We start from the raw sequence: 41724 nt of genomic DNA, 5'->3' as shown, positions 1-41724 counted from the left end.
CCGTCTTGGTCATGCCCGTGTGGCTCGGCGCGGTCGGCTCGCCCGCGAACCCGCCGCTCCCGAACGTGAACGTGACGAGCCTCGTCGGCCACGTCGTCTACGGGGCCGTCCTCGGAGCGTCGTACCCCGCGCTCGACGGCGTCCTCTGAGAAGTTGAAAAGAGCGGCGACCGCCGACCGCCGCAGACCCGAATTTATTCGAGCAGTTCGACGATGAGTCCCTTCTGGGCGTGCAGGCGGTTCTCCGCCTGGTCCCAGACGAGCGAGCGCTCGCCTTCCAGCACGTCGCCGGTAATCTCCTCGCCGCGGTGGGCCGGGAGGCAGTGCATGACCTTCGCGTCGGTGTCAGACAGCAGGTCCTCGTTGAGTTGGAACCCCTCGAACGCCTGCAGTTTCTCGTGGCGCTGGTCCTCTTGGCCCATCGAAATCCACACGTCGGTGTAGACCACGTCGGCGTCCGCGACGGCCTCCTCGGGGTCGGTCGTAATCGTCGGCGTCGAGCCGAGTTCGGCGGCCTTTTCGAGCACGTCGTCGTCGACGCCGTACTCCGGCGGGGTCGCCACGGTGAGATCGATGCCGGCCATCGCACAGCCGAGGACGAACGACTGGCCGACGTTGTTGCCGTCGCCGACCCACGCGGCCTGCACCTCGTCGAAGTCGCCGACGTGCTCGCGGATGGTGAGCAGGTCGGCGAGCGTCTGGCAGGGGTGGGCGTCGTCGGTCAGGCCGTTGATGACCGGCGCGTCGGAGTGCTCGGCGATTTCGAGCAGGTCCTCGTGGTCGAACAGGCGGACCATGATGGCGTCGCCGTAGCGACCCAGCACGCGCGCGGTGTCCGAAAGCGGCTCGCCGTGGCCGAGCTGGATGTCCTCGGGGCCGAGGAACAGCGCGTGGCCGCCCAGTTCGGTCATCCCCGTCTCGAAGGAGACACGCGTCCGGGTACTCGGCTTCTCGAAGAGCATCGCCAGCGTCGCTCGGGTGAGCTGCGTCTCGTCGTCGCCGGACTTGATGTCGGCGGCGCGGGTGAGAACGCGGTCTAACTCCGATGCGCTGATGTCGTCGATGTCGGTGAAGTGGGTGGTTTCGAGCATTGTGTCGTGTGTCGTGTCTCCGTGTCGGTTCGTCGTCTCGGTCGTTCGGTCGCCGCCGCTCGGTTCGTCTCAGTCGTCAGCGAGGCGCTCGCACGCGTCGACGAGCACGTCGATGGCGCTGTCGAACTCGGCGAGGTCGAGGTGTTCGTTCGGGGCGTGGTCGAGGTCCGAGTCGCCGGGGCCGTAGGTCGCCATCGGGCAGTCCCACGTCCCGGCGAAGATGTTCATGTCGCTGGTCCCGGTCTTCCGGAGGAGCCGCGGTTTCACGCCGCTGACGTTGCGGATGGCGACGCGGAACGCCCGCGCCACGTCGGTTCGGGGGCTCATCATGACCGGCGGGATGGGCTTGTTCCAGTGGACGCCGCCGCGGGTGAGTTCGCCCTCCGCGACCTCGCGCACGTCGTCGATGGAGAGCCGCGGCGGGACGCGGAACTGCACGTCAACCGTCGCCTCGACCGCGAGGCCGTCCTCGGTCGGGCCGCCGTCGAACGTCACGGGCTTGGTCGTCACCGTGTCGAAGACGCCGTCGCGCTCCTCGTCGAAGAAGTCGGCCACGCGGGACCACCACGCGACCGCGGACTGGATGGCGTTCTCCTCGGGGCGCGAGGAGTGACCGAGTTCGCTCGTCGAGATGTACGTCCCGGAGAGGAACCCGCGGTAGCCGAGCGTGACGCCGTCCCAGCCCGAGGGCTCGCCGTTGACGACCGCGTCGGGCTCCTCGCGGTCCTCCACGAGGTGCCACGCGCCGCGCGAGGAGGTCTCCTCGCCGACGACGCCGACGAACGAGACGCCCGTCTCGACGGCCGCCGCGGCCATCGAACAGAGCGGTCCCGTCGCGTCGACGCTCCCGCGACCCCAGAGGACGCCGTCTTCTATCTTCACCGGCACGTCGCCGGGGACGGTGTCGATGTGGGAGGTGAGAAGCACCGCGTCGTCGGCCGGCGCGCGGACGTTGCCGACCTCGTCTATCCAGACCTCGCGGTCGTGCGCCTCGAAGAACGCTTTCAGGACCTCGGCGGCCGCCTCCTCGTCGCCCGACACCGAGGGCGTCGAGACCATATCGTAGAGGAGGTGGCGCGCGTCGGCCCACTCGCCTTCGTCGAGGGCGTCGGTGTCGGCGTCGGGCGTCGTCTCTGCCTCTGTCTCCATCTCTGTCTTCGTCGTCGCTTCCGCCTCGCCACCTTCCTCGCGGTCGATTTCGGCGTTCATGATAACACGTTCGTCATGGCGTCGACCGCGCGGTCGGCGTGCTCCTCATCGATGACGAGCGGCGGCAGGAACCGGACGACCGTCCGGCCCGCGGGGAGCGCGAGCAACTGCTCGGACAGCGCGAGGTGCTTCAGCGTGCGGTTCGCGCCGCGTTTGACCTCGACGCCGATCATGAGGCCGTCGCCGCGGACCTCGCGGACCGGCAGGTCGTGTTCCTCGACGGCGGCTTCGAGTTCCGTCGTGAGGTAGTCGCCCACCGCGGCCGCGTGGCCGGGCAGGTCCTCCTCGACGATGGTGTCGAGGGTGGCGTTCGCCGCCGCGCAGACCACGGGGCCGCCGGAGAACGTCGAGCCGTGGGAGGCCGCGCCGTCCGCAATCCAGTCGGCACAGAGCGTCGCGCCGAGGGGCAGGCCGTTGGCGATGCCCTTCGCGCTCGTGAGGATGTCGGGGACGACGCCGGCGTTCTCGCAGGCCCACAGCGACCCGGCGCGACCGATGCCGGTCTGAATCTCGTCGAAGACGAGCGCGGCACCCGCGTCCTCGGTCAGGTCGCGGGCGGTCTGGAGGTACTCAGCCGTGGCGGGGTTGATGCCGCCTTCGCCCTGAATCGGTTCGAGGAAGACCGCGGCCGTCTCGTCGTCGACGGCCTCGGCGAGTTCCTCCTCGTCGCCGTAGCTGACGAACTCGACGCCGCCGGCGACCGGCTCGTAGGGCTTCTTGTACTTCTGTTTCCACGTGAGCGCGAGGCTCCCGAGGGTGCGGCCGTGGAAGGCGCGCTTCGTGGCGACGATTTTCTGTCGGCCGGTCGCGGAGCGGGCGAACTTCATCGCCGCCTCGTTTGCCTCCGTGCCGGAGTTACAGAGCCAGACGTTCGAGATGTCGCCGGGCGCGAGCGTCGCCAGTTTCTCGTAGAGTTCCGTGCGGACCTCGACGGGATACGACGCCTGCACGTAGGTCAACTTCGCGGCCTGCTCCTGAATCGCGGAGGTGACCGCGGGGTGGGAGTGGCCGAGCGCCGCGACGGCGTAGCTCGCGCCGAAGTCGAGGTACTCGGTGCCGTCGTCCGAGTAGAGGTACGGCCCCTCGCCGGACTCGATGGCGATGGGCTTTTCGTTGAAGACGAAGCCGCTCATTGTTCGGCCCCCTCGGCTTCGACCAGCGCGCCGGGCGTCACGTGCGTGCCGCCGCCGTTGAGCGCCGTCACGATGGGGTCGTTCAGGTTCGCGTCGGAGACGATGACCTCGGCGGCCCCGCCGTCGAGCGCCTCCTTCGCGGCCATGACCTTCTTGGTCATGAACCCCTCGGCGGCCGATTCGAGCGCCGAGAACTCCTCGGGCGTGTCGGCCGTCTCGATGAGCGTGGACTCGTCGTCGGGGTCGGCGTAGACGCCCTTCACGTCGGTGAGGACGACGAGTTTCGCGCCGAGCGCGCCCGCGACCGCGGCGGCGGCGCGGTCGGCGTCAGCGTTGACCGGCACGCCGTCGTCGGCGAGCATCGGAACGGTCACGATGGGCGTGTAGCCGCCGTCGAGGAGGGTTTCGAGGAGCGTCGCGTTCACCGAGGTAATCTTCCCGGAGTGGTCGCCGCGCTTGATTTTCTTCTTTCCGTCTTCGACGACGCGGACGGCCGATTTGCGCGGCCCGGTCAGGAGGCCGCCGTCGACGCCCGAGAGGCCGAGCGCGTCGACGCCCGCCTCGCGGAACAGCGCCGTCAGGTCCGTGTTGAGCTTGCCGGGCATCACCATCGAGAAGACCTCCATGGTGCGCTCGTCGGTGAAGCGGCCGGAGACGCCCGAAGGCGACTCGACGTACGTCGGCTCCTCGCCGAGTTCTTCGAGCGTCTCGTCGACGGCGGTCGAACCGCCGTGGACGACGACCACGTCGGTGCCGTTGGCGACGAGGTGGGCCACGTCGGCGACGGCTCCCTGCGGGTCGACGGCCTTCGCGCCGCCGATTTTGACGACGACCGGCGGCTCCTTGCCACCGTCAGCGATGAGGTTGTCTTCGTTATCGACGAGCTGTTCGTGTGCCGCGAGCAGTTCCTCGCGTGTGTATCCTGTCATAGTCGAAATGGTGCGTAAATCGTGGGTCGGGGCGAGCGTTCGGGGGCGGTGCGGTCAGGGCGAGCCGATGGGGTGGAAGCCGGTGAAGTCGAGTCCGGCGGTCTCATCCAGCCCGAGCGCGATGTTGGCGGCGTGGACCGCCTGCCCCGCGGAGCCTTTCATCATGTTGTCGATGGCCGAGAAGACGACGAGTCGTCGGTTTCCGGGGTCGATTTCGAAGCCGACCTCGCCGAAGTTCGTCCCGGCGACCGACTTCGGTTCCGGGTAGCGGTAGACGCCGCCGCCGCCGGCGACGGTGCGCATGAACGGTTCGTCGCCGTAGGACCCGCGGAACGCTTTCCACATGTCGCCCTTCGAGACGGGGCCGTCGGGGAAGACGTGACAGGTCGCCGCCGCGCCGCGGACCATGTCGACCGCGTGGACGGTAAACGAGACCGAGAGGCCGAGGTACTCCTCGATTTCGGCCTCGTGGCGGTGGCCGGTCGGCGCGTAGGGGCGGACGATGCCCGAGCGCTCGGCGTGCGACGACGCCTTGCTCGCGCCCGCGCCGCCCTCCGACGAGCCGACTTTCACGTCCACGACGACCTGCTCGTCGCCGGAGAGGATGCCGGCGTCGAAAAGCGGCTTGAGGCCGAGAATCGTCGCGGTCGCGTTACAGCCGCCCGCGGCGATGAGGTCCGCGCCGGGGAGGTTCTCGCGGTTCAGTTCGGGGAGCGCGTACTCCGACTGTTCGAGGTATTCGGGGCAGACGTGGCCGTCGTACCACTCGTCGTACTGCGCCGCCTCGGAGAGACGGAAGTCCGCAGAGAGGTCGACGACGGTGTCCGCCGCGTCCTGAAAGGCGTCGATGTGCTCCATCGAGACGCCGTGGGGCGTCGCCGTGAACAGCACGTCGACTGATTCGAGGTCCTCCGGCGAGGTGAAACGGAGGTCGAGGTGACGAAGGTTCGGGTGGACGTGGCCGACGGTCTTGCGCTCGTAGGAGCGGCTCGTCGCCTGTTCGATATCGAAGTTCGGGTGGCCGTCGAGCAGGCGGAGCAGTTCGCCGCCGGTGAAGCCGGAGCCGCCGACGACGCCCGCAGTGAGTTGGTCGCTCACGCCGAGACCTCCGCCAGCGACTGCTCTCCGTCGACCTTGGCTTCGAGCCAGTCGACGACCGTCGCGGGAACGTCCGTCTCGACGGCGTCGTTGAGCGCCTTGAACTCGACGGTGTGGTTGACCTCGTGGACGGTGTAGTCATCTCCCGTCTCCATGAGGTCGACGCCGAGCAGGCCGCCGCCGACCGCGTCGGACGCCTGCTTCACGAGTTCCTTCGCGCGGTCGTCGAGTTCGAACTCGTCGACGCTCGCGCCCTTCGCGGCGTTCGTGAGCCAGTGGTCCGACGAGCGGACCATCGCGGCCACGGGTTCGCCGTCGGTGGCGAGCACGCGGATGTCGCGGCCCGGCTTCTCGACGAACTCCTGGATGTAGAACACCTTGTGCTCGTAGTTGCCGAGCGTCGACTTGTGTTCGAGGATGGCCTCGGCGGCCGCCTCGGAGTCGATTTTCGCCATCAGGCGACCCCACGAGCCGACGACCGGCTTGAGGACGCAGGGGTAGCCGAACTCCTCGACGATTTCCATCGCCGACTCGACCGTGAAGGCGACTTTCGTGTTCGGCGTGGGCACGCCCGCGTCCGCGAGCGCGAGGCTGTTTTTCGCCTTGTCGGCGCAGATGTCGGCGGTCTCGTGGGAGTTGACGACCGGGATTCCGTACGACTGCAGGAAGCGCGTGATGTAGATGCTCCTGCTCGTCGCCAGACAGCGGTCGACCACCACGTCGAGTCCGTCGAACGATTCCGGCGGCTCCGTGAGGTCGAACTGCTCTTTCCGAACGTCTATCTTCGTCACCTCGTGGCCGCGGTCGCGAAGCTCGTTGAGCAGGAGCTTCTCGTCGCGGCGAATCCGGGAATAGAGCAGTCCAACGTGCAATTTACTCTCCCCAGTCCTCTTCGAGTTCGGGCGCTTCTTCGAGTGTCACGGGGTCGAGGGAGACGACTTCCAGCTCTGCGCCCGTGGCGGGGCTGTCGATGATTTCACCGACTTCGACGTCGGCCGGCAGCTCGATTTCCTCTCCGCTCAGCGGGTCTTCCGCGGTGATGGTGTCGCTCATTACATCCGTGGCTGGTCGACGGATAGTATTAAAGCCGTCGAAAATTACGCGCCAAAAATTAATGTAAAGAAGTCTCTAGCGGGTGTTATCTGTCGAATCGGCCGACAGTACGGGTCGGCCGAACGACGCGTCGAGCTTGGGTGCCACGCTCACTCGACGCCGGAGACGGGACCGGTCGTCGGACCGGTCGGCCCGTCCCCCGCGTCGGGCGCGGTCGTCGTCGTCGCCGCGGTTCCGGTCGGGGTCGCCGGAGGCCCGCGGCCGGGAGTCGCGGCGCGGCTGCTCGCGGTCGTCGGAGCAAGCCCGCGGGCGTCTCGCGTTCGGACTCAGACATAGCTCGAAACCTCCTCGTCGAGACCCTCGGCGGCCGCCGCGAGCGAGTCGCGGGCGTCGGCGACGGCCGCGGCGTCGTCCGAGAGCTCGTCGCGGGCCGTCGAGAGCGTCGCCTCCACGGCGGCGGGCGCGGGCCCGCCGACCGAATCGCGACTCGCCACGCTCTCGGTCGGGTCGAGCGCGGCTTCGACGGCCTCGGCTGTCACGTGCGTAAAGAGTGACTCACCTAATACGTCCGTAGCGACGGCGTCAAGTGTTGCCACGTCGGGCGTTCCCTCGGAGCGGGCGGCCGCCTCCGCGACGACCTCGTGGGCCGTGCGGAACGGGAGGCCGGCCATCGCCAGCAGGTCCGCCACGCCGGTCGCGGTCGAAAAGCCGTCGCCCGCGGCCGCGGCGAGTTCGTCTTCGGGCCACGTCGCCGACCCGACCGCGCCGGCGGCCACCGCGGCCGCCTCGGTCACGTCGTCGACGGTGCGGAACGCGTGTTTGTGGGCGCGCTGGAGGTCGCGGTTGTACGCGCGCGGCAGTCCCTTCAGCGTCGTCAGGAGGCCGGTGAGTTCCCCGACGGCGTCGCCCGCGACGGCGCGGACGAGTTCCATCGTGTCGGGGTTCTTCTTCTGCGGCATGATAGAGGAGGTCGACGAGTAGTCGTCCGACAGCTCGACGAGGCCCTTGTTCGAGAATATCACGAGGTCCTCGGCGAGGCCGGAGAGCGTGACCGCGTGGGTCGTGAGCGCCGACAGCGTCTCCGCGAGGAAGTCGCGGGTCGCGGAGGCGTCCATCGAGTTCTCCATCACGCGGTCGAAGCCGAGCAGGTCGGACACGAGTTCGCGGTTCACGTCGAAGGGCGTGCCCGCGAACGCCGCCGACCCGAGCGGCGATTGGTTGATGCGCTCGTACGCGCATATGAGGCGGGCGCAGTCGCGGGCGACCGCCCGTTCGTACGAGCACAGGAAGTGCGCGACCGTCGTCGGTTGCGCGGGCTGGAGGTGCGTGTAGCCGGGCATCACCGTCTCGGTGTGTTCGGCGGCCGTCTCGAGTAACGACTCGCGCAGGGCGAGCGCCGCGTCGAGGGCCGAAAGCACGTCCTCGCGCAGGCGGTACCGGATGCAGGTCGCCACCTCGTCGTTGCGCGAGCGGGCGGTGTGCATCTTCCCGCCGTCGGGGCCGACGATGTCGATGACGGCGGCCTCGATGGCCTCGTGGACGTCTTCGCCGCCCGAAAGCGAGTCGTGGCCCGCGGCCTCGACCTCGTCCAGCGCGGCGAGAATCTCGCTCGCGACCTCGGACTCGATGATGTCCTGCGACGCGAGCATCACGACGTGCGCCCGGTCGACGGCGAGGTCGGCCTCGAAGATGCGTTCGTCGGCCGCGAGGCTCGACATGAACCCGCGGGCGGGGCCGCCGCTGAAGCGGTCCCGGCGGATGACGCCCTCGGAGTCGCCGTCCTCGCCTGCCATCTTACTCGTCGCTACCGCCGTCTGCGGCGAGTTCGGGCTTCTGCTTCTTCGCGCTCTGGTTGGCGAGACGCGCCTGGAAGCCGTGGTACTTGGCGACGCCCGTCGCGTCGGCCTGCTCGATGCCGTCGACCGTCTCCGTGTTGAAGGAGGCGGCGGACTCGGAGTAGGCGGCGTACTCGGACTCGCGGCCGACCGGGCGGGCCTGTCCGCCCTCGAACTTGATGGTCACGGTGCCCGTGACGCGCTCTTGGGTCTTTTCGAGGAAGGCGTTCAGCGCGCCCACGAGCGGGGCGTCGATGAGGCCCTCGTAGGCCTTCTGGGACCACTCGTTGTCCACGGTGGCCTTGAAGTCACGCTCTTCTTTCGTGAGGACGAGCCCTTCGAGCGCCTCGTGGGCGTTCAGGAGCGTCGTCGCGGCCGGGTGCTCGTAGTTCTCGCGCACCTTGAGGCCGAGCATGCGGTCTTCCATCATGTCCGTGCGGCCGACGCCGTGCTTGCCGGCCTTCTCGTTGAGAAGCGAGATGAGTTCGAGGGGTTCGAGTTCCTCGTCGTCGACGGCGACCGGGTAGCCGTCTTCGAACGTGATTTCGATGAGTTCCGTCTCGTCGGACGGCTGGTCGGTCCACTCGTAGATGTCCTCCGGCGGGACGTAGCCGGGGTCTTCGAGGTTGCCGCCTTCGATGGAACGGCTCCAGAGGTTCGTGTCGATGGACCAGACGCCCTCGTTGCCGCCCTGCACCGGGAGGTCCTTCTCGGCGGCGTACTCGATTTCCCACTCACGGGTCATGCCCATCTCGCGGACGGGCGCGATGACTTCGAGGTCGGAGGCGCGCCAGACCGCCTCGAAGCGGAGCTGGTCGTTACCCTTGCCCGTACAGCCGTGGGCGATGCCGTCGCAGTCCTGCTCCTCTGCGAGTTCGAGGATTGCCTTGGCGATGACCGGACGCGCGAGCGCGGTGCCGAGCGGATAGCCCTGATAGTCCGCGTTGGCGCAGACCGAGTCGAGACAGAGCTGTGCGAACTCCTGTTTCGCGTCGACGACGTAGTGTTCCAGCCCGAGGGCCTCGGCCGTCTCGTAGGCCTCCTCGAACTCCTCTTCCGGCTGACCGACGTCGACGGTGACGCCGACGACTTCGTCGTATCCGTACTCCTCTTCGAGAATCGGGACGCAGACTGTTGTGTCGAGTCCGCCCGAGAACGCGAGTGCGACTTTCTTCATGTACTCGTCTGTGGCGGGGACATACAGATAAATTCTTTGCATTCAGTCTGTGAAATTAAGTGGTAGAGATGCCTATAGGCACGAAAATGGAAGATTAGCGATTTCGACGTGTCCCGAAGGAGATGATGATTGTGGCCCTAAAGGGCCCGTCGTCGGGGTCGGACAGCCGCGGCTCGCAGCGGGGCAAAAGTGGCGAAGGTGCTGCGAGTCGCCATGGTTGTGAGACGCTACGATGTCATCCCTATTAAACGCTTCCGGCGACGCAAACGTTTCCTCAGTCGAGCAACTCCCCGGCGAGTTCGACCAGCAGTTCGTTGTCGACGAGCGCGACCACGAGCGCGATAATCGCGAGCGCGACGACTGCGATGACGAGCCACTGGATAAGGGTCATACCACCCGCAACGTGGCGACTCCTCCGGTAAGTGTTCTGTGGCCGTTCGGATCGGTCGGCGTCGACGGGTCGAAAACGCCGCGCCGGGACGAATCAGGCGCTCTCGGTCGAGGCTTCGCCGTCCGCCGTGTCGCCGCGGAAGACGAGTCGCTCCACGAGGTCCGACCGCTGCATCAGCACCGTGCCGAGCGCGCTCATGACGAACACGTAGCCGACGGCGAACGCCGGGATGACCTCGCGCATCACCGGCGTCGTGCCCGCGGCGGCCAGCGCCGCGATGACGAGCGAGAACTCGCCGCGGGGGACCATCCCGACGCCGACCCGGAGCGACCGGTGCGCCGAGAGGTCGTACGCCCGGCCGCCGAGGTAGCCCGAGAGAACCTTCGACGGCGTCGAGAGGACGACGGCGATGACGAGCGGAACGGCGGCCGCCGCCAACAGTGTCGGGTCGGTGCCGAGGCCGATCCAGAAGAAGAACACCGCGGCGAACACGTCGCGGACCGAGACGAGCAGGTGTTCGAGTCGCTCCCGGTGGCCGCTCGTCGAAAAGCCCATCCCGACGAAGAACGCCGCGACGGCCTCGCTCACCCCGAGCGCGAGCGCCGCACCCGAGATGGGAACGACGACCGCGAGCGCCCGCAGGACGAACGCCTCTTCGTTCTCCACGTCGAGGACGCGGGCGAAAAGCGCCGTCCCGTACTGGACGGCCACGAACAGGAGGCCGAGGAAGCCGAAGGCGATGGCGAGCGACCGCCCGATGGCCGCGACGCCGCCGTCGCCGCCGAGCACGAGCGAGGTGACGACCGCGAGGTAGACCGCGATGGCGAGGTCCTCGAAGACGAGCGTGCCCAGAATCGGCTCCGATTCGGGGTCCGCAATCCACCCGAGGTCGATGAGCGTCTTCGTCACGATGGCCGACGACGAGATGTAGACGATGCCGCCGAGCAGGAGCGCTTCGACCGGCGACCACCCGAGGACGAGGCCGATGGCGACGCCGATGGGGAGGTTCACCGCGAGGTCGATGACGCCCGCGCGGCCGATTTTCGCCCCCGACGACCGGAGTCGGTCGAGGCTGAACTCCAGGCCGAGGAAAAACAGGAGGAGGACGATACCGAGCTCTGCGAGAATCGTCACGACCTCGCCGTTCGGGACGTACGGGAGACCGAACCGCCCGGCGACGTACGGCCCGGCGACGACGCCGCCGACGACGTACAGGGGAATCACCGACAGCCCGAGGCGTAGCGCGACCGCTCCGACGACCGCGAGGACGGCGAACAGGTAGCCGAATTCGAGGAGTGCCGCCGCCATCAGGTCCCTTCGACGAGCGCGACGAAGTCGCGGCAGGCCGTCTTGGGACCGATGACGACGAGCGTGTCACCGGCTTCGACCATCGCGTCGCCGCCGGGCGAGGCGACGACCTCGTCGTCGCGCTCGATGGCGATGACCGACGCGCCGGTCGCCTGCCGGAGGTCGGACTCGCCGAGCGTCTTGCCCGCGATGTCGGAGTCCGCGCCGACTTCGACCCACTCGATGAGCGTGTCCCCGCCCAGGAGGGTCTCGATGTTCTCCGTCTGGACCGGCTGGAAGTACGCGCCTTCGAGGAGCGTCCCCACCTGCCGGGCCAGCTTGTCGGTGAGTTCGAACAGCTTTTCGGAGTCGCTGTCGGCGCTCGCGCGCCGGAACACCTCCCGCTTGCCGCTGTTGTGCGTCACGATGACGAGCCGGGAGCCGTCGCCGAGGTCCACCTCGTGTTTCTTCCCGACGCCCGGAAGGTCGCTCTCGTAGACAGTCATGACTATCCGATTCGTGGCCGATTGAAATAAAATCGCATCACGGACCGACGCCCGAACGCCGACCGCTTACGCGACGCCGACCACCCAGAGCGTCGCCGCGATGGCGGTACAGGCGACCGGCGGAATCGAGAGGTTGTCGTCGATGACGTAGCCGGCGACGACCGGCTTCACGCCGTCGGCGAGCGTCGCCCCGGCGGCCCCGGCGGCCGCCGCGAGGCCGCCCGCGACGACCCCCGATACGGGAATCACGAACGGCGCGGCGAGGACGAAACAGACCGCGAACATCACCGCGAGCGTCCGAACCGATTTCAGTTCGCCGACCGGCGCGGAGCCCATGAGGCCGCTTATCGGGTCGCCGATGGTGAGCATGAACATCCCCGGAACCGCGACGTGCGGGTCGAACACCAGCGCGACGGCGGTCTGGCTGTAGACGTACAGCGCGTAGCCGGCGACGTTGTCCTGTTCGTACTCGCGGGTGAGTTCGTCGTAGACGGCCCATTCGAGGCCGCCGAACAGGCGGAGCAGTTCGAGGACGCTGACGACCGCCGCGAGGAAGACGAACAGATACCCGAGGGTACGCCACTCGACCAGCCCGAGGAGGTACAAAAGCGGCATCCCCGAGCCGCTCGCGTGGACCAGTCGCCGTTTCACCTCGGCGGTGCTCGGTCGCCCCACGGCGGGTTACGCCTCGACGACCTCGTTCTCGTCGAGCACGTCGTCGAACGAGGCGGTGCCGGCACGCAGGCCGACGAGCGTTCCGACGAGGTCGTCGACGGGCAGTCGGACCTGCTTGCCGCTGTCGCGCTCGCGGATGGTGACGGTGTTCGCGCCGTCGCCTTCGAGCCCGTCGCGGTCGATGGTGATGCAGAACGGGGTGCCGACCTCGTCCTGTCGGCGGTAGCGCCGACCGATGCTGCCCGAGTCGTCGTAGACGACCGCGAAGCCGGCCGCGCGGAGCTCTTCGGCCACGTCGTCCGCGAGGTCGACCAGTTCGTCCACGTTGCTCACGAGCGGGAACACGCCGACGTTCGTCGGCGCGACCGAGGGCGAAAGCGAGAGGTAGCTCCGCGCCTCGCCGTCGACCTCGTCGGTCTCGTACGCGTGCGCGAGGAGCGTGTACACCGTGCGGTCGATACCGAACGAGGGTTCGACCACGTGCGGCGTGATGTGCTCGCCCGCCTCGGTCTGCGTCTCGACCGAGAAGTTGGCCACGTCGGTGTCGACGGTGATTTCCTCGCCGTCGACGTCGAGGGTGACCTCGTCGGCGTCGAAGGCGTCGGGGTCGCGCTCGGCGAGCGTCTCCAGCGCCTCGGCCACGTCGGCGGCCTGCGCGCCGAACTCGGGGCCGAGCGTCGCCATGTCGGGGTCGACGACGGCGCGCTCGACCGTCTTCGGCTCGTCGTACTGCTGGAAGACGGTGAAGTCGTCGTCGCCGTACTCGCCGTGCTTCGAGAGGTCGTAGTCGCTGCGGTACGAGAAGCCCGCGATTTCTATCCAGTCGCCGTCGACCTCGCTCTCGGCGTCCCAGCAGTCCGAGGAGTAGTGGGCGCGCTCGCCCGCGAGGTGCTGGCGGAAGCGGAAGCGGTCCATGTCGACGCCGACCGTCTCGTACCACTCCTGGGCGATGCCGAGGAAGTAGCCGAGCCACGCGTTGCCGATGACGCCGTCCTCGACGGCCTCGCCGATGGTCGTCTCGACGTAGTCGCCGTCGTCGGCCTCCTGCTCGGTCGCGGGGTACAGAAGCACCTCCACGTCCTCGACCGCCGAAAGGTCGGCCTCGTCGCGCTCGGGGTCGATGAAGTGCTCCAGTTCGGCCTGCGTGAACTCCCGGGTGCGGACGATGCTCTTCCGCGGCGAAATCTCGTTGCGGTAGGCGCGGCCGACCTGCGTCACGCCGAACGGGAGGCTGTTGCGCGCGTACTCCTTGATGCGCGGGAACTCCACGAAGATGCCCTGCGCCGTCTCGGGGCGGAGGTAGCCGGGCGTCGAGGAGCCGGGGCCGATGTTCGTCTCGAACATGAGGTTGAAGTCCTCGACGGACTGGCCTGCGAGGTCCGCGCCGCAGGTCGGACAGACGAGGCCGAGGTCGGCGATTTTCTCGGCCGCCTCCTCGGGCGACAGCGTCTCAGCGTCCTCGAGCTCGGAGTTGTCCTCGATGAGGTGGTCCGCGCGGTGGGACTCGCCGCACTCGGCGCACTCGACGAGCATGTCGTCGAAGCCGTCGAGGTGGCCCGACGCCTCGAAGACGGGTTCGGGCATGATGGTCGGCGCTTCGATTTCGAGGTTGCCCTCCTGGACGGCGAAGCGCTCGCGCCACGCCTCCTCGACGTTGGACTTCAGGGCCGCGCCCTGCGGGCCGTAGGTGTAGAACCCGCCGACGCCGCCGTAGGCTTCCGAGGACCCGAAGAAGAAGCCTCGGCGCTTCGCGAGCTCGGTGAGCGCGGCGGACTCGTCGCCCTCACTCATACAGCGCCTCCAGCAGGTTGATGTCGCGGACGATGCCGATGAGTTCGTCGCCGGAGACGAGCGGAATCTGCTCGATGTCCTCGCGAATCATCGTCTGGGCGGCGTCCTTGGCGGTGGCGCGCGTCGGGACGCTCACGAGGTCGTCGGTCATGAACTTCGACACCGATTCGGCCGGAATCTCGACGTTCCGGGTCGGGATGTAGCGGTTGCCGACCGCCTTGATGCCCTCCCACATCCACTCGTCGTCTTGGTTGGCGACCGAGTCGCCGGTGCCGGCCTCGCCTTCGACGACGCGGGCGACCTCGATGATGTCGACTTCGGTCACGATGCCGGCCAGCGAAGCCTCGTCGTCGAGGACGACCGCGTAGGGAACGTTCGCGTAGAATATCTCGCGCTCGACGATGTGCAGGGGCACGTCGACGTACGTCGTGTTCACGTCGCGGGCGGCGAGGTCGCCGACCTCGCTCTCGCCGTCGATGTCGCCGCGGGCGATGGCCCGGACCACGTCGGTGACGGTGAGGATGCCCTCGATGGCGTCGCCGTCGACGACGGGGATTCGGCGCGCGCCCTCCGAGACCATCGTCGCGGCCACCGCTTCGAGGTCGTCGTCGGCGCTCGCGGTCGGCACCTCGCGGACGAGCACCGCCAGCTGGTCCTCGTCGGGGTGTTCGATGAGGTCCTCCCGAGAGATGAGGCCTCGGTACTTCGTCCCCTCGTCGGTCTCTTTCACCACAGGAACAGAAGAGAACCCACGCTCTTGGAGGTATTCCAGAACGTCGTCGCGGGTGCCCGGCAGGGACACCGTCACGACCTCCTCACCGCGGGTCATCGCGTCGGCTACTTTCATACACCCGCTTTCTTCCCCCCGCCTAATGTACTCTGCGAACGCTTTCGCCTCGTTGACAGGCGTCCGCCGCCGCTCGCGGGGGTCGGGTGACAGTCGATGCGCACACGGCGCAGAAGTAGAACGGCTCTCGACTCAGTTCTCGTCGCCTTCGCCCTCGTCGTCGCTGTTCGGCGCGTACCGCCGAATCGCGTCGAGGTTGGGGAAGAACTTCTCTGGGTCGTCGTGTTCGACGACGCCGACGACGGTACCGTCGAGTTTCTGGAGGTACGTGTACATCCGTCCCTCCTCGACGGCGACGGTGGCGCACTCCAGCGCCTCGCGGAGGTCCCACGCGCCGGCGAGGAAGATAGCGGTCTCGGCGTCCGGCGAGAACAGCGCCGTCACCATGTAGACGCGGCCGTCGTTCTCCGCGCGGTACACCTCGTACTCGGGGAACGACGTCGCTTCGAACAGGTCGGCGACGGTCTCGGCCTTGTCGCCGGGGATGACGTACGCGAGGCCGAACGCCCCCTCGTCGCCCTTGCCGCTGGAGGGACCGAACGGGCCGCTGTCGCCCGCCGGGATGCGGACCGTCTCCCATCCGTCCGCTTCGAACTCGTCGGCCATCGCTGTCATGTCGTCGAGCGTCGCGCCCCACGCCTCGCGGCGGCGGTCCGCCTCACCGGCGATTCGTTCGACGTCGGGCGTCTCGTCGTCTCCGAGTTCGGCCATACCAGTTCTGGACGACGTATATGGTAAAAGGCATCGAAGGCCACGGGGGACCCCGAGGCGGTCAGTAGTTGATGCCGAAGACGACTTCCATCGCGTACGAAGTCGCGAGGATGCAGACCGACGCGAGGAGGAGTTTCACCCCGCTCGACGGCCGCTCGTCGCTGTTCGCCGGTCGCAGTCGCGGCGGAAGTATCGCGTCGAGGGCGTCCCCGACGAGTTTCTCGACGCCGACCGGTTCGTCGCTCCCCGAGAACAGGCCGCCGTCGCTGCCGCCGTTTCCGTTTCCGTCCCCGCTCTTCCAGGCCGCCTTCGGGCGCACCTTGAGCGACGCGTAGCCGAACATGGTGAACCCGAGAAAGAACATGAGCCACTTCGCGCCGGGCAGTCCGTTGCCGGCGAGCGTGCTCACGAGGGCGGTCACGACGAACACCACGCCGGTGAGTGAGACGGCGTAGACCACGGCGTCGATGGTCTTGACGCCGAAGCGGCGTGGGTCGAACTCCATGGCTATTGGACGAGCGTCTCGAAGACGGTCGCCGGCTCCTCGTACTCGGCCTCGTGGCGGTGACAGAGGCTCAGCCGCCCCCGGTTGCCGACCGAAAGCTGGTCGGGCCGCTCGTGATCACAGACGCTGCCGAACTCCTCGCGGAGGTAGGACCGAGCGGCGTCCTCGTCGTCGTTTTCGGCGTAGTCGGCGGCCTCGCGGATGTGGGTCATCACGTCCGAGGGCACGTCCAGTTCGCCGAACAGTTCGGGGATGATTTCGTCCATCCCGGCGCGGTGGCTCTCGCGGCCGAGCAGTTTCCGGACGCGGTCGCTCAACGAGGGGTCGGCGCGCGAGCGCTCCCGAAGGACCTCGCGGAAGACCTCGATGCGCTCCCAGAGCTCGGGGTCCATGTCTCTGTACGCCGCCGGGCGAATCTTCACCGGACAGCGCGTCGAGAACGGACAGCCGGCCGGCGGGTCGCGCGGGCTCGGCGGCGTTCCGCGAAGGGTGATGCGGTCGCGCTCGATAGTCGGGTCCGGTTCCGGAATCGACGACAACAGCGCGTGCGTGTACGGGTTCGCCGGCTGGTCGAACATCTCGTCGGCCGGCCCGATTTCCATCATGTTGCCGAGGTACATCACCGCGACGCGGTCGCAGATGTGACGGACGACCGCGAGGTCGTGGGCGATAAACAGGTACGTCAGCCCGAACTCGTTTTGCAGGTCTTCGAGCAGGTTGAGAATCTTCGCCTGCACGGACACGTCGAGCGCCGACACCGGCTCGTCGAGGATGATGAACTCCGGTTCGAGCGCGAGCGCGCGGGCGATGCCGATGCGCTGGCGCTGGCCGCCGGAGAACTGGTGCGGGTAGCGGTAGTAGTGCTGTTCCTGCAGGCCGACGGTTTCGAGCAGTTCGCGGACGCGCTCGCGGCGTTCGGACGGCGTCTTCCAGTCGTGCACGTCGAGCGGTTCGCGGACGATTTCGCCGACGGTCATCCGCTCGTTGAGGCTCGAATCGGGGTCCTGGAACACCATCTGCACGTCCTTGCGGAACTGCTTGAGGTCGGACCCGGACAGCGTGGTGATGTCCGTGCCGTTGAGTTTGACCTCGCCCGCGGTGGCCTCTTCGAGGCGCATCAGCGTGCGGCCCAGCGTGGACTTCCCACAGCCGGACTCGCCGACGAGACCGAGGGTCTCGCCGCGCTGGATGTCGAACGAGACGCCGTCGACCGCCTTCACGGGGTTGCTCCCGAGGAGGCCGCCGTCCTCGTAGTACGTTTTGAGGTCGTTGACCTCGAGTAGCGTGTCTCCGCTCGCCTTCGCCGTCTGTTCTTCTTCGGTGGATGTCGTGCTCATCGCGTGTCACCTCCGCGCTGTCCGCCCTCGCGGTGGACGGCGACCGCCTCCTCCGTGGGGAGGTCTTCCGGGTACAGCAGACACGACGCTCGGTGCTGGCCCGTCCCGTCACCGACTTCGACGGGTTCGGGGTGTACCGTGTCGCACTCGGCGAACGCCTTCGGACACCGGGGCGCGAACCGACAGTAGGTCGGGTCCTCGTTCGGCGTCGGCACGTCGCCTTCGATGGTCGCGAGGCGCTCGTCCTCGTCGAGTCCCTGTCCGGGGATGGAGTTGAGAAGCCCCTGCGTGTAGGGGTGTTTCGGCGACTCGAACAGTTCGACGACGGGTGCGCTCTCGACGATTTCGCCCGCGTACATCACGTTGACGCGGTCGGCGATTTCGGCGATGACGCCCATGTCGTGGGTGATGAACATGATACCGAGGTCGCGTTCCTCCTGAAGCTCTTCGAGGAGTTCCAGAATCTGCGCCTGGATGGTCACGTCGAGCGCCGTCGTCGGCTCGTCGCAGATGAGCAGTTCGGGGTCGCACGCGAGCGCCATCGCGATGACGGCGCGCTGGCGCATCCCGCCGGAGAACTGGTGGGGGTACTCGCGGACGCGACGGTGGGCGTCCGGAATCCCGACCGCTTCGAGCAGTTCGATGGCTTCTCTCGTCGCCGCCGACCCGCTCAGTCCGCGGTGGAGGCGAAGCGCCTCCTTGATTTGGTTGCCGACGGTGTAGACGGGGTTCAGGCTCGTCAGCGGGTCCTGGAACACCATGGCGATACTGCCGCCGCGGATAGAGCGCATCTGTTTCGGCGACTTGTCGAGGAGGTCCTCGCCGTCGTACATGATACGGCCGTTCTCGATGCGGCCGGGGTTCTCGACCAACCGCATGATAGAGCGGGCCGTGACGGACTTGCCGGAGCCGGACTCGCCGACGATGCCCACGGTCTCGCCGCGGAAGATGTCGAACGAGATGCCGTCGACCGCGCGGATGACCTCCTTGTCGGTGTAGAACGACGTCCGGAGGTTCTCGACGGAGAGCAGCGGTTCGCCCTCGATGCGGGTCGAACTCGCCTGGTCGGTGCTCATGCGCCACCTCCGGTTGCCGCGGCCTCGTCACCGGTGTCTGCCTGCGGGTCGATGGCGTCGCGGATGCCGTCGCCGAAGGCGTTCAGCCCGGTCACGACGAGCGTGATGAGGAGGCCGGGAACCAGCGAGATGTGCCACGAGGGACTCGCGACGTACTGCTGGCCGTTCGCGATGAGCCGGCCCCACTCGGGGGTCGGCGCGGTGATGCCGAGCCCGAGGTAGGAGAGTCCGGCGACGCTGATGATGATACCACCGAGACTGAGCGAGGCGTAGATGAGCATGTAGCTGAACACGTAGGGGGCCATGTGCTTGCGCATGACCTGCGTCGGCGTCTGACCGAACGACTTCGCGGCGTCGATCCAGTCCTGCTCGGACACCTGGAGCGCTGGCCCACGTATCGACCGCCAGATGAACGGCCAGTAGACGATACTGAAGATGAGGATGATGAGCACCGCGCCGTCGTACAACTCCCTCACCCAGGTGTTCTGGAAGATGACGAGCATCAAGATGAGGACCATGATGACCGGCAACGCCTGTATCGAGTCGGAGACTAACACCGTCGCCAAGTCAGCCAGTCCCTTGTAGTACGCCGTTATCATGGCCAAGCCGAGGCCGATGAGGCCGGCGATTCCCATGGCGACGACGGCGATGGTCAGGGATATCCTGGCCCCGAACACCACTTGTGTGAATAAGTCCTTCCCGTTTGTCGCCGTGCCGAACGGATGGAACCTGCCGAAGTCGTCGTACGTCATCGGCGCGACGTTCTCGTCGCCCGCTCCCTGCGACCCGGAGCCGAGGTTGGCCTCGCCGACGAGGACGGTCTCGACGCTCTGGGTGTCTTCGCTCCAGTAGCTGACCTCGTAGTCGTACGGCTGGAGGATGTTTCGTTCCATCGTGGTCGGACCGAGCGCGGGCGCGAATACCGCCATGACCACAAACGTGATGACGATAATGAGCCCGAACTTGCCCCAGGAGTGACCCCGGAAGCGGTTGACCACGTCGTCCCGCGGCGTCCAGTCGACGCGGCGGTAGTGACGGCGGAACCGCTTGTAGCCGTTCCACGCCCACGCCAGCACCGCGAAGGCGTACGCGTAGACGAACGCGACGCGGATGGCCCACGCCACCGCGGGCGAGAGCCCGAGGAACGTGTTCTCGTAGCCGGTGCCGTTCCAGTAGCCCTGGTTCGGAATCACGTCGCGGGAGACGAGCGTCGGAATCGCGTCGAACGCCGCCTGCAGCGACTGGACGGCGGACGCACCCGGGTCACCGGGAAGGAGGTTGACGACCACGCCGGCGACGGCGCCGACGACTTGGAGGATAGCGCCCAGTTCGACGCCGATGAGGACTGCACCGACGGCGGCCCAAATCAGCGCGGGCTGGGGGTTCTCAGCGACTCGTTGTCGGAGCGGAATTTCGGTTTCGGTTGTCGTACTCACTGTGATTCACCCGTCGTACCCGACGCGCGGGTCGATAATCGTGTACAGGAAGTCCTGCAGGATGTTCGTGCCGACCAGGATGAGGATGAAGATGAACATCAGCGTCCCGATGAGCGGCAGGTCCCCGTTGATGGCTGCGTTGAAGAACAGCCAGCCGAGGCCGTTGATGGCGAAGACCGTCTCGACGAACACCGACCCGCCGAGAAGCAGGAACGCCTCGCCCGTGATGATGGGCACGAGCGGGATGAGCGCGTTCCGGAAGATGTGCTTCCAGACGAGCGAGCGCCCGGAGACGCCCTTCGCGCGGGCGGTCTCGACGTAGTTCGAGTTGATGGTCTCGAGGACGGCGGTGCGGCCGATACGCATCTCGTTCCCCATCGACGCCGACCCGAGGACCAGCGCGGCCGGAGCGATCTGCTTCGTCGCTCGGATGAACGACTCGGTCCACCCGCCGGGGTCGGCGAGGAACTGCTCGACCGGTGACTGGAAGAAGCCGAGCGCCGGCGGCGTGACGACGTTCGTCCTGACGATCCACGTCTGCCACGTGAACAGGCCGTTCGTCCACGTCCCGAGCTGCGAGAGGGCCGTGACGAGCATGATGGCCAGCCAGAAGTTCGGCATCGCGCGCCAGACGATTCCGCCGAAGGAGGCGGCGTAGTCCGAGGGCGTGTTCGGGTTCAGCCCGGCGTAGAAGCCGAGCGGAATCCCGACGAACAGCGCGATGACGACCGACCAGAAGCCGAGCCAAATCGTCCGGGGCGCGTAGATCTCGATGAGTTCGTACGCGGTCGTCCCGGGCGCGATGACCCACGACTGGCCGAGTTGGAAGGTGAACAGGTCGTACATGAAGTCGAGGTACTGACTCCAAAGCGGCTGGTTCAACCCGAGGTTCGTTCGAATCTGTTCTGCCGCCTGTGGGTTGTATTGCGTCCCCAGAATCGCCGAAACGGGGTCGAGTGGCCCCAGGCGGATGAGGGCAAACGTAATTGTCGTCCCGAAGATGACGACAGGAATCGACATCAGTACCCTGCGGAGGAAGTACTGCCATCGACTCATGGCATCACCTCGCAGACCGTTCGAGCGGACATTATTGTACTGGTTTAATGAGTGGTATGGATATGTCTTGCGCTTCGAAGTCCTAATGTCGCAGTTTCAGCAACTCTACTGCCAGATTATAGTATATAGTTGGGACTAATTGTACGCTTGTCAAAAATAACCGGACGTTTCGATTGAGACGGGACGCGAGGATGCGTCCGCGCTAATCGGTCTTACCGGTTGAGGGTGACGTTGTTGAGCTTCTGGCGGCTCGGACCCATGCCACCGAACGGCTCGATGTTCACGGTGTCGTACCAGAACGTCTCGTCCTTGCGGTTGTAGATGGGCAGCATCGCGACGTCTTCCCAGTTGGCCGTCTCGATGTCGACGTAGGCCTCGTCGCGGATCTGCTGGGCCTCGTCGGTCGGCGCCGGGTTGTTAACGACCTGCTGGTAGGCGTCGGTCGCCTGCTGGTAGGCGTCGCCGTTCTCGGACGTCCAGTTGACGTACGAGATGGGACCCTGCTCGGAGGTGTCCGTCTGCGGCGGGTTCAGGAGCTGCAGGAAGTTGTCCGGGGCCGGCCAGTCGGCGATCCAGCCGAGGGTGTACGCTTCGAGCTGACCGTTGCGGCCCCGCTCGAGGAGCGTCGAGAAGTCGGCCTTCTGAATCTGCATGTTGATGTGGGCGGACGCGAGCTGGTCGCGGAGGATGCTCGCCATCTCCTCCCACGTGTTGGAGTTGTACTGGGTCCACTGGACCTCGAACTGGTTGTCCTCACCGTAGCCGGCTTCCTCCATGACTTCGCGGGCGGCCTGGATGTCCGTCTCGTCCGCGTTGTACGGGTACTCCGAGTCGATGAGTTCGTTCGCGGCCTGCGCGCCACCGGGGAAGATAGTCGGCGGCGTGAAGAGCTGTGCGGGGGAACCGCGGCCCTTGAAGACCTCCGAGACCATCTGACCCTGGTTCAGGACGTACGCGAACGCCTGACGGACCGGCTTCGGGACCTTCTCCATGTTGAAGCCGACGTAGAAGATGGACAGCGTCGGGACGCCGACGTAGTTGAGCGTCTGCCCGTTGCGGACGGGACCGTACTGACCGATTTCACGACCGTACTCGTCGGTCGATTCGACCTGAACGAGACCGGGGTCGTACTGCGCGGTGGGCAGTCCGAAGTAGTCCGCGTTCTCGTTCATCGCGTAGTTGTAGCGGGCCGTGTCGTCCTCGATGACCTGCCAGCGGACGTTGTCGACCTGCGCGACCTGTCCGTAGTAGTCGTCGTACTTGGAGACGGCCGCGGCGGTACCCTGCTCCCAGAAGGCGAACTCGAACGGACCCGCACCGATGGGGTTGTTCGAGGCGAACTCGGTGTACTCCATCTCGCCGTCGTAGCCCTCGACGTCGCCGAGGACGCCCTCGGGGAGGGCGGCGAACGAGGTGTAGGCGAACATCTCGAGGGTGTCGTGGAACGGCTCGGAGAGGTTGACGACGAGTTCGGTCTCCGTCTCGCCGACTTCGACGCCGAGCGAACCGGGGACGTAGTTGCCTTCGCCGTCCGTCTCGTGTTCCACGCCGACGGAGTCGAGGATGAAGTAGGCGCGGCGGCTGTTCTCGGAGGCCGCGAGGCGCTCCCACGCGTAGATGAAGTCGGACGCGGTGACCGTCTCGCCGTTGTGGTAGGTCGCGTCGGCGAGCTGGAACGTGTAGGTCGTGAAGTCCTCGGAGACCGTATAGTCCGCAGCGAGTTCGTTTTCGACCGTCGGCAGGGCGTTCGGGTAGGACATCAGGCAGTCGAAGACCTGCTGGATGATGATGCCCGACGACGTGTCTGTCGCGGCGACGGGGTCCATCGTCGTGATGGTGCCCGAGAGGATGCGGTTGAAGACCGAGCCGGACAGTTCCGTGCCCGTGTCCTCTTCGGTCGTCGTCGCGGTGGTGGTTTCCTCGCCACCGGATTCGGTCGTCGTCGTCTCTTCACCGTCACCGCCGGTACAACCGGCGAGAGCGGCGGCCGTAGCGGCCCCACCCGTTGCCTTCAGGAAGCGGCGACGCGAGAGTTTGTTAGTGTCTGGCATTCGAACCAATCTTTCCGTGCCGCGTGGATAAACTTACCGTATTCGATTTGTTTGATATAGTGTAGCGTGGAAGGGTTGTAGTACCATACATAAGCGGCGAAAACTGCCACGTGGCTCCCTAAGGAACTCGTTTTACATTTTAAACCCGCTTTCGAGGCGACAGAATCGAACGACCGGGCCACTCCTCCGCCCGTCATTTCGGTCCACTTATATAGGGGTGTCACTATGTATCATACATGACGCCGGATGCGACGGCTTCCGTCGACGACTCGGGCGCCGAGGTCATGGCCTCGGTGGATCGCTCTCAGACGGGCCAGCGTCTTATTATCGCGGACATCTCCCGCGATGACGCGTGGCTCGCCGCTGACGTAGCCGACGCGCTCGCGCTCGACGAGTGGCGATAATCGCTCCGGCCCCGTAAGCCCGCCGCCGGACGCCCGGCGGCCAGACCATTCATATTTTAGTCCGACTCGCTCGTGGTACGCTGCATGAACGCTCGAGCGGTGACGGTGAGCGAGGAGTACCTCGCCCGTCTCGAACACGGTGCGGACTGGCGCGAGGAGATCGAGGAGTTCTGCGCGCGCAAGGACATCGGGTCCGCGTGGTTCAACGCCATGGGTGCCGTCCAAGACGCCGAACTCTGGTTCTACGACCAGACGGACCAAGAGTACCAGTCCGTGACGTTCGACGAGCCGCTCGAAGTCGCCGCCTGCGTGGGTAACGTCGCGCTCCTCGACGGCGAACCCTTCGCACACACGCACGCAATCCTTTCTCGACGTAGTGGGCAGGCGCTCGCCGGACACCTCGACTCTGCGACCGTCTTCGCCGGCGAAGTGAACCTCCGCGCCTTCGAGGAACCGCTCGAACGCGACCACGACGCGGTGACCGACCTCGACCTCTGGTTGTAACTGTGCGCGAGGAGGACTCCCGGTACTTCCGTCGCATCGAAACCCGCCTCGACGAGGCGTTCGACCTCGCGGAGGCCGCGAAGGCGACGGGGTACGACCCGAAGACCGAAGTCGAGATTCCGGTCGCCAAGGACATGGCCGACCGCGTCGAGAACATCCTCGGCATCGACGGCGTCGCCGAGCGCGTCCGCGAACTCGAAGGCGAGATGTCCCGCGAGGAGGCGGCGCTCGAACTCGTGACGGACTTCGTCGACGGCAACGTCGGTGACTACGACTCCCGCGAGGGCAAAGTCGAGGGCGCGGTCCGCACCGCCGTCGCCCTCCTCACCGAGGGGGTCGTCGCCGCGCCCATCGAGGGCATCGACCGCGTCGAAATCCTCGAAAACGACGACGGCACGGAGTTCGTCAACGTCTACTACGCCGGCCCGATTCGCTCGGCGGGCGGCACCGCACAAGCGCTCTCCGTGCTCGTCGCCGACTACGCCCGCTCGCTCCTCGACATCGACGAGTACAAGGCTCGAACCGACGAGGTCGAGCGCTACGTCGAGGAGGTCAACCTCTACGACAAGGAGACCGGGCTCCAGTACTCGCCGAAGGACAAGGAGTCGCGCTTTATCGCCCAGAACATGCCCATCATGCTCGACGGCGAGGCCACGGGCGACGAGGAGGTCTCGGGCTACCGCGACCTCGAACGCGTCGATACCAACTCCGCCCGCGGCGGCATGTGTCTCGTCATGGCCGAGGGTATCGCCCTCAAGGCCCCGAAGATTCAGCGCTACACCCGCCAGCTCGACGAGGTCGACTGGCCGTGGCTCCAAGACCTCATCGACGGCACCATCGGCAAAGACGACGGGAAGGCCGCGAAGGCCGACGACGCGGGAGACGACGGCGACGACAGCGACGACGCCGAGGCCGACCCGGACGCAGACGACGCCGACACCGACGACGACGTCCCCGACGGACCGAATCGCGTCGAACCCGCGACCAAGTTCCTCCGCGACCTCATCGCGGGCCGCCCGGTGTTCGGCCACCCCTCCGCGCCCGGCGGCTTCCGCCTCCGGTACGGTCGCGCCCGCAACCACGGCTTCGCGACCGCGGGCGTCCACCCCGCGACGATGCACATCGTGGACGATTTCATCGCCACCGGAACCCAAATCAAGACCGAACGCCCCGGGAAGGCCGGCGGCGTCGTCCCCGTCGACTCCATCGAGGGGCCGACGGTCAGACTCGCCAACGGCGACGTGCGCCGCATCGACGACCCCGAGGAGGCCGAGGAGCTCCAGAACGGCGTCGAGAAGATTCTCGACCTCGGCGAGTACCTCGTCAACTTCGGCGAGTTCGTCGAGAACAACCACCCGCTCGCGCCCGCCTCGTACGTCTTCGAGTGGTGGATTCAGGACTTCGAGGCGACCGAGGCCAACGTGCAGGCGCTCCGCGACGACCCCGCCGTCGACCTCGAAGAGCCGTCGGTCGAACAGGCCCTCTCGTGGGCGACCGAGTTCGACGCCCCGCTCCATCCCACCTACACCTACCTCTGGCACGATATCTCCGTCGAGCGATTCGACGCGCTCGCCGACGCCGTCGCGGCCGGCGAGGTCGTCGCCGCCGAAGCCGACGGCGGCACGGCCGCCGCGCTCGAACACGACAACGAACCCGAGCGCGGACTGCAGGGCACGCTCGTCCTCGACAACACGCCCGAGATTCGGGAGGCGCTCGAACATCTGCTCGTCGCCCACCGCCAGACCGACGAGACGCTCCGGGTTCCCGTGTGGCGACCGCTCGCCCGGAGCCTCGGCCTCACCGACGACCGCGAGCGGACGTGGGAACTCGCCGACCTCTCCGAGCGCGCCCGAACCTGGGACGACGGCGACAACGCCGTCGAGGCCGTCAACGAGGTCGCACCGTTCACCATCCGCGAGCGCGCGCCCACCCGCATCGGCAACCGCATGGGACGCCCGGAGAAGTCCGAGCGCCGCGACCTCTCGCCGGCCGTCCACACGCTGTTTCCCATCGGCGAGGCCGGCGGGAGCCAACGCGACGTGGGCGACGCCGCCAGACACCGCGGCGAGTCCGGCAAGCGCGGCCAGATTTCGGTCCGACTCGGCCAGCGTAAGTGCCCCGACTGCGGCGCGTTCGGCTTCAAGTCGAAGTGCTCCGACTGCGGCGGCCACACCGAACCTCACTACGAGTGCGACGACTGCGGGTCCGTCATCGAACCCGACGAGTCCGGCCGCGTCTACTGCGAGCGCTGTGAGTGGGACGTCGAGAGCGCCGAGTGGCAGGACATCGACCTGAACACCGAGTACCGAAACGCCCTCGAACGCGTCGGCGAGCGCGAGTCGTCGTTCCAGATTCTCAAGGGCGTGAAGGGGCTCACCTCCGCGAACAAGACGCCCGAACCGATCGAGAAGGGCGTCCTGCGGGCGAAACACGACGTGTCGTCGTTCAAAGACGGCACCGTCCGCTACGACATGACCGACCTGCCCGTCACCGCGGTCCGTCCCGAGGAACTCGACGTGACCGCCGACCACTTCCGCGAACTCGGCTACGAGACGGACATCGACGGCGAACCACTCCGGTTCGACGACCAACTGGTCGAACTCAAAGTACAGGACATCGTCCTCTCGAACGGCGCGGCGCAGCACATGATGCAGACCGCCGACTTCGTCGACGACCTCCTCGAACAGTTCTACGGTCTCGACCGGTTCTACGAAATCGAAGAGCGCGACGACCTCATCGGCGAACTCGTCTTCGGGATGGCTCCCCACACTTCCGCCGCAGTCGTCGGCAGAGTTGTCGGATTCACGACAGCAGCAGTCGGATATGCTCATCCGTACTTCCACGCCGCGAAACGTCGGAACTGCTTCCATCCGGAGACGAAGGTCTGGTACCGAGACGAGACCGACCGGTGGCGATACGACGAGGTTCGAACGCTCGTCGAGAAGCGGCTCGATGACCCGGAGACCGACGACTTCGGGACGCTCGTTCAGGAGCTGGACGGAGACGTGTACGTTCCGTCTCTAACTAGAGACGGCCGAGAGACGGTCAAACCGGTCGAAGCAGTCTCTAAGCACGTCGCACAGGACCACCTCGTTCGCATCGAGACCCGTGGCGGGAGAGAACTAACGGTCACCCCGGATCACACGGTGATTCGAGCCGACGACGGCGGTTTCACCCGGTGCCCTGCGCACGAACTCGACGAAGGCGACTCACTTCCGTCGCCCAAGTGCGTCGACATCGACGCGGACCCGGCCCAGTTCGACTTGCTCGATGAGTTCCTGAGTGGCGGGTCGATCCCGGCCGATGACCTGATGATTCGGGGTCTCGGTGCGGATCGAATTCGGTCGCTCTTCGACGAACATACCGAAGCGAGCGGCTATCTGAAACCGGTCGCCGAGCGACTCGGGCGGAGCGACTCGACGGTTTACAACTGGGTCTCTCGCGACAGCGTTCCAGCTTCGGTGTTCGTAGAAGTTCTTGGAGATGTCGAAACGGTCGTCGACGCGCTTCCGCGTGAGATATCTCTCGGCGTTCGTCGCGATACCGCGACTGTTTCGAGAGTGCTCGATATCGACGAGGCGTTCGGAACTGTACTGGGATACTACGCCGCAGAAGGATTCACGAGAGCGTCGCCTGGAAACTTCTACCAGACGACGATCTGTATTCCGGACGAACTCGCCCGCGAACGCATCCTCAATACCGTTAGCGAAGCACTCGGTGTCGATGCATTCGAGGAGGACGAGTGGAAGGTCACGATTTCGAGCCGACTCGTTCAGTCGCTGTTTGCGGACGTCATCGGATGCGGGTCGCGTGCCGAGGAAAAGGGCGTCCCGGACTCGATACTCACCGGTCCCAAGCCGGTTCTTCGGTCCTTCCTGTCGGCGTACTTCTCCGGCGACGGAAGCGCGTCTTCGGACCGTGTGGAAGTTCGCGCGCACACCGTGAGCGACGACCTCAAACGCGACCTCGTTGCCGCGCTCAAACGCTTCGGCATCGCCTCGAAGACCTACTCTGAGCGCCGAACACCACAAACAGGTGCGGTGGCGGAGTTCTACGACGGAGACGCGGTCCCGACGTTCGACTCGTGGGTCCTCAAAGTCACGTCGGAGAACGCGGTTCGATTTGCCGAGGAAGTCGGTTTCCACCTCCCTCGAAAGAGCGAGGCGCTGGCGAGCGCTCTCGACGACACGGACATCCGAAGCCAGCGTCTCTTCTCGGACGGCGGGGACACGTGGCTCGACGAAGTCGTCTCGGTCGAATACCTCGAAAGCGATATTGACCACACTTACTCGTTGACCGTCGAAGACACCAACTCGCTGGTCGCCAACGACCTCCACGTCGCGCAGTGCGACGGGGACGAAGACTGTGTCATGCTTCTCATGGACGGTCTTCTCAACTTCTCGAAAGAATACCTCCCCGACAAGCGCGGCGGGCAGATGGACGCGCCGCTCGTCATGTCCTCGCGCATCGACCCCTCGGAAATCGACGACGAGGCGCACAACATGGACATCGTGCGGCAGTACCCCCGCGAGTTCTACGAGGCGACCCTCCGAATGGAAGACCCCGACGACTGGGAGGACGAGGTCACCATCGCCGAGGAGTACCTCGGGACCGACCGCGAGTACACCGGGTTCGACCACACTCACGACACCACGGACATCGCCGCCGGGCCGGACCTCTCGGCGTACAAGACCCTCGGGTCGATGATGGACAAGATGGACGCTCAGTTGTTCCTCGCGCGGAAGCTCCGGGCGGTCGACGAGACGGACGTTGCCGAGCGCGTCATCGAGTACCACTTCCTGCCGGACCTCATTGGGAACCTCCGCGCCTTCTCGCGACAGGAGACGCGGTGTCTCGACTGCGGCGAGAAGTACCGGCGGATGCCGCTTTCGGGCGACTGCCGCGAGTGCGGCGGCCGGGTGAACCTCACGGTTCACCAGGGCTCCGTGAACAAGTACATGGACACCGCGATTCAGGTGGCAGAGGAGTTCGACTGCCGCGACTACACGAAACAGCGCCTCGAAGTGCTCGAAAAGAGCCTCGAATCCGTCTTCGAGAACGACAAGAACAAGCAGTCGGGTATCGCGGACTTCATGTAGTCTAGCGGCCGGTTTTTTCCTCCAGGTTTTGCGAGTCGAGCGGAGCGAGACTCGGAAAAAGTGGAGAACGAGCAGTCGGGTATCGCGGACTTCATGTAGTCTAGCGGCCGGTTTTTTCCTCCAGGTTTTGCGAGTCGAGCGGTGTAGCCGCTCGCGAAACCTGGCCTTCAGCCTGCACGAGTGGCGTCTATTGAGCTATCTCTGTCATTCTTCCTTAGTATCGTACGTTACTCGCTGACTCTGCTCACTAGTGTCCCCTCTAGTGCTTCTCGTGCGCGCGAGGCCCCAAACACTACCTCGTCTCCGTTACCGCCGGCACAGCACTTGTAGCGAAGATACCGAGCCACGAGAGGAGTGAAGTAAATTCTATATCGCGGTATCTGATTTATTATTTATACTCGCTCCGTGAGTGGTCGAACCTTCGTAGGCTCTCGTCGTCGGTTCGGCCGTTCCTTTTTATCCGCTTGCGCGACGACTAGTCGCGTATGGCTGACGAGACACAGCCGACGGTGGGAATGACGGTGTACGCGGAGGACGGAACCAAACTCGGGAGCATCCGTGGCTTCGACGACGACGGCTTCTTCGTGACGACTCGCGAGGGTCTCGCGGGGATGTCCATCGAACACGAGCGCGCCGGCCACGAGTTCGGCGAGGCCGAGTTGATGTGGCGGTGTAGCGACTGCGGCGAGATGGGTGACCTCGACGAACTGCCCGACACGTGCCCGAACTGCGGTGCCGAGCGCGAGAAACTCTACTACTGGACCGAGGACTGAGCCGCGCCCTCGATTCGACCGCCGCGCCGCGAAACTCGCCATTTTTGTCGTCCGCCGAGAACGGGTAGCCATGCGTATTCTCGTCTTCGGCGCGGGCAGTCTGGGCACGCTCGTCGGCGGCCTCCTCGCGTCGGTCCACGACGTGACGCTCGTCGCCCGCGACCCGCACGCGGCGCGGGTGTCGGCGGCCGGCCTCGACGTGGTCGGTGCCGAGTCGGCGCACGTCTCGCCGGCCGCGACGACGACCGAGACGGGCCACTCGGCGGACCTCGCACTCGTCACCGTCAAATCGTTCGACACCGCAGCGGCGGCCGACGCGCTCGCCGACTGCGACGTGGACGCGGTGCTGTCGCTCCAGAACGGACTCACCGAGGAGACGCTCGTTTCTCGCCTCGACGCGCCGGTTCTCGCGGGGACGGCGACCTACGGGGCGCGGCTCGTCGAACCGGGTCGCGTCGAGTGTACCGGCGTCGGCCGGGTCGTCTTGGGCGCGCTCGACGGCGGACCCGACGCGCTCGCGGAGCGCGTCGGCAAGGCGTTCCGGGCCGCGGGTCTCAACACGCTCGTCGCCACCGACATGCCGAGGCGGCGCTGGGAGAAACTCGCGGTCAACGCCGGCATCAACGCGGTCACCGCGCTCTCGCGGGTCGAAAACGGCGCGCTCGCGGGCGACGACGCCGGCGAACTCGCACACCGGGCGGCCCGCGAGACGGCCCGAGTCGCCCGGTTAGAGCGCGTGTCGCTCCCGAACCGCGTCGCCCGCGAGGCGGTCGACCGGGTGGTCGAAAAGACCGCCGCGAACCGCTCGTCGATGCTGCAGGACGTCGCGGCCGAAAAGCGGACCGAGGTCGACGCCATCAACGGCGCGGTGGTCGATATCGCCGCCGAACACGGCTTCGAGGTGCCGACGAACCGGACGCTCGCGGCGCTCCTTCGGGCGTGGGAGCGGGGAGCGGGGCTTCGATAGAAAACCGGACGCCGGCCCGGCGTTCGGTCGCTATTCGAGGTAGCCGAGGTCGCGCAGTCGGTCCTGCGCCTCGTCGTCCATCTGGTCTACGGAGTCGTCCGACACGTCGGTGTCGAGCGCGTCGGTCCACGCGCCGCCGATGGCGTCTTCGAACTCCGCGAGGGCGGCCTCCGTCTCGGCGACCGCCTCGTCGTCCGATTCGGCGACGTTCTCGGTCTCGTCGGGGTCGGCGTCGATTCGGTAGGCCTCGTCGGGGACGCGGTCGATTCGGACGTACTTGGCGTCGCCCCGTCGCGCCGCTCGCATCCGGGAGTAGAACCGCGAGTCCTCGGGAAGTTCGATGCCGGCGCTCGCGGCCTTCTCCTCCAACTGCTTGAGTTCGACCACCGGACGAGAGTACTCGACGAAGGCGTACTCGCCGTCTCGGCGCTGGCCGGGGTCGTCGTTCGTCGCCTGCGCGAACTCCCGGTAGTCGGCCGACAGGAGCGAGCGCGTGCGGTCGAGACCGACCGCGTCGTCGCCGGGGTTCGCGGGGTCGCCGCCCTCGACGCCGAGCGAGTCGAGGACCGTGTGGTAGAGGTCGACCAGTTCGACCTGGTCGTCGCGGCGGTCCGCGTCGAGGTCGGGGTGTTTGACCATGAGCGGGACGTTGATGAGCGGGTCGTACAGGCAGAACTCGTGGCCGTAGAGGCCGTGTTCGCCGTGGAGTTCGCCGTGGTCGGCGCAGACGACGACCATGGTGTCGTCCCAGCGGCCGGTCTCTTTCAGGTGGTCGAAAAGCCGGGTGAGTTGGTCGTCGATGTGGGCGATTTCGGCGTCGTAGAGCCCGCGGATGTCCTCCCACTCGTCGTCGCCAATCTCGTAGGCACCGGCGTTGTACTCCTTGGAGTTCTGGCAGACCTCGGTCGAATCGACGCCGGGTGCGAAGCGCTCTTTGTACTCCTCCGGCGGGTGGTACGGCAGGTGCGCGTCCATGAGGTTGACGAACGCGAAGAACTCCTCGGAGTCGTCGACGAAGTCGATGGTCTGGTCGATGACCGCGGGCGTCTTCGAGTCCGCGCCCTCGCCGCCGGCGAGGTACTCGTGGGCAGTGTTGCCGAGGCTGACGAGTTTATCGGCGAGCGTCCGGAGCGCGTCGCTGTCGTTCATCGTCTTCCACGCCTTCGCCAGCGGCCCCGACAGGAACTCGCCGGGCATGACCTCGAAGAAGTTGTCCTGCTCCGCGAACCCGTCGGTCAGGTGCGTGTACGGCGTTATCCACGCGTTCGAGGAGTAACAGGCGGTGTCGTAGCCGGCCGCCGAGAGCGTCTCGGCGAGGGTCGTCGCGCCTTCGAGATAGGGGTTTTCCTGGTCGGCCCCGTGTTGGCTGGGGTACATCCCGGTGAAAAGCGAGGCGTGGACCGGCAGGGTCCACGGCGCGGGCGCGATGGCCTGCTCGAAGACGGTCGCCTCGTCGGCGAATCGGTCGAGGCCCGGCGTCGTCGGGCGGTCGTAGCCGTACGGCGTGAGGTGGTCCTTACGGACCGTGTCCATGACGACGAAGAGGACGTTCTCGGGCGACTCGGCAGTCATACCCGAGGGTGGGGAGTAGTCGCCGATAAAACTCCTGTTCTCGGCCGACGACGGGACGAAACCGTCCGAAACGCCGACTTAGAACGGGGCCTGCGGGCCCTGGTCGTCTTCGATATCGGTCGTGTCGTCGCTGGTGTCGCCGGGGAACGACGGACTGCCGCCGCGGCTGTCGCCGCCCATCCCGTCGTCGCCGCCCATGCCGGTGTCGGCGTGGACTTCGTTGATCTCGGGGATCTCCTTGACCATGCGGGTCTTGATGGCCTGGATGGTCATCGGGGAGATACCGCACCCGGAGCAAGCGCCGCCGAGGAGAACGGTCACTTCGCCGGTCTCGCGGTCGAGGTCGCGGATGGCCGCGCTGCCGCCGTGCATCTGGATCTGCGGGAAGTTCCGACGGAGGAAGTTCACGACACGCTCTTTGAGGTCGTCCTCGCCGTCCTGCGTCTCCGTGCTCATGCACGCGGCTTCGAGGTGAACGTGCTTAGGCCTTTGGTTCGGGGTTACGCCTCGACGCCGAAGACCCGCCGGAGTTCGCCTTCGATCTCGTCGACGTAGCGGTCGAGGACGGCGTCGAGTTCGTCGTCGTCGATTTCGACCGCCGTCAGTCGCTCGGCGGGGTTCTCGGGGAGCTGTACGGAGAAGTCGCCGTCCTCGTAGAACGGCTCGGACTCGTTGAGAATCTGCTGGTCGACCCCGTGGATGAGCGACGAGTCGAACTCGTCGTTCATCGTCTCGAAGGCGTTCTTGTACGCGCGCTGGAGTTCGGGGAAGTAGTTGGCGTACTTGTCCTCGAACTTCTCGGGGTCGAAATCGGTCATACCGGAGCTTTCGCGCTCCCGGCAAAAAATCGGACGGTTGGTTCGTCGGAGTTTCGGATTCTGTATAGCAAAGTTCCGTTTATCGACTACTTGCCTCCCACACGGCGATTCCGCTCTCAGGGCGTCTCAAATGCGGAAAATCGAGCGACGCGGGGCGTCACTCGATGAGCGGGCTGTCCACGCGCACGGCGGAGAGTTCGCTCGCCGCGAAGATGGACGCGAGCTCGGTTATCAGTTCGTCGTACGACTCGTCGTCCTCGCGCAGCGCGTCGAGTCGTTCGATGGTTCGACGGTCCAGTTCGACCGTCTCTGTTTGTACCTCCGGTTCGTAGCCGACCGGGTAGTCGTATTCGGCCTCGTTTGAGTTGGCAGTCGCCATCGTTCACCCCACTCCGGCATGCGTGCCGGTGCCATGACATACACAACCATCCGATATGAGGATTTCGCGGATTTCGAGCCTGAACCGAACGCGAGCGTAGTCTACACCCGGTCGTTCCCTCTCCCATCTCCGGCCATGATAAATCATATTCCGCTATATCGAATTGTTCCCGAACCCGAATCGGGGAGTCATAGCCAGAATATTGGGTTGTTTAAGGGCAAACGATTTTATGCTCGGTAGGTTGTCGAATACTGGCTACATGAGCGAATATACACTCGAACACGAGTCAAATACTCTCGAAGATGGACATAGTGGCATTTTTCTGTCGTCGGACGACTCGGTTTCCCGCGATTGCGGGCCGCACGAACCCGACCGGTCGCGCTCTCCCGAGGTGTCCGCGCCCCCGTGATGTACGACCGTCGCATTCTCATCGACGCACTGGCGCACAGGCCGTTGCTCCGGCGAATGGTCAGACCGCTCGTCGCCGTCGCGGCGTTCGTCGTCGCCGGCGTCGGTGGATTCAGCGTCCTCGCCGGTGCGTCCCTCGTCGACGCGGCGTTCTGGCTGCTCGACCCGACCAGCATCGAACTCCACTACCAGACCCACGAGGGGCCGGCGACGCTCGTCAAGGCGTACGCCATCGTGATTCTCACCGGCCTCATCGGAACCGGCCTGTGGGCCGGCGAGACGTTCGTCTCCGCGGCCTTCGGCGGACAGATACGCGAGGAACTCGACCAGATGAAACTCCAACGAGAGATAGCGGAACTCGAATCGCACGTAATCGTCTGCGGCTACGGAACCTTCGGGAAGACGGTGGCGGCGCGGCTCCGCGAGATGGGCCGCGACGTGGTCGTCGTCGAGAGCAAGGAGGCGGGGTTCCAGCGCGCGCTCGACGCGGACCTGCTCGCGGTCGAAGGCGACGCCCGCCGCGAGGACAGACTCGCCGACGCGGGCGTCGAACGCGCCGCGACGGTCGTCGGCGCGATTGACGACTCCAAGGTGAACATCCAAATCGCCATCGCGGCGAGTCGGCTGTCCCCCGACGCCAAACTCGTCGTCCGCGCGGGCGACCAGATGGACGAGGCGCTCGCGCGCCGCGCCGGTGCCGACGAGGTCGTCGTCCCGGAAATCGTGAGCGGCGAGCAGGTCTGTTCGGACCTCTGAGCCGCCGCGCCGACCCCATCTTCCCGCCTGCTATTTGTTCACAGCGCACGCAGCTCTCGTATGTCGACCGACGAGCCCCGCTACAACGACGAGGGCGTCCTGAAGAAGAAAGACTACAAACGCGAGTTGAACCGCCTCCAAGAGGAACTGGTGAAACTCCAGTACTGGATAAAAGAAAACGACCTCCGAGTCTGTGTCGTCTTCGAGGGCCGCGACGCCGCGGGCAAAGGCGGCGTCATCAAGCGCATCACCCGCCGGCTCAACCCGCGGGTGGCGCGGGTCGTCGCGCTCGGCAAGCCCACGGAGCGAGAGCGCGGCCAGTGGTACTTCCAGCGGTACGTCGAACAGTTACCGACCGAGGGGGAGATGGTGCTTTTCGACCGGAGTTGGTACAACCGCGCGGGCGTCGAGCGGGTGATGGGCTTCTGTACCGACGAGGAGTACGAGGAGTTCCTGCGGACCTGCCCCGAGTTCGAGCGGATGCTCGTCCGCTCGGGTATCATCCTCGTCAAGTACTGGTTCTCTATCAGCGACGAGGAACAGGAACGGCGGTTCCAGAAGCGAAACGAGGACCCGAAGCGCCGCTGGAAACTCAGCCCGATGGACCTCGAAGCGCGCTCTCGGTGGGCCGACTACTCCGAGGCCAAAGACCGGATGTTCGAACACACCGACGTCGAGGACGCGCCGTGGCACGTCGTCCACGCCGACGTGAAGCGCCACGCGCGACTCAACTCCATCTCGCACCTGCTGGACCAAATCGACTACGAGGACCTCACGCCCGACCCCATCGAACTCCCGTCCCGACAGGACGACACCGGGTACGAGCGGCCGCCGATAGACAGCCAAAACTGGGTGCCCGCGCGGTTCGGGTCGAACCCAGTCGACGATTAGTCCGAGTCCTCAGCCAACTGCTCGCCGACGATGCGGTCGGCCTCGGCGATGAACGCCTCGACTCCGCCCTTCGGAATCGTCGCGCCCGCGGCCACGTCGTGGCCGCCGCCGTCGCCGCCGACTGCACGGGACGCCTCGCGCATGACCGCCGAGAGGTCCAAGCCGTCTCGGACCATCACGTACGACCCGCGCGAGGAGACCTTCACCTCGCCCTCTTCCGTGTCGGCGAACGCGAGGACGGGAATCCCGCTTCGGGTCGCGTTGGTGCCGACGGCCATTCCGGCGACGATACCGACGATGGTCTCGCGTATCTCGTCGCCCGCGTCGAACCACTGGAGGTTGTCTTCGACGCGGACGCCGTGTTCCTTCACCCACTGAAGGCCGTTCGAGAGGTTCTTGCGGTGGTTTCGCAGGAGCCTGCGCGCCCGGTCGAGCGCCGCGTCGCGCTCGCCGAGACAGACCGCGAGCCCCACGTCGGCGCGGTCGTAGCGCGCGGTCGCGTTCAGGAGCGTGGAGAACTCGCTCACGTCGCGGAGTTCGGTCCCCTCCTGCTCCCGAGAGAGCACGTAGGTCGTCCCCACGAGGTCGTCGATGCGGGAGGCGGGCACGCCGCTGGCGATGGCGCGTCGAATCAGGGCGCTGGCGAGCGTCTGGCGCTCGTCGCCGGTGAGGTCGACCCACCGCTTCCACTCGCCGTCGTCGTCGCGGCAGGGAACGTCGAGTTCGGTCAGGAACTCGATGGCTCCGGCCTCGTTGTTCGAGATGCCGGGGATGCGAACGTCGGTCGCGTACTGGAGCAGTTTCGGGAGCGCGCGGGTCTGGCGGCCGTAGATTCGGAGGTCGGTGCCCTCCTCGACGACGCCGGCTTCGACGCCCTCGTCGACGATGCCCGCGTTGGCTCCGCGGAGTTCGCCGTTCGTGTCCTGCATGTCGCCGACAGCGCCGACGACGGCGAGGGCGGCGAGGTCACGGTTATCACCAGCGTGAGACCCCGTCTCACGAGCGGACGGGCTGTGCCCGTCAGCGCTTTCGGGTTCGAGCGCCCGCGCGAGGACGTAGCTCGCGCCCGCGCCGGAGAGTTCGCTCGCGCCGTTGAGGCCGAACCGAAGCGGGTTGAGGTGGTGGTCGGTCTCGACGCCCTCGGCGGGCTGGTGGTGGTCGGCGATGACGGGGTGGAAGTCGCCCACCGCCTCGTACTCGGCGATGATGTCGAGTTGGCCGCTCCCGAAGTCCGTGAACAGCACGGTGTCGTAGTCGGTCGCCGCGATGTCGGCCACGGCGGCCTCGTCCAGTTGGCGGCAGAACACCGTCTCGAAGGGGATACCGGCGCGTTCGAGCGCGGTCGAGGCGATGCCGGCGCTCGTCAACCCGTCGGCGTCGATGTGCGAGGCGAGGAGCACCCGGTCGGCGTCGCGGAGGTGGGCCGCGCAGGCCGCCGCGTGCTCTGTGAGTTCGGGGACGGGTCCGTCCATTGGTGTGGTACTCACGCCCTCTCCGGCATAAACGCTGGTAGTTCGGGCACGGAACCCCTTCGTTTCCACTCCAGTTCGACGGCAAACATACGCGCTCTTGCCGCGGTTTCGCCGATAAAGGCTCGTCTCCCGGCCCTCAGATTCGCCGCCTGACGACGAACAGGAGGACGGTCGCGAGCACCGTCGAACCGGCGACGAGCGCCCAGCCGGCCCCGTAGCCCGTCGATTCCACGACGAAGCCGAAAAGCGGCGGGGCGACGAGGCCGCCGACGTTGAGCGCGGTCTGGCCGCCGGCGGTCGCCGCGCCGATGTCACCGTCGTCGACGACGCCGCTCAGACAGGAGTAGAAGACGCCGGTCGAGCCGTGGATGGTGAGGCCGAGCGCGACGAAGACGGCGATGGTGAGCGCGAACGAACCGCCGGTTCCGACGAGGAGCGAAAAGAGCGCGACCGCGCCGGCCAGTTGGACGAGCGCGACGGTGGCCGCGCCGCGGGCCCCGCCGAGGCGGTCCGCGAGGCTCCCCGCGCCGATGCGGCCGACGCTTCCGGTCACCTGCGTCGCCGCGAGGACGCCGCCGGCGAGGGCGGGGCCGGTCCCGACGACGTCCTGCACGTAGAGGACGGTGTAGCCGAGCATCGAGAAGATGGACGCGCCGATGAACAGCCCGGCGGCGACGAGCGCGACGTAGGCGCGGTTGTCCCCGAGCCCGGCGAGTCGGGGGCGTTCGAGCCGGCCGGTCCCCGGGTTTCCGCGGTAGCGCGTCGCGAAGACGAGCGCGTAGCCGGCGGCGAAGACGCCGATGACCCAGAAGCCGACCTGCCACGCGGCGACGACGGCGACGCCGGTGACGACGAGCGACGACGCCCCGCTCCCGACGGTGACGCCGACCTGTTTCAGCCCCATGGCGAGGTTCTTGCTCCCGGCGGGCGCGGCCGCGACGATGCCGCGGTTCGACGCCGGCATCGCGGTCGAGTAGGCCGCCCCGAGGAGCGCCACCGTCACCAACAACAGGAGGTACGACGGCGGCGCGAACGTGACGCCGACGAGCGCGACCGAGAGCGCCAGCAGGCCGACGACCATGACGGGCTTTTCGCCGTAGCCGTCGACGGCCGCGCCGCTGGGGAACAGAAACACCGTGTAACCGAGCAGGCCGGCGGTCAGGAACAGTCCGACCAGCGACTCCGAGACCGAAAACGCATCGCGGACGAAGCCGGTCGCCGCGAAGATGGCGTAGTAACAGAGGCTCGCGGCGGTCTGCCAGCCGGCGACCGAGCCGACGGCGCGCCACGAGCCGTCTCTCGTCTCGGCTTCAGCCTCGGCTCCCGTCACGTCACTCGTGGTACGTCGGTGCGGCGGTCTCGACCGCGGCGACGGCGAGCGCTTCGAACGTCGCCTCGTCGGGGACGACGGTCACGTCGATACCGTGGGACGCCGCGGTGTCGCGGGTCGGCGGCCCGATTGCGCCGACGACGGCGTCGTTCAGGCCGGCGATGGCCTCCTCGCGGACACCGCGCTCCGCGGCGGCGTCGAGGAAGTGTTCGACCGTGAGCGACGAGGTGAACAGGGCGGCTTCGAGGTCGCCGGCGGCGGCCATCTCGGCCGACTTCCCGGCTCCCTCGGGGCGGACGAGTCGGTAGAGCACCGTCTCGTGAACGTCCGCGCCCGCGTCGCGCAGGCCGTCCGTGAGGACGGCGCTGCCGTGGTCGCTCCGGGCGACTTCGACCGTCGCGCCGTCCACGTCGGGTGCGAGGTGTTCGACCAGTCCGGCCGAGGTGTACTCGTCGGGGACGCGGTCGACCGTCCAACCCGCTTCGCGGGCGGCGTCGGCGGTCGCGGGGCCGATACAGCACAGCACCGCGTCGCCGGGGTTCCAGCCGGCCTCGTCGAGGAGTTCGACGCCGGTCTTGCTCGTCAGGACGACGAACTCGCCGGTCTCGGGCGTCGCGCCGGTCGGCTCGATTGCGAGCATCGGGTCGGGGACTGGGGTCGCGCCGAGCGAGTCGAGGAGTTCGACGGCACGCTCGATGCGGTCGTCGTCGGGGCGGAAGACGGCCGCGCGGACCTGCTGACTCATTCGTCTCCTCCGGCACCTCCCGCGCTCGTGTCGGCTTCAGCGATGGCGTCCGCGCCGCCGCCCTGCAGGAACTGCTTCACGCGGTCGCGGGTCGCCGCGACCTCGCCGATGACGGTAATCGCGGGCGGTTCGATGTCGGCCTCGTCGCGCACGTCGACGATGGTGTCGAGCGTGCCGGTGGCGACGCGCATGTCGGGCCACGTCGCCCGCTCGATGAGGGCGACGGGCGTGTCGCCGTCCATCCCCGCCTCGCGGAGTTCGGCGGTGTACAGCGGGAGTTTGCCGACGCCCATGAGGACGACGAGCGTCCCGCCGGTCGCGGCGAGCGCGTCCCAGTCCACCGCGGACTCGTCTTTCGTCGGGTCCTCGTGGCCGGTGACGAACGACACCGACGAGACGTGGTCGCGGTGGGTGACGGGGATGCCCGCCGCGCCGGCCCCGGCGACCGCCGAGGTGATGCCCGGCACGACTTCGAAGGGAACCCCGTTGTCGGCGAGGTGTTCCATCTCCTCGCCGCCGCGGCCGAAGACGAACGGGTCGCCGCCCTTCAGGCGCACCACGTCCTTGCCCTCGCGGGCGAGTTCGACCAGTCGGTTGTTCGTGTACTCCTGCGGCGTCCACTCGCCGCCGGCGCGCTTGCCCACGTCCTCGCGCTTTTCGGCCGGAATCATCCCGAGAATCTCCGGGCCGGGGAGCTTGTCGTGGAGCACCACGTCGGACTCGTCGATGAGGCGGGCGGCCTTCATCGTCAGCAGTTCCGGGTCGCCCGGGCCGCTGCCGACGAGGTGGACCGTGCCGACGCCGTCGCCGTCGGTCGCGTCGTCGTTCGACTGCGCTCCGGTCGAGCGCTCGTCCGCCGTTTCGGATTCCGCGTCGTCGGCCGTCATCTCACTCCTCGGCCTCCTCGCGGGCGGCGTCGACTAACTGGCCGGCACCGCGGTCGCGCAGGGCCGCCGCGAACTCGCTGGCGGCGTTGGCGTGGTTGCCGACGGGGAGGTCCCGAGAGGTCTTGATGGACTCCGAGCCGTCGGTCGCGAGCACCTGTACGTCGACGTGGACGTGTTCGCCCTGCAGGAGGGCGTGGACGCCGACCGGGGCGATACAGCCGCCGCCGAGTTCGGCGAGGATGGTCCGCTCGACGGTCGTCTCGACGCGGGTCCGCGGGTGGTCGAGTTTGTCGCGGATGAGGTCGATGACCTCCGAGTCCGCGGCGGTCACGGCGATGGCTCCCTGTCCGGGCGCGGGGACGAACGTCGTCCGCGGCAGGCGCTCGTAGTTCACCTTCTCCGAGAGCCCGCTACGCTTGAGTCCGGCCTCGGCGAGGACGATGGCGTCGTACTCGGTTTCGACTTTCCGGCCGAGCGCCTGCCGTTCGAGTTCGGTGAGGCCCTCGAACCACTCGTCTGCGGTCTCGTCGAACGCCTCGTCGTGGTCGGTCTTGCCCTTCTTTTCTTGCCGCTCTTTGTCGTTTTCGACGCGGGCCTCGTGTTCGCGCTGGAGGTGCGTCGCCAGCAGTTTCTCGATGCGGGTGTCGACGTTGCCGCGGAGCGGTTCGACTTCGAGGTCCTCGCGGTAGTTCAGCAGTTGGGCCTGCCGGCGCAGCGACGACGTGCCGACGACGGCTCCCTCGGGCAGGTCGTCGATGTCGTGGCCCTCGGCCGTCACGAGCACGTCGCCCGCCGGCGCGCGCTCGGGCACGCCGGCGACGACGAGGTCGGCAGGCTTCTCGGTCGGCATGTCCTTCATCGAGTGGACCGCGGCGTCGACCTCGCTGTCGAGGACGCGCTCGTCGAGCGCGCGGACGAACGCGCCGGTCTTGCCCAGTCGGTGGATGAGTTCGTCCTGAATCCGGTCGCCCGTGGTCTCGACTTCGACGAGTTCGACGTCGAGTCGGCGGCCCGCGAGCGCCCCCTGCACGCTCGCGGCCTGCGCGCGAGCGAGCGCCGACCCTCGCGTCGCCAAGCGAAGTGTTGTAGTCATACGCGTCAGTCCGGTCCCCGCGTTGAAAAGCCCTCCAGTTCGCTCCCGCGCGTCGGGTCGGACCCGAACGGAAGACCGATACAGTCCCCGCGCGACGACCCGGACGATGTCCGCCCTCGATTCGGTCGTCCGGCAGGTCGGCGACTTCGTCGTCGTCGCGCTCCTCCTGTTCGGCCTGACCTCGGTCGTCGCGCCCCTCGACCTGTTTCTCTCGTCGGTCGGCGTCGAACCGCCGTGGTTCGCCGGCCTCGTCGCGGCCGCGCTCATCGCGCTCGCGCTCCTCCTCGCGCGCCCCCTTCGCCTCCGTCTCGTCGCCCGCGTCTGGGGTATCGGCCTCGTCGTGACCGCCGTCTGGATTCCGCTGTTAGTCCTCCTCGAACTCCAAGGAAACCCAGTCGGTATCCTCGTCTCGTGGGCGGTCTGTCTCGGCGCC

37 protein-coding genes and 2 pseudogenes are annotated in these 41724 nt (G+C 66.9%); 9 read left to right on the top strand and 30 right to left on the bottom strand.

Annotated features, from left to right (window positions below; translation table 11 throughout):
- Positions 1–149 (top strand): annotated as a pseudogene (locus AUR65_RS20150) (histidine kinase); the annotation flags it as partial.
- 44 nt (positions 150–193) lie between these two features.
- On the opposite strand, the gene argF reads toward AUR65_RS20150, so the two are convergent.
- From argF to AUR65_RS03695, 21 genes are all read right to left on the bottom strand, one after another.
- Positions 194–1090 carry an ornithine carbamoyltransferase gene (gene argF / locus AUR65_RS03800; RefSeq protein WP_058568783.1) on the bottom strand — a complete coding sequence of 299 codons (897 nt, stop codon included), beginning with the start codon at positions 1088–1090 and terminating at the stop codon, positions 194–196.
- A 69-nt stretch (positions 1091–1159) separates the two neighbouring features.
- On the bottom strand, positions 1160–2299 hold the full coding sequence (locus AUR65_RS03795; protein ID WP_058568782.1) for a [LysW]-lysine hydrolase: 1140 nt from the start codon (positions 2297–2299) through the stop codon (positions 1160–1162).
- Positions 2296–3432, bottom strand: coding sequence for an aspartate aminotransferase family protein (locus AUR65_RS03790; RefSeq protein WP_058568781.1), 1137 nt, complete (start codon positions 3430–3432; stop codon positions 2296–2298). Before AUR65_RS03790 ends, AUR65_RS03795 begins: the two co-directional genes overlap by 4 nt.
- Positions 3429–4361, bottom strand: coding sequence for an acetylglutamate/acetylaminoadipate kinase (locus AUR65_RS03785; protein WP_058568780.1), 933 nt, complete (start codon positions 4359–4361; stop codon positions 3429–3431). The genes AUR65_RS03790 and AUR65_RS03785 overlap by 4 nt, the downstream gene beginning before the upstream one ends.
- A 54-nt stretch (positions 4362–4415) precedes the next feature.
- The gene (gene argC / locus AUR65_RS03780) at positions 4416–5459 is read right to left on the bottom strand and encodes an N-acetyl-gamma-glutamyl-phosphate reductase (RefSeq protein ID WP_058568779.1); all 1044 of its coding nucleotides are present in this window, start codon (positions 5457–5459) and stop codon (positions 4416–4418) included.
- Complete coding sequence (gene lysX, locus AUR65_RS03775) at positions 5456–6331, bottom strand: lysine biosynthesis protein LysX (protein WP_058568778.1); 876 nt, start codon at positions 6329–6331, stop codon at positions 5456–5458. Before lysX ends, argC begins: the two co-directional genes overlap by 4 nt.
- A 1-nt stretch (position 6332) precedes the next feature.
- A complete protein-coding gene (lysW, locus tag AUR65_RS03770; RefSeq protein WP_004045057.1) occupies positions 6333–6512 on the bottom strand; it encodes a lysine biosynthesis protein LysW in 180 nt (59 codons plus the stop codon).
- Between the two features lie 326 nt (positions 6513–6838).
- Positions 6839–8305, bottom strand: coding sequence for an argininosuccinate lyase (gene argH / locus AUR65_RS03760; protein ID WP_058568777.1), 1467 nt, complete (start codon positions 8303–8305; stop codon positions 6839–6841).
- Between the two features lies 1 nt (position 8306).
- Positions 8307–9524, bottom strand: a complete 1218-nt coding sequence (locus AUR65_RS03755) for an argininosuccinate synthase (RefSeq protein WP_058568776.1) — start codon at positions 9522–9524, stop codon at positions 8307–8309.
- Between the two features lie 484 nt (positions 9525–10008).
- Positions 10009–11223 (bottom strand): cation:proton antiporter, encoded by a 1215-nt coding sequence (locus AUR65_RS03750; protein WP_058568775.1) that lies wholly within the window; start codon positions 11221–11223, stop codon positions 10009–10011.
- Positions 11223–11708 carry a cation:proton antiporter regulatory subunit gene (locus AUR65_RS03745; protein ID WP_058568774.1) on the bottom strand — a complete coding sequence of 162 codons (486 nt, stop codon included), beginning with the start codon at positions 11706–11708 and terminating at the stop codon, positions 11223–11225. The genes AUR65_RS03750 and AUR65_RS03745 overlap by 1 nt, the downstream gene beginning before the upstream one ends.
- Before the next feature lie 66 nt (positions 11709–11774).
- On the bottom strand, positions 11775–12383 hold the full coding sequence (locus AUR65_RS03740) for a diacylglycerol/polyprenol kinase family protein (protein ID WP_058568773.1): 609 nt from the start codon (positions 12381–12383) through the stop codon (positions 11775–11777).
- A 6-nt stretch (positions 12384–12389) separates the two neighbouring features.
- Positions 12390–14174 carry a glycine--tRNA ligase gene (gene glyS / locus AUR65_RS03735; RefSeq protein WP_058568772.1) on the bottom strand — a complete coding sequence of 595 codons (1785 nt, stop codon included), beginning with the start codon at positions 14172–14174 and terminating at the stop codon, positions 12390–12392.
- A complete protein-coding gene (locus AUR65_RS03730) occupies positions 14167–15021 on the bottom strand; it encodes a CBS domain-containing protein (RefSeq protein WP_058568771.1) in 855 nt (284 codons plus the stop codon). The genes glyS and AUR65_RS03730 overlap by 8 nt, the downstream gene beginning before the upstream one ends.
- A 132-nt stretch (positions 15022–15153) precedes the next feature.
- On the bottom strand, positions 15154–15732 hold the full coding sequence (locus AUR65_RS03725; protein ID WP_058568770.1) for a DUF7529 family protein: 579 nt from the start codon (positions 15730–15732) through the stop codon (positions 15154–15156).
- 61 nt (positions 15733–15793) lie between these two features.
- Positions 15794–16237 carry a DUF7555 family protein gene (locus AUR65_RS03720; protein ID WP_058568769.1) on the bottom strand — a complete coding sequence of 148 codons (444 nt, stop codon included), beginning with the start codon at positions 16235–16237 and terminating at the stop codon, positions 15794–15796.
- A 2-nt stretch (positions 16238–16239) separates the two neighbouring features.
- A complete protein-coding gene (locus tag AUR65_RS03715) occupies positions 16240–17574 on the bottom strand; it encodes an ABC transporter ATP-binding protein (protein ID WP_058568768.1) in 1335 nt (444 codons plus the stop codon).
- Positions 17571–18650 (bottom strand): ABC transporter ATP-binding protein, encoded by a 1080-nt coding sequence (locus AUR65_RS03710; protein WP_058568767.1) that lies wholly within the window; start codon positions 18648–18650, stop codon positions 17571–17573. Before AUR65_RS03710 ends, AUR65_RS03715 begins: the two co-directional genes overlap by 4 nt.
- Complete coding sequence (locus AUR65_RS03705) at positions 18647–20086, bottom strand: ABC transporter permease (RefSeq protein WP_058568766.1); 1440 nt, start codon at positions 20084–20086, stop codon at positions 18647–18649. The genes AUR65_RS03710 and AUR65_RS03705 overlap by 4 nt, the downstream gene beginning before the upstream one ends.
- A gap of 6 nt (positions 20087–20092) precedes the next feature.
- Complete coding sequence (locus AUR65_RS03700; protein ID WP_058568765.1) at positions 20093–21142, bottom strand: ABC transporter permease; 1050 nt, start codon at positions 21140–21142, stop codon at positions 20093–20095.
- A 212-nt stretch (positions 21143–21354) separates the two neighbouring features.
- A complete protein-coding gene (locus tag AUR65_RS03695) occupies positions 21355–23193 on the bottom strand; it encodes an ABC transporter substrate-binding protein (RefSeq protein WP_058568764.1) in 1839 nt (612 codons plus the stop codon).
- Positions 23194–23429: 236 nt separating this feature from the next.
- On the opposite strand from AUR65_RS03695, the gene AUR65_RS19870 reads away from it, so the two are divergent.
- The 5 genes from AUR65_RS19870 (at position 23430) to AUR65_RS03675 (ending at position 30940) form a co-directional block, all read left to right on the top strand.
- Entirely contained in the window at positions 23430–23597 is a 168-nt protein-coding gene (locus AUR65_RS19870; RefSeq protein WP_004973981.1) for a DUF7556 family protein, read from the top strand.
- Between the two features lie 84 nt (positions 23598–23681).
- Positions 23682–24101, top strand: a complete 420-nt coding sequence (locus AUR65_RS03690; RefSeq protein ID WP_058568763.1) for a PPC domain-containing DNA-binding protein — start codon at positions 23682–23684, stop codon at positions 24099–24101.
- 2 nt (positions 24102–24103) lie between these two features.
- Positions 24104–29200, top strand: a complete 5097-nt coding sequence (locus tag AUR65_RS03685) for a DNA polymerase II large subunit (RefSeq protein WP_058568762.1) — start codon at positions 24104–24106, stop codon at positions 29198–29200.
- 485 nt (positions 29201–29685) lie between these two features.
- Positions 29686–29973 (top strand): DUF7130 family rubredoxin-like protein, encoded by a 288-nt coding sequence (locus tag AUR65_RS03680; RefSeq protein WP_058568761.1) that lies wholly within the window; start codon positions 29686–29688, stop codon positions 29971–29973.
- A 70-nt stretch (positions 29974–30043) separates the two neighbouring features.
- Positions 30044–30940, top strand: coding sequence for a ketopantoate reductase family protein (locus AUR65_RS03675; RefSeq protein WP_058568760.1), 897 nt, complete (start codon positions 30044–30046; stop codon positions 30938–30940).
- 30 nt (positions 30941–30970) lie between these two features.
- Here the strand turns inward: AUR65_RS03675 and AUR65_RS03670 are convergent, their stop codons facing one another.
- The 4 genes from AUR65_RS03670 to AUR65_RS03655 all read right to left on the bottom strand — a co-directional run bounded on the left by AUR65_RS03670 (position 30971) and on the right by AUR65_RS03655 (position 33709).
- A complete protein-coding gene (locus AUR65_RS03670; RefSeq protein ID WP_058568759.1) occupies positions 30971–32512 on the bottom strand; it encodes a sulfatase in 1542 nt (513 codons plus the stop codon).
- Between the two features lie 78 nt (positions 32513–32590).
- Positions 32591–32968 carry a NifU family protein gene (locus AUR65_RS03665; protein ID WP_058568758.1) on the bottom strand — a complete coding sequence of 126 codons (378 nt, stop codon included), beginning with the start codon at positions 32966–32968 and terminating at the stop codon, positions 32591–32593.
- Between the two features lie 44 nt (positions 32969–33012).
- Complete coding sequence (locus AUR65_RS03660) at positions 33013–33330, bottom strand: DUF5783 family protein (RefSeq protein ID WP_058568757.1); 318 nt, start codon at positions 33328–33330, stop codon at positions 33013–33015.
- A gap of 157 nt (positions 33331–33487) precedes the next feature.
- Positions 33488–33709: a DUF7557 family protein gene (locus AUR65_RS03655; RefSeq protein WP_058568756.1), complete on the bottom strand. Its 222-nt coding sequence runs from the start codon at positions 33707–33709 to the stop codon at positions 33488–33490.
- Positions 33710–34117: 408 nt separating this feature from the next.
- Between AUR65_RS03655 and AUR65_RS03650 the strand changes: the two genes are divergently transcribed.
- Together AUR65_RS03650 and ppk2 are read left to right on the top strand one after the other, a co-directional pair.
- Complete coding sequence (locus AUR65_RS03650; RefSeq protein ID WP_058568755.1) at positions 34118–34873, top strand: potassium channel family protein; 756 nt, start codon at positions 34118–34120, stop codon at positions 34871–34873.
- Positions 34874–34933: 60 nt separating this feature from the next.
- On the top strand, positions 34934–35764 hold the full coding sequence (gene ppk2, locus AUR65_RS03645) for a polyphosphate kinase 2 (RefSeq protein WP_058568754.1): 831 nt from the start codon (positions 34934–34936) through the stop codon (positions 35762–35764).
- Here the strand turns inward: ppk2 and AUR65_RS03640 are convergent.
- The 5 genes from AUR65_RS03640 to hemC all read right to left on the bottom strand — a co-directional run bounded on the left by AUR65_RS03640 (position 35761) and on the right by hemC (position 41273).
- Positions 35761–37236 (bottom strand): single-stranded-DNA-specific exonuclease RecJ, encoded by a 1476-nt coding sequence (locus tag AUR65_RS03640; protein WP_058568753.1) that lies wholly within the window; start codon positions 37234–37236, stop codon positions 35761–35763. The two genes, ppk2 and AUR65_RS03640, sit on opposite strands and share 4 nt — an antisense overlap.
- Positions 37237–37372: 136 nt before the next feature.
- Positions 37373–38566: an MFS transporter gene (locus AUR65_RS03635; RefSeq protein WP_058568752.1), complete on the bottom strand. Its 1194-nt coding sequence runs from the start codon at positions 38564–38566 to the stop codon at positions 37373–37375.
- Position 38567: 1 nt separating this feature from the next.
- Positions 38568–39311, bottom strand: coding sequence for a uroporphyrinogen-III synthase (locus AUR65_RS03630; protein ID WP_058568751.1), 744 nt, complete (start codon positions 39309–39311; stop codon positions 38568–38570).
- A complete protein-coding gene (cobA, locus tag AUR65_RS03625) occupies positions 39308–40198 on the bottom strand; it encodes a uroporphyrinogen-III C-methyltransferase (RefSeq protein WP_058568750.1) in 891 nt (296 codons plus the stop codon). Before cobA ends, AUR65_RS03630 begins: the two co-directional genes overlap by 4 nt.
- Position 40199: 1 nt before the next feature.
- Entirely contained in the window at positions 40200–41273 is a 1074-nt protein-coding gene (gene hemC / locus AUR65_RS03620; protein ID WP_199180561.1) for a hydroxymethylbilane synthase, read from the bottom strand.
- A 124-nt stretch (positions 41274–41397) separates the two neighbouring features.
- Here hemC and AUR65_RS03615 point away from each other — a divergent pair.
- Positions 41398–41724: pseudogene (locus AUR65_RS03615) on the top strand (hypothetical protein); the annotation flags it as partial.

It is taken from the genome of Haloferax marisrubri, assembly GCF_001469875.2.
Classification (GTDB): Archaea; Halobacteriota; Halobacteria; order Halobacteriales; family Haloferacaceae; genus Haloferax; species Haloferax marisrubri.
Note: the sequence above shows the minus strand (reverse complement) of the source record. Positions and strands in the feature narration are given on the sequence as shown.

Bases quoted from the DNA above. Each gene is read 5' to 3' on its own strand.
- lysW (WP_004045057.1), bottom strand. From the start codon at position 6,512: ATGAGCGACACCATCACCGCGGAAGACCCGCTGAGCGGAGAGGAAATC.
- AUR65_RS19870 (WP_004973981.1), top strand. From the start codon at position 23,430: ATGACGCCGGATGCGACGGCTTCCGTCGACGACTCGGGCGCCGAGGTC.
- AUR65_RS03710 (WP_058568767.1), bottom strand. From the start codon at position 18,650: ATGAGCACCGACCAGGCGAGTTCGACCCGCATCGAGGGCGAACCGCTG.
- AUR65_RS03660 (WP_058568757.1), bottom strand. From the start codon at position 33,330: ATGACCGATTTCGACCCCGAGAAGTTCGAGGACAAGTACGCCAACTAC.
- AUR65_RS03790 (WP_058568781.1), bottom strand. From the start codon at position 3,432: ATGAGCGGCTTCGTCTTCAACGAAAAGCCCATCGCCATCGAGTCCGGC.
- AUR65_RS03690 (WP_058568763.1), top strand. From the start codon at position 23,682: ATGAACGCTCGAGCGGTGACGGTGAGCGAGGAGTACCTCGCCCGTCTC.
- AUR65_RS03680 (WP_058568761.1), top strand. From the start codon at position 29,686: ATGGCTGACGAGACACAGCCGACGGTGGGAATGACGGTGTACGCGGAG.
- argF (WP_058568783.1), bottom strand. From the start codon at position 1,090: ATGCTCGAAACCACCCACTTCACCGACATCGACGACATCAGCGCATCG.
- AUR65_RS03700 (WP_058568765.1), bottom strand. From the start codon at position 21,142: ATGAGTCGATGGCAGTACTTCCTCCGCAGGGTACTGATGTCGATTCCT.
- AUR65_RS03655 (WP_058568756.1), bottom strand. From the start codon at position 33,709: ATGGCGACTGCCAACTCAAACGAGGCCGAATACGACTACCCGGTCGGC.
- AUR65_RS03720 (WP_058568769.1), bottom strand. From the start codon at position 16,237: ATGGAGTTCGACCCACGCCGCTTCGGCGTCAAGACCATCGACGCCGTG.
- AUR65_RS03670 (WP_058568759.1), bottom strand. From the start codon at position 32,512: ATGACTGCCGAGTCGCCCGAGAACGTCCTCTTCGTCGTCATGGACACG.
- AUR65_RS03750 (WP_058568775.1), bottom strand. From the start codon at position 11,223: ATGGCGGCGGCACTCCTCGAATTCGGCTACCTGTTCGCCGTCCTCGCG.
- ppk2 (WP_058568754.1), top strand. From the start codon at position 34,934: ATGTCGACCGACGAGCCCCGCTACAACGACGAGGGCGTCCTGAAGAAG.
- AUR65_RS03715 (WP_058568768.1), bottom strand. From the start codon at position 17,574: ATGAGCACGACATCCACCGAAGAAGAACAGACGGCGAAGGCGAGCGGA.
- AUR65_RS03650 (WP_058568755.1), top strand. From the start codon at position 34,118: ATGTACGACCGTCGCATTCTCATCGACGCACTGGCGCACAGGCCGTTG.
- AUR65_RS03725 (WP_058568770.1), bottom strand. From the start codon at position 15,732: ATGGCCGAACTCGGAGACGACGAGACGCCCGACGTCGAACGAATCGCC.
- AUR65_RS03640 (WP_058568753.1), bottom strand. From the start codon at position 37,236: ATGGACGGACCCGTCCCCGAACTCACAGAGCACGCGGCGGCCTGCGCG.
- glyS (WP_058568772.1), bottom strand. From the start codon at position 14,174: ATGAGTGAGGGCGACGAGTCCGCCGCGCTCACCGAGCTCGCGAAGCGC.
- AUR65_RS03755 (WP_058568776.1), bottom strand. From the start codon at position 9,524: ATGAAGAAAGTCGCACTCGCGTTCTCGGGCGGACTCGACACAACAGTC.
- AUR65_RS03675 (WP_058568760.1), top strand. From the start codon at position 30,044: ATGCGTATTCTCGTCTTCGGCGCGGGCAGTCTGGGCACGCTCGTCGGC.
- AUR65_RS03665 (WP_058568758.1), bottom strand. From the start codon at position 32,968: ATGAGCACGGAGACGCAGGACGGCGAGGACGACCTCAAAGAGCGTGTC.
- AUR65_RS03695 (WP_058568764.1), bottom strand. From the start codon at position 23,193: ATGCCAGACACTAACAAACTCTCGCGTCGCCGCTTCCTGAAGGCAACG.
- AUR65_RS03630 (WP_058568751.1), bottom strand. From the start codon at position 39,311: ATGAGTCAGCAGGTCCGCGCGGCCGTCTTCCGCCCCGACGACGACCGC.
- AUR65_RS03745 (WP_058568774.1), bottom strand. From the start codon at position 11,708: ATGACTGTCTACGAGAGCGACCTTCCGGGCGTCGGGAAGAAACACGAG.
- AUR65_RS03785 (WP_058568780.1), bottom strand. From the start codon at position 4,361: ATGACAGGATACACACGCGAGGAACTGCTCGCGGCACACGAACAGCTC.
- cobA (WP_058568750.1), bottom strand. From the start codon at position 40,198: ATGACGGCCGACGACGCGGAATCCGAAACGGCGGACGAGCGCTCGACC.
- AUR65_RS03730 (WP_058568771.1), bottom strand. From the start codon at position 15,021: ATGAAAGTAGCCGACGCGATGACCCGCGGTGAGGAGGTCGTGACGGTG.
- AUR65_RS03795 (WP_058568782.1), bottom strand. From the start codon at position 2,299: ATGAACGCCGAAATCGACCGCGAGGAAGGTGGCGAGGCGGAAGCGACG.
- argH (WP_058568777.1), bottom strand. From the start codon at position 8,305: ATGGCAGGCGAGGACGGCGACTCCGAGGGCGTCATCCGCCGGGACCGC.